The 57,323-nt window shown below is 63.3% G+C and carries 52 protein-coding genes, 1 pseudogene and 1 riboswitch (2 of these 54 only partly in view); of the genes and pseudogenes, 20 read left to right on the forward strand and 33 right to left on the reverse strand.

Features of this window, described 5'->3' with window-relative positions:
* The 9 genes from ribBA to D886_RS0116285 form a co-directional block, all read left to right on the forward strand.
* Positions 1–297 carry the final stretch of a bifunctional 3,4-dihydroxy-2-butanone-4-phosphate synthase/GTP cyclohydrolase II gene (gene ribBA / locus D886_RS0116245; protein WP_012270288.1) on the forward strand. The gene continues 795 nt to the left of window position 1, outside the view, so the window shows 297 of its 1,092 coding nt (coding positions 796–1,092); the start codon falls outside the window, past its left edge; its stop codon occupies positions 295–297.
* A gap of 91 nt (positions 298–388) precedes the next feature.
* Positions 389–865, forward strand: coding sequence for a 6,7-dimethyl-8-ribityllumazine synthase (ribE, locus tag D886_RS0116250; protein WP_003255395.1), 477 nt, complete (start codon positions 389–391; stop codon positions 863–865).
* Entirely contained in the window at positions 862–1,362 is a 501-nt protein-coding gene (gene nusB, locus D886_RS0116255) for a transcription antitermination factor NusB (protein WP_027594908.1), read from the forward strand. The genes ribE and nusB overlap by 4 nt, the downstream gene beginning before the upstream one ends.
* Before the next feature lie 18 nt (positions 1,363–1,380).
* Entirely contained in the window at positions 1,381–2,349 is a 969-nt protein-coding gene (gene thiL / locus D886_RS0116260; RefSeq protein WP_027594909.1) for a thiamine-phosphate kinase, read from the forward strand.
* The gene (locus tag D886_RS0116265; protein WP_027594910.1) at positions 2,346–2,849 is read left to right on the forward strand and encodes a phosphatidylglycerophosphatase A; all 504 of its coding nucleotides are present in this window, start codon (positions 2,346–2,348) and stop codon (positions 2,847–2,849) included. The genes thiL and D886_RS0116265 overlap by 4 nt, the downstream gene beginning before the upstream one ends.
* A gap of 16 nt (positions 2,850–2,865) precedes the next feature.
* The gene (locus D886_RS0116270) at positions 2,866–3,609 is read left to right on the forward strand and encodes an ABC transporter substrate-binding protein (protein WP_027594911.1); all 744 of its coding nucleotides are present in this window, start codon (positions 2,866–2,868) and stop codon (positions 3,607–3,609) included.
* A gap of 217 nt (positions 3,610–3,826) precedes the next feature.
* Complete coding sequence (gene ribA, locus D886_RS0116275; protein ID WP_027594912.1) at positions 3,827–4,444, forward strand: GTP cyclohydrolase II; 618 nt, start codon at positions 3,827–3,829, stop codon at positions 4,442–4,444.
* Positions 4,441–4,860, forward strand: coding sequence for a hypothetical protein (locus D886_RS0116280; protein ID WP_027594913.1), 420 nt, complete (start codon positions 4,441–4,443; stop codon positions 4,858–4,860). Before ribA ends, D886_RS0116280 begins: the two co-directional genes overlap by 4 nt.
* Positions 4,860–5,672, forward strand: a complete 813-nt coding sequence (locus D886_RS0116285) for a cobalamin-binding protein (protein WP_027594914.1) — start codon at positions 4,860–4,862, stop codon at positions 5,670–5,672. Before D886_RS0116280 ends, D886_RS0116285 begins: the two co-directional genes overlap by 1 nt.
* On the opposite strand, the gene D886_RS0116290 is transcribed toward D886_RS0116285, so the two are convergent.
* From D886_RS0116290 to ribB, 5 genes are all read right to left on the reverse strand, one after another.
* Entirely contained in the window at positions 5,650–7,524 is a 1,875-nt protein-coding gene (locus D886_RS0116290; RefSeq protein ID WP_027594915.1) for a TonB-dependent receptor domain-containing protein, read from the reverse strand. The two genes, D886_RS0116285 and D886_RS0116290, sit on opposite strands and share 23 nt — an antisense overlap.
* A gap of 120 nt (positions 7,525–7,644) precedes the next feature.
* On the reverse strand, positions 7,645–9,540 hold the full coding sequence (gene dxs, locus D886_RS0116295) for a 1-deoxy-D-xylulose-5-phosphate synthase (protein ID WP_027594916.1): 1,896 nt from the start codon (positions 9,538–9,540) through the stop codon (positions 7,645–7,647).
* A 183-nt stretch (positions 9,541–9,723) separates the two neighbouring features.
* Complete coding sequence (gene ispA, locus D886_RS0116300) at positions 9,724–10,611, reverse strand: (2E,6E)-farnesyl diphosphate synthase (protein ID WP_027594917.1); 888 nt, start codon at positions 10,609–10,611, stop codon at positions 9,724–9,726.
* Complete coding sequence (locus D886_RS0116305; protein ID WP_027594918.1) at positions 10,608–10,850, reverse strand: exodeoxyribonuclease VII small subunit; 243 nt, start codon at positions 10,848–10,850, stop codon at positions 10,608–10,610. Before D886_RS0116305 ends, ispA begins: the two co-directional genes overlap by 4 nt.
* 185 nt (positions 10,851–11,035) lie before the next feature.
* Positions 11,036–11,686, reverse strand: coding sequence for a 3,4-dihydroxy-2-butanone-4-phosphate synthase (ribB, locus tag D886_RS0116310; RefSeq protein WP_027594919.1), 651 nt, complete (start codon positions 11,684–11,686; stop codon positions 11,036–11,038).
* An 80-nt stretch (positions 11,687–11,766) separates the two neighbouring features.
* A riboswitch (FMN riboswitch) is annotated at positions 11,767–11,908 on the reverse strand.
* 95 nt (positions 11,909–12,003) lie between these two features.
* Between ribB and D886_RS0116315 the strand changes: the two genes are divergently transcribed.
* Entirely contained in the window at positions 12,004–13,218 is a 1,215-nt protein-coding gene (locus tag D886_RS0116315) for an RtcB family protein (RefSeq protein WP_155951440.1), read from the forward strand.
* 107 nt (positions 13,219–13,325) lie between these two features.
* Here D886_RS0116315 and D886_RS0116320 read toward each other — a convergent pair whose 3' ends face one another.
* The 3 genes from D886_RS0116320 to D886_RS0116330 are packed head-to-tail and all read right to left on the reverse strand — an operon-like array spanning position 13,326 to position 15,726.
* Positions 13,326–14,216: an alpha/beta hydrolase gene (locus tag D886_RS0116320; protein ID WP_027594921.1), complete on the reverse strand. Its 891-nt coding sequence runs from the start codon at positions 14,214–14,216 to the stop codon at positions 13,326–13,328.
* A gap of 30 nt (positions 14,217–14,246) precedes the next feature.
* A complete protein-coding gene (locus tag D886_RS0116325) occupies positions 14,247–15,194 on the reverse strand; it encodes a FecR domain-containing protein (RefSeq protein WP_027594922.1) in 948 nt (315 codons plus the stop codon).
* On the reverse strand, positions 15,187–15,726 hold the full coding sequence (locus tag D886_RS0116330) for a sigma-70 family RNA polymerase sigma factor (protein ID WP_027594923.1): 540 nt from the start codon (positions 15,724–15,726) through the stop codon (positions 15,187–15,189). The genes D886_RS0116325 and D886_RS0116330 overlap by 8 nt, the downstream gene beginning before the upstream one ends.
* Positions 15,727–15,995: 269 nt before the next feature.
* Here D886_RS0116330 and D886_RS0116335 point away from each other — a divergent pair, with 269 nt between their 5' ends.
* Positions 15,996–18,854, forward strand: coding sequence for a TonB-dependent receptor (locus D886_RS0116335; RefSeq protein ID WP_097151367.1), 2,859 nt, complete (start codon positions 15,996–15,998; stop codon positions 18,852–18,854).
* 2 nt (positions 18,855–18,856) lie between these two features.
* Here D886_RS0116335 and D886_RS0116340 read toward each other — a convergent pair whose 3' ends face one another.
* The 12 genes from D886_RS0116340 to D886_RS0116395 all read right to left on the reverse strand — a co-directional run bounded on the left by D886_RS0116340 (position 18,857) and on the right by D886_RS0116395 (position 30,872).
* Complete coding sequence (locus D886_RS0116340; protein WP_027594925.1) at positions 18,857–19,930, reverse strand: macro domain-containing protein; 1,074 nt, start codon at positions 19,928–19,930, stop codon at positions 18,857–18,859.
* Entirely contained in the window at positions 19,927–20,571 is a 645-nt protein-coding gene (locus D886_RS0116345) for a DUF4433 domain-containing protein (RefSeq protein ID WP_027594926.1), read from the reverse strand. The genes D886_RS0116340 and D886_RS0116345 overlap by 4 nt, the downstream gene beginning before the upstream one ends.
* On the reverse strand, positions 20,572–21,150 hold the full coding sequence (locus D886_RS0116350; protein WP_027594927.1) for a DarT ssDNA thymidine ADP-ribosyltransferase family protein: 579 nt from the start codon (positions 21,148–21,150) through the stop codon (positions 20,572–20,574).
* A 450-nt stretch (positions 21,151–21,600) separates the two neighbouring features.
* Complete coding sequence (locus tag D886_RS0116355) at positions 21,601–22,302, reverse strand: helix-turn-helix transcriptional regulator (protein ID WP_027594928.1); 702 nt, start codon at positions 22,300–22,302, stop codon at positions 21,601–21,603.
* Positions 22,303–22,479: 177 nt separating this feature from the next.
* On the reverse strand, positions 22,480–23,007 hold the full coding sequence (ppa, locus tag D886_RS0116360; RefSeq protein ID WP_016497835.1) for an inorganic diphosphatase: 528 nt from the start codon (positions 23,005–23,007) through the stop codon (positions 22,480–22,482).
* Positions 23,008–23,099: 92 nt separating this feature from the next.
* On the reverse strand, positions 23,100–23,915 hold the full coding sequence (locus tag D886_RS0116365) for a zinc-dependent peptidase (protein ID WP_027594929.1): 816 nt from the start codon (positions 23,913–23,915) through the stop codon (positions 23,100–23,102).
* 8 nt (positions 23,916–23,923) lie between these two features.
* Positions 23,924–24,571, reverse strand: a complete 648-nt coding sequence (locus D886_RS0116370) for a DedA family protein (protein WP_027594930.1) — start codon at positions 24,569–24,571, stop codon at positions 23,924–23,926.
* A 325-nt stretch (positions 24,572–24,896) separates the two neighbouring features.
* Positions 24,897–25,355 carry a GNAT family N-acetyltransferase gene (locus D886_RS0116375; protein ID WP_027594931.1) on the reverse strand — a complete coding sequence of 153 codons (459 nt, stop codon included), beginning with the start codon at positions 25,353–25,355 and terminating at the stop codon, positions 24,897–24,899.
* 110 nt (positions 25,356–25,465) lie between these two features.
* Complete coding sequence (gene eutC / locus D886_RS0116380; protein WP_027594932.1) at positions 25,466–26,284, reverse strand: ethanolamine ammonia-lyase subunit EutC; 819 nt, start codon at positions 26,282–26,284, stop codon at positions 25,466–25,468.
* Between the two features lie 8 nt (positions 26,285–26,292).
* Positions 26,293–27,687, reverse strand: a complete 1,395-nt coding sequence (locus tag D886_RS0116385) for an ethanolamine ammonia-lyase subunit EutB (protein ID WP_027594933.1) — start codon at positions 27,685–27,687, stop codon at positions 26,293–26,295.
* A 49-nt stretch (positions 27,688–27,736) separates the two neighbouring features.
* On the reverse strand, positions 27,737–29,185 hold the full coding sequence (gene eat / locus D886_RS0116390) for an ethanolamine permease (RefSeq protein WP_027594934.1): 1,449 nt from the start codon (positions 29,183–29,185) through the stop codon (positions 27,737–27,739).
* A gap of 166 nt (positions 29,186–29,351) precedes the next feature.
* Positions 29,352–30,872 carry an aldehyde dehydrogenase family protein gene (locus D886_RS0116395; protein WP_027594935.1) on the reverse strand — a complete coding sequence of 507 codons (1,521 nt, stop codon included), beginning with the start codon at positions 30,870–30,872 and terminating at the stop codon, positions 29,352–29,354.
* Positions 30,873–31,127: 255 nt separating this feature from the next.
* On the opposite strand from D886_RS0116395, the gene D886_RS0116400 reads away from it, so the two are divergent.
* The 4 genes from D886_RS0116400 (at position 31,128) to D886_RS0116415 (ending at position 35,454) form a co-directional block, all read left to right on the forward strand.
* Entirely contained in the window at positions 31,128–33,128 is a 2,001-nt protein-coding gene (locus D886_RS0116400; protein WP_027594936.1) for a sigma-54-dependent Fis family transcriptional regulator, read from the forward strand.
* 66 nt (positions 33,129–33,194) lie between these two features.
* Positions 33,195–34,544: a UDP-N-acetylmuramate:L-alanyl-gamma-D-glutamyl-meso-diaminopimelate ligase gene (gene mpl, locus D886_RS0116405; RefSeq protein WP_027594937.1), complete on the forward strand. Its 1,350-nt coding sequence runs from the start codon at positions 33,195–33,197 to the stop codon at positions 34,542–34,544.
* A complete protein-coding gene (gene ubiX / locus D886_RS0116410) occupies positions 34,541–35,170 on the forward strand; it encodes a flavin prenyltransferase UbiX (protein WP_027594938.1) in 630 nt (209 codons plus the stop codon). The genes mpl and ubiX overlap by 4 nt, the downstream gene beginning before the upstream one ends.
* A complete protein-coding gene (locus D886_RS0116415) occupies positions 35,167–35,454 on the forward strand; it encodes a YceK/YidQ family lipoprotein (RefSeq protein ID WP_027594939.1) in 288 nt (95 codons plus the stop codon). The genes ubiX and D886_RS0116415 overlap by 4 nt, the downstream gene beginning before the upstream one ends.
* Positions 35,455–35,496: 42 nt before the next feature.
* Here D886_RS0116415 and D886_RS0116420 read toward each other — a convergent pair whose 3' ends face one another.
* The 6 genes and pseudogenes from D886_RS0116420 to D886_RS0116445 form a co-directional block, all read right to left on the reverse strand.
* On the reverse strand, positions 35,497–36,141 hold the full coding sequence (locus D886_RS0116420) for an oxidoreductase (RefSeq protein ID WP_027594940.1): 645 nt from the start codon (positions 36,139–36,141) through the stop codon (positions 35,497–35,499).
* A gap of 27 nt (positions 36,142–36,168) precedes the next feature.
* Positions 36,169–37,902 carry a C13 family peptidase gene (locus D886_RS0116425; protein WP_027594941.1) on the reverse strand — a complete coding sequence of 578 codons (1,734 nt, stop codon included), beginning with the start codon at positions 37,900–37,902 and terminating at the stop codon, positions 36,169–36,171.
* Between the two features lie 195 nt (positions 37,903–38,097).
* Positions 38,098–39,204 (reverse strand): acetoin dehydrogenase dihydrolipoyllysine-residue acetyltransferase subunit, encoded by a 1,107-nt coding sequence (locus D886_RS0116430; protein ID WP_027594942.1) that lies wholly within the window; start codon positions 39,202–39,204, stop codon positions 38,098–38,100.
* Positions 39,201–40,223: an alpha-ketoacid dehydrogenase subunit beta gene (locus D886_RS0116435; protein WP_027594943.1), complete on the reverse strand. Its 1,023-nt coding sequence runs from the start codon at positions 40,221–40,223 to the stop codon at positions 39,201–39,203. The genes D886_RS0116430 and D886_RS0116435 overlap by 4 nt, the downstream gene beginning before the upstream one ends.
* A 33-nt stretch (positions 40,224–40,256) precedes the next feature.
* Positions 40,257–41,234 carry a thiamine pyrophosphate-dependent dehydrogenase E1 component subunit alpha gene (locus D886_RS0116440; RefSeq protein ID WP_027594944.1) on the reverse strand — a complete coding sequence of 326 codons (978 nt, stop codon included), beginning with the start codon at positions 41,232–41,234 and terminating at the stop codon, positions 40,257–40,259.
* Positions 41,235–41,272: 38 nt separating this feature from the next.
* Positions 41,273–42,312: pseudogene (locus tag D886_RS0116445) on the reverse strand (ATP-NAD kinase family protein); the annotation flags it as partial.
* A 283-nt stretch (positions 42,313–42,595) separates the two neighbouring features.
* Between D886_RS0116445 and D886_RS0116450 the strand changes: the two are divergent.
* Entirely contained in the window at positions 42,596–44,449 is a 1,854-nt protein-coding gene (locus D886_RS0116450; RefSeq protein WP_027594946.1) for a sigma-54-dependent Fis family transcriptional regulator, read from the forward strand.
* A 224-nt stretch (positions 44,450–44,673) separates the two neighbouring features.
* Here the strand turns inward: D886_RS0116450 and D886_RS0116455 are convergent, their stop codons facing one another.
* From D886_RS0116455 to D886_RS0116490, 7 genes are all read right to left on the reverse strand, one after another.
* Positions 44,674–45,669, reverse strand: a complete 996-nt coding sequence (locus D886_RS0116455; RefSeq protein ID WP_027594947.1) for an IS110 family transposase — start codon at positions 45,667–45,669, stop codon at positions 44,674–44,676.
* Positions 45,670–46,081: 412 nt separating this feature from the next.
* Positions 46,082–47,437: an acetyl-CoA carboxylase biotin carboxylase subunit gene (gene accC, locus D886_RS0116465; RefSeq protein ID WP_027594949.1), complete on the reverse strand. Its 1,356-nt coding sequence runs from the start codon at positions 47,435–47,437 to the stop codon at positions 46,082–46,084.
* Between the two features lie 17 nt (positions 47,438–47,454).
* Positions 47,455–47,913, reverse strand: coding sequence for an acetyl-CoA carboxylase biotin carboxyl carrier protein (gene accB / locus D886_RS0116470; RefSeq protein ID WP_027594950.1), 459 nt, complete (start codon positions 47,911–47,913; stop codon positions 47,455–47,457).
* Between the two features lie 100 nt (positions 47,914–48,013).
* Positions 48,014–48,466 (reverse strand): type II 3-dehydroquinate dehydratase, encoded by a 453-nt coding sequence (aroQ, locus tag D886_RS0116475; protein ID WP_008093086.1) that lies wholly within the window; start codon positions 48,464–48,466, stop codon positions 48,014–48,016.
* Between the two features lie 179 nt (positions 48,467–48,645).
* Positions 48,646–50,424, reverse strand: coding sequence for a protein-disulfide reductase DsbD (locus D886_RS0116480; protein ID WP_027594951.1), 1,779 nt, complete (start codon positions 50,422–50,424; stop codon positions 48,646–48,648).
* 148 nt (positions 50,425–50,572) lie between these two features.
* Complete coding sequence (locus D886_RS0116485) at positions 50,573–52,534, reverse strand: methyl-accepting chemotaxis protein (RefSeq protein WP_027594952.1); 1,962 nt, start codon at positions 52,532–52,534, stop codon at positions 50,573–50,575.
* Between the two features lie 114 nt (positions 52,535–52,648).
* On the reverse strand, positions 52,649–54,007 hold the full coding sequence (locus D886_RS0116490) for a diguanylate cyclase (protein WP_027594953.1): 1,359 nt from the start codon (positions 54,005–54,007) through the stop codon (positions 52,649–52,651).
* A 249-nt stretch (positions 54,008–54,256) separates the two neighbouring features.
* Between D886_RS0116490 and D886_RS0116495 the strand changes: the two genes are divergently transcribed.
* The 4 genes from D886_RS0116495 to speA form a co-directional block, all read left to right on the forward strand.
* Entirely contained in the window at positions 54,257–55,324 is a 1,068-nt protein-coding gene (locus D886_RS0116495; RefSeq protein ID WP_027594954.1) for a DUF2333 family protein, read from the forward strand.
* Positions 55,325–55,326: 2 nt separating this feature from the next.
* Entirely contained in the window at positions 55,327–55,863 is a 537-nt protein-coding gene (locus D886_RS0116500) for an NUDIX hydrolase (protein ID WP_027594955.1), read from the forward strand.
* 271 nt (positions 55,864–56,134) lie between these two features.
* Positions 56,135–56,506 carry a translation initiation factor Sui1 gene (locus D886_RS0116505; protein ID WP_027594956.1) on the forward strand — a complete coding sequence of 124 codons (372 nt, stop codon included), beginning with the start codon at positions 56,135–56,137 and terminating at the stop codon, positions 56,504–56,506.
* A 153-nt stretch (positions 56,507–56,659) separates the two neighbouring features.
* On the forward strand, positions 56,660–57,323 hold the 5' end (the start) of the coding sequence (gene speA, locus D886_RS0116510; protein WP_027594957.1) for an arginine decarboxylase. The gene runs 1,250 nt beyond the window's last position; the window shows 664 of its 1,914 coding nt (coding positions 1–664); it begins with the start codon at positions 56,660–56,662; the stop codon falls past the right edge of the window.

The raw sequence follows: 57,323 nt of genomic DNA on the forward strand, positions 1-57,323 counted from the left end.
AAGCAGCCGGGCCGCTGGAGCCTGCGCGCGGCCATGGCTGCCGTGGCCGAGGCCGGCAGCGGCGTGGTGCTGCTGCTGGGCCACCCGCTGGACGGCGACGTGCTGCTGGCGCACATCCGCGAAAGCGCGGGCGATGCACCGACCAAGGCACCGACCACCTACAGCACCGTCGGCGCCGGTTCGCAGATCCTGCGCGACCTCGGTGTGCGCAAGATGCGCCTGATGAGTTCGCCGATGAAGTTCAATGCGATATCCGGATTCGATCTGGAAGTTGTAGAATACGTGCCCTCCGAGTGACTTGAGACGGCGCACGCGCCCTCACGCTCGAGTCCAAACCCTCCCGAGGCCGCCAGCGAGCGGCCTCGCTCTTGAAGATGAGAACATCGGAATGACCCTGAAGACCATCGAAGGTACCTTCATCGCCCCCAAAGGTCGCTATGCTTTGGTGGTTGGCCGCTTCAACAGCTTCGTTGTCGAAAGCCTGGTAAGCGGTGCCGTTGATGCCCTGGTACGCCACGGTGTCAGCGAAAGCGACATCACCATCATCCGTGCCCCGGGCGCGTTCGAAATCCCGCTGGTGGCACAGAAGGTCGCCCAGCAAGGCGCGTACGACGCGATCATCGCCCTGGGCGCCGTGATCCGCGGTGGTACCCCGCACTTCGAATACGTGGCGGGCGAATGCACCAAGGGCCTGGCCCAGGTGTCCATGGAGTTCGGTGTTCCGGTGGCCTTCGGCGTTCTGACCGTCGACTCCATCGAGCAGGCCATCGAGCGTTCCGGCACCAAAGCCGGCAACAAAGGTGCTGAAGCTGCCCTGTCCGCTCTGGAAATGGTCAGTCTGCTGGCGCAGTTGGAGGCCAAGTGATTAGCGACGAAAGCGATCGTTTCAACCCGCGCGATCCAAAACCTGCGGATGCCGGCAAGCCCTCGAAGAGCGCCAAGCGCCGCGAAGCCCGCAAGCTCGCGACTCAGGCGCTGTACCAGTGGCACATGGCGCGTCAGTCGGTGAACGAGATCGAAGCGCAGTTCCGGGTCGATAACGATTTCACCGATGTCGATGGCGCCTACTTCCGCGAAATCCTGCATGGGGTTCCGACCAAGAAGGACGAGATCGACGCGGCCCTGACGCCTTGCCTGGCGCTCGCGCTGGAAGAGCTCGACCCGGTTGAACTGGCTGTGCTGCGGTTGTCCACCTGGGAACTGATGATGCGCGCCGATGTGCCGTACCGTGTCGTGATCAACGAAGGTGTCGAGCTGGCCAAGGTCTTCGGTGCCACCGACGGCCACAAGTTCGTCAACGGCGTGCTGGACAAGCTCGCCCCTTCGCTGCGCGAAGCGGAAGTCAAGGCGAACAAGCGCTGATCCCGGCGCTGGCGGACCATGGGTGAGTTCGAGCTGATCAGCCATTTCTTTGCCGCCGCGCCCTGTGCGCAAGGCGGTGAAGGCGTGGCGCTGGGCATCGGTGATGACTGCGCGCTGCTGGATGTGCCTGTTGGCGAGCAACTGGCGGTGTCCACCGACACCCTGGTGGCCGGCGTGCATTTCCCTGCGGTCTGCGACCCTCTGCTGCTCGGCCAGCGCTCGCTGGCCGTGGCGGCCAGTGACCTGGCGGCGATGGGCGCTACCCCCATCGGCTTCACCCTTGCCCTGACCCTGCCCGAGGTCAGCGCCGACTGGCTGCAAGCCTACGCTGACGGCCTCAACCGTATGGCCCGGCAGTGCCAGTTGAGCCTGATTGGCGGTGACACCACCCGTGGTCCCTTGAGCATCACCCTGACCGTGTTCGGCCGCGTGCCGGCCGGGCAGGCGTTGCGCCGTGGCGGTGCCCGCCCGGGTGACCTGCTGTGTGTGGGTGGTGAACTGGGTAACGCTGCGGGCGCCTTGCCGCTGGTCCTGGGCGAGCGCCATGCCGATGCTGCCCTTGCCCAGCCGTTGCTCGACCACTACTGGTCGCCCTCGCCGCAATTCACTTTGGGCCAGCTGTTGCGCGGGCGTGCTACGGCCGCACTGGATATTTCCGACGGCCTGCTGGCCGACTGCGGGCATATCGCCAAGGCGTCCCGCGTGGCGCTCGAGGTGAACCTGGACCAGGTGCCGGTGTCATCCGCTTTGCAGGGCTTCCTCGGTCATGAGGCTGCCGTGCAGGCTGCCTTGACCGGGGGTGACGACTATGTGCTGGCGTTCACCTTGCCGCCGGCTCAGCTTTCATCCCTGCAGGCCCAAGGCCTGGCGACGTTCCATGTCATCGGGCGAGTGCTTGAAGGCCAGGGCGTCAGCCTGCGTGACGGGCAGGGCCAGGACATCACCCCGCGGCAACGCGGCTATCAACATTTTAGGGAGACACCGTGACCGATCACCCCAATCAGGTGCCTGCGGAGTTCGTTCCGCCCTCGGTCTGGCGCAACCCCTGGCACTTCATCGCCTTCGGCTTCGGTTCCGGCACCTTGCCCAAGGCACCGGGCACCTGGGGTTCGCTGGTGGCCATACCCTTCATTCCGCTGTGGCAGATGCTGCCGGATTGGGGCTACTGGTTGCTGCTGGGCATTACCATGCTGTTTGGCTTCTGGCTGTGCGGCAAGGTCGCCAATGACTTGCGCGTTCACGATCATGAAGGCATTGTTTGGGACGAGATGGTCGGCATGTGGATCACCCTCTGGCTGGTGCCAGAAGGCTGGCAATGGTTGCTGGCAGGGTTTCTGATGTTCCGTTTCTTCGACATCCTCAAGCCGTGGCCGATTCGCTGGATCGACCGCCATGTGCATGGAGGGGTCGGGATCATGCTCGACGATATCCTGGCCGGCGTGTTCGCCTGGCTGGGCATGCAAGTTCTGGTGTGGGCGGTTGCCTGAGGCAGGGAGCGCGTGAATGGCCATAAGGACTGTGCTGTTGGCAATGCTGCTGGGTTGTGCTCCCTGGGTGGGGGCGGCCGAAGGTGTGCCAAAGCAGGTCCATCTGGTCAGCGAAGAATGGCTCGACTACACCAACGCCAACGGTACCGGGGTTGCCTGGGATGTGCTGCGCAAGGTGTTCGAGCCGGCCGGGGTCAAGGTCGTCACCCAGAGCACGCCCTACAGCCGTGCAGTTGGGCTGGTAAAGCGGGGCGAAGCTGATGCCTGGGTAGGCTCCTACAAGGGCGAGAGCAAGGATAATCTCTACCCGCGCTGGCACTTCGACATGGACCACATCTATGCCTTGGGGCTTGCCAGCAAGCCGGTACCTACGCCGAGCACGGTTGGCCAGTATCGCCTGGCTTGGGTGCGTGGCTACGACTACGCCAGCTACTTGCCCAATGCCCATGACTACCGCGAAATTCAACGCCGTGAAGGCATTCTGCCGATGCTCGAACACGACCGTGTGGACTTCTACATCGATGCGCTGACCGAGGTCGACTACGTGCTTGGCCAGGCGTCGGAGCCTGCACGCTTTCGTAAAAGCCACGTCGCCGAACTGCCGTTGTACCTGGCGTTCGCCAATAACGGTGAGGCCAAGGCACTGCGGGAACTGTTCGACAAGCGTATGTCCGAGCTGGTGCGCAGCGGTGAATTGAAGCCGATTTTCGAACACTGGAAGCAGCCGTATCCCTTCACTGCCGACAGCAAGCCGCTGTAGGAGCAGCCTTGTGCTGCGAAGAGGCCGGTGACAAGCGCAACGATCGGTGGTGCTCCAGCGGGCCTCTTCGCAGCACAAGGCTGCTCCTACAGGGGGTGCGGAAAAATAAGCATCGAACTTTTCGATCTTAAACCGCGGTATTCAGCCAGCGCACTGGCGCCGACCTGCTGATACAATCGCCCCACGAGAAATTTACTACTTATTTCAGGAGCACAACGTGCCCGTCGTCTTTGTTGCCGCCTCTAAACTCCCGACCCCGTTCGCGACTTTCACCATGCATGGCTTCCTCGAAGAAGCCACCGGCCGTGAGCACGTGGTGCTCAGCCTGGGTGATATTGCTGACGGTGAACCGGTGTTGGGGCGCCTGCACTCCGAGTGCCTGACCGGCGATGCCCTGTTCAGCCAGCGCTGCGACTGCGGTTCGCAACTGGAAGCCGCCCTGCAGGCCATCGCACGTGAAGGCCGTGGTGTGCTGTTGTACCTGCGCCAGGAAGGCCGTGGCATCGGCTTGTTGAACAAGATCCGCGCCTACGAGCTGCAGGACGGTGGTGCCGACACCGTCGAAGCCAACGAGCGTCTGGGCTTCGCTGCCGATCAGCGTGACTACGCCATCTGCCTGCCGATGCTCGAACACTTGGGTGTGAAATCCCTGCGCCTGATGACCAACAACCCGCGCAAGGTCAAGGCACTGACCGACATGAACATCGTCGTCGCCGAGCGCGTGCCGCTGCACACCGGCCATAACCCGCACAACCGCTACTACCTGGCGACCAAAGCCGGCAAGCTCGGCCACATGCTGGGCAATGAACACCAGGGCGAGGTGCCCCAGGCGTGACCCGCGCCGAGGTCAAGCGGCGCCTGGCGCTGGCCTGGTGGCAATATTTGGCGGTAGGCCTGGTGCCGCTGCCGGTGATGGCCTGGGCGTTTGGTGGCGGTGATGCGTTGATCCCGGTGCTGGCCATGCCACTGTTCATCGCGGGTGCGGCGACCATGTTCCTTAGCCTGCCGCGCTTCGGTGCCTACAAGCGTGCGCTGATCGCGACCTCCAAGGTGCTCGGCAGCACCGAAGAGCCGGCAGCCTGGATCACCCTGGCGCGAGTGCGGCGCATGGCCATGCTGTATGCCTGCTTCCCCGCCTGGGTTGCCGCGCTGTCGGTGCTGGTGGGGCTGGAGGCCGTACCGCAAATCCTTTTGGCGCTGTCCACCGTGGTGGTGCTTTACCTGTACCGCATCCCACGTCAGCTGGGCTGATGCGCAGCCTTCTCTGGCTACTGGCGCTGTGCGCCTGTAGCGCCAGCGCCGGCGAGCCGCTACGGGTGGTCAGCCTGGCACCTTCGATGACCGAAATCATGCTTGAGCTGCACGCCGATGACCTATTGGTCGGTGTGCTCGACGGCGGTGATCGCCCGCCAGCATTGCGTGAGGTGCCTTCGGTCGGCCGCCAAGGCCAACTGAACATGGAGCGTCTGCTCAGCTTGCAGCCTGACTTGTTGCTGCTCTGGCCCGGCAGTGTGGCACCAGCACAGCGTGATCAGCTCAAGCGCCTGGGCATCGCCACCTTCAGCGCCGAACCCCACGACATCGACCAGTTGATCGATCAGATCGAAGCCATCGCCCTGCGCGTCGGCCGCGAAGGGCAGGGCCAGCAATACGCCCAGGCCCTGCGTGACAGGCTGCGGCACCTGCGCCAGCAGTATCGGCGTGAGCAGCCGCTGCGCGTGTTCTACCAAGTCTGGGATCAGCCCTTGTACACCCTGGGTGGCAGGCAGGTGGTCAGCGACGCGCTGGCCGTGTGCGGCGCGCGTAATGTGTTCGCCGACCTCAACCAGCCAGCGCCTCAGGTGAGCGTGGAGTCTGTACTGCTGCAAGACCCACAGGTGATTCTGGCGGGTGATCAGGCGCAGTTAAACAGCTGGAGGGCCTGGCCACGCCTGCGTGCAGTGGCCGATGAGCGCTTGCTGGTCGTGCCCGACAAAGGGCTGGAACGGCCCAGTGGGCAGATGATCGAGGCCACCGCCCGCTTATGCGCGTTGCTCGAAGCTAAAGCGCCGGCGTCCAGGTGACGCTGAACAGCACGGTGCGGCCTTCTTCGCGGTAGCTGTGGCTGGCGCCTTCATAGCTGTACAGGGCACGGCTGTGGGTGTGGTCCAGCAGGTTGTCCAGCTTCGCTTCCAGTTTCAGTTCATCCGTTGCCGCCCAGCTACCGCGCAGGCCGAGCAGGCCAAAGCCGGCGAGCCGGTTGCGGTTGGCTTCGTCATCGTAGCTGGCGCTGACGGCTTGCCAGCTCCCGCCCACGCTGAACCGCCCAAATGCGCGGTCCAGGTCCAGGCTCACGGTACGGCGAGCGCGGCGGGCGAGGGTATGGCCACTGTCGCGGTCGCGCGGGTCGATCAGCGCCAGGCCGAGCTGGCTGCGCCATGCGCCCCATTGCTGGTCGAGGGACAGCTCAACGCCGTTGATGCGCGCCGAGGCGACGTTGCGCGGGATCGCGTCCTGGCCAAAGATGATCGCGTCGCGCAGGTCGGTGCGGTACAGCGACGTCTCCAGGCGGCTGTCCGAGGTGAGCTGGCTGCGCCATTGCAGTTCGTAGCTTTTGGAGTGCTCTGGGCTCAGGTCTGGGTTGCTGAATTCTGGGTAATACAGGTCGTTGAACGTCGGCGCTCGGAAGCCTTCGCTGTAGGACAGCAGCACATCGTTGGACGCGTTCACGGGTACGGTAAGGCTACCGCTCCAGGTGGTCTGGCCACCGAACTGCTGGTTCTGGTCGCGGCGCACGCCCAGCTCGGTGGAAAACCGCTCACCCCGGTACCGATGTTGAACGAAGGCCGCCCGGTTCCAGCGGCTGTCTTCGGTGAAGTCAGTGCTGCCGTGCACGCGGTCTTCGTACCAATCCCCGCCGATCAGCAGCGTGTGCTGGTCATTCAAGGCCAGGTCGTTTTGCCAGGTGAGTTGATCACGGTAGGTGTTGAACACAAAGCGCTCATCGCTGAGCTTGTCGCGCTTGTCGTCACGGTTTTCGCTGTGGGCAAGTTCCAGGCGCGAATGCCAGCTGTCGTTGAGCTGGGCATCGAAGTAGGTGCCCAGGCTGCTGACGCTGAAATCGGTGTAGGGCTTTTGCCCGAAGCTTTCGAAGGTGACCGGGTTGAAGCCACCGAACGGGTTGTCGTATTCACTGCGCCCATGGCTGTCGAGCAGGTTGAGGCCGGCCTCGAAGCGTTCGCCGAAGGTGTGGCTGAGGCTCAGGTTGAATGACTTGTTGCGGTACGCATCGTGATCACCATCGCTGGCAAAGGACGGGCCGGTGGCGTCGATGCCGGCAGTTTCGTCCAGGCTGGCGCCCAGGTTGAAGCGGGTGGCGCCGTTGCCACCGGCCAGGCCCAGGCTGCGTTGGAAGGTCTGGTTGCTGGCGGCGGCGAGGCGCAGGCGCGGTTGCAGGCCAGGGCCGCTGCTGCGCCGGGTGAAGATCTGAATCACGCCGCCAATGGCATCGCTGCCGTAGATCGCCGAGCGGGAGCCGCGCAGTACTTCGACACGCTCGATCTGGTCGACGTCGAGAAATTGCAGGCCGCTGTCGCCGGAGGTGGCGTTGGCGATGCGCACGCCATCGACCAGTACCAGGTTTTGCGCTGCCTTGGTGCCGCGGATGAAGATACCGGGCAGGCTGCCGCGACCCCCCGTGGGAGCGACTTGCACGCCGGGGACGCGGGCTAGCAGGTCGGTGACGCTGGTGGGTTGCAGGCGGTCGATGTCGGTGCGGGTGAAGACGGTGTTGGCGGCGCTGGTGGCGGTGCGCGACTCGACTTGGCGGTTGGCGCTGATCAGCACATCGGGGAGTTTCAGGGCGTCGTCGCGTTCAGCGGCTAGAAGCGGCAGCGGTAGGCACAGCAAAGTCGCAGCAAGGGTTGGAGTCTTCATAGGCATTACCATGGCAATCGCCGGCAAGCCGGCTCCCACAGGTCCTCGCTGTTCTCAGGTTCAGCGCAATACCTGTAGGAGCTGGCTTGCCGGCGATGGGCCGCAAAGCGGCCCCAGGGGTTACAAGCCGAGCTTGGCCATACGCGCTGTAACCGAAGCCTCGATGCCAGCAGCATCCAGCCCACACTCAGCCAGCATCTGCGCCGGCTTGGCATGCTCGACATAAATGTCCGGCAAGCCCAGGTGCAGCAGCGGCTTGACCAGGGCCTGGCTAGCCAGGAACTCACCCACAGCAGCCCCTGCACCGCCCATGATGGCGTTTTCTTCGATAGTCACCAGCAGCTCATGGCTGCCCGCCAATTCGAGTACCAGTGCCTCGTCCAGCGGCTTGACGAAGCGCATGTCGACCACCGTGGCGTTGATCTGCTCGGCAACCTGCAAGGCTTCGGTCAGTTGAACGCCAAATACCAGCAGGGCGACTTTCTCACCCTGGCGGCGGATGACGCCCTTGCCGATTTCCAGGGGCGTAAGGTCACCACTGATCGGTGCGTTGGGGCCGGTGCCGCGCGGGTAGCGCACTGCCGCCGGGCCGTTGTACAGGTGGCCGGTGGTGAGCATCTTGCGCAGTTCGTTCTCGTCGCTCGGGGTCATCACCAGCATGCCGGGGATGCAGCGCAGGTACGACAAGTCGTAGCTGCCGGCGTGGGTCGGGCCGTCTTCACCCACCAGGCCGGCGCGGTCGATGGCGAACAGCACATCGAGGTTCTGTACCGCCACGTCGTGGATCAGCTGGTCATAGGCGCGCTGCAGGAACGTCGAATAGATCGCCACCACCGGCTTGCTGCCTTCGCAGGCCATGCCCGCGGCCAGGGTGACCGCGTGCTGCTCGGCAATCGCCACGTCGAAGTAGCGCTCCGGGTAGCGTTCGCTGAACTCGACCAGGTCGGAGCCTTCTTTCATCGCCGGGGTAATGCCAACCAGGCGATTGTCGCTGGCGGCCATGTCGCACAGCCACTGGCCGAACACGGCGGAGTACTTGGGCCCGCTGGGTTTTTTCGGCGCGGCGGGCTTGTCGGCGGGCTCGAGCTTGGTGATGGCGTGGTAGCCGATCGGGTCGACCTCGGCCGGGGCGAAGCCTTTGCCCTTCTTGGTCACCACGTGCAGGAACTGCGGGCCTTTGAGGTCACGCATGTTACGCAGGGTGGCGATCATGGTCGGCAGGTCGTGGCCGTCGATCGGGCCGATGTAGTTCCAGCCCAGTTCTTCGAACAGGGTGCCGGGGACCAGCATGCCTTTGGCATATTCCTCGGTGCGACGGGCGATTTCCCACGCGCCTGGCAGGCGCGAAAGCACCTTCTTGCTGCCCTCGCGCATGCTCGCGTAGGTGCGGCTGGAGAGAATCTTGGCCAGGTAATTGGACAGGCCGCCGACATTGCGCGAAATCGACATGTCGTTGTCGTTGAGGATCACCAGCATGTCGGCGTTGACTTCCTGGGCGTGGTTCAACGCCTCGAAGGCCATGCCGGCGGTCAGGGCACCGTCGCCGATCACCGCGATCGACTTGCGTGCGCTGTTCTGCAGGCGGGCGGCGATGGCCATGCCCAGCGCTGCACTGATCGAGGTGCTGGAGTGGCCGACGCCAAAGGTGTCGTACTCGCTCTCGCTACGGCGCGGGAAGGCGGCGATGCCGTCCTTCTGGCGCAGGCTGAGCATGCGCTGGCGGCGGCCGGTGAGGATCTTGTGCGGGTAGGCCTGGTGGCCGACGTCCCACACCAGCCGGTCGTCCGGGGTGTCGAAGACGTAGTGCAGGGCGATCGTCAGCTCGATCACGCCCAGGCCGGCGCCAAAATGCCCACCGGTCTGTCCCACGGTGTAGAGCAGTTCCTGGCGCAACTCGTCGGCCAGGGTCTCCAGGTCGGCTTCGGCCAGCCGGCGCAGGCCGGCAGGCGTGTCAGCGCGGTCGAGCAACGGCGTGACCGGGCGTTCGCGGGGGATCTCTTGAAACGTCGTGGGCATCAGGCGAGTCGTTATAGGTGTGAAGACGCGGCAGTTTACCCCATTGTGGGAAAAGTGCCCATTGAGAGGGGGTAGCACGGGGCTGCTTTGCAGCCCATCGCCGGCAAGCCAGCTCCCACATGTTCACCGTTTTGCTGTGGGAGCCGGCTTGCCGGCGATGGGCCGCATGGCGGCCCCGTTGAATCAGTTGCGGCGTTCGACGATGTAGCGCGCCAGCGCCCGCAGCGGCTCGGCAGTTTCACCAAACCCTTGCAATGCGGCCAGCGCCTGGTCGCGCAGTTCGATTGCATAGGCCTTGGCGGCCTCCAGGCCAAGCAGCGCCGGGTAGGTCGGTTTGTCTCGGGCGATGTCGGCACCCTGGCGTTTGCCAAGGGTGGCGGTGTCGCTTTCTACGTCGAGGATGTCGTCCTGCACCTGAAACGCCAGGCCAATGGCCTGAGCGTAGGTCTGCAAGGCATCCAGTTGCGCCGGCTCGGCGCGGGCGCTGGCCAGGGCGCCCAGGCGCACGCTGGCTTCGATCAGCGCGCCGGTCTTGTGCCGGTGCATGAATTCCAGCGCCTGCTGGTCCAGCTTGATGCCCACCGAGCCGAGGTCGATGGCCTGCCCCCCCACCATGCCCGCCGGGCCGGCAGCCTTGGCCAGGGCCTGGACCATGGCCAGGCGAAGGGCGTCGGACTGTGGGCTCAGGCGTGGGTCGAGCAGGGCGCTGAAGGCCAGGCTCTGCAGGCCGTCACCGGCGAGGATGGCGCAGGCTTCGTCGAAGGCTTTGTGGGTGGTCGGTTGGCCGCGACGCAGGTCGTCGTCATCCATCGCCGGCAGGTCGTCATGCACCAGCGAATACGCGTGGATCAGTTCGACCGCGCACGCTGCACCGTTGGCCTGTTCGGCTGGTGCACCCAGGGCTTCGCAGGCCGCGTAGGCGAGCAGCGGGCGGACACGCTTGCCGCCGTTCATTACGCTGTAGCGCATGGCGGCGTAGAGGCGCTCGAGTTCTTTGGTAGGCGCTTGAAACAGCGGTTCTAGGGCGGCGTCGACGCGGGCCTGGCAGTTGGCCTGGTAGGTGCTGATCATGCTTCTGGCTCCGCGTCGAAGGGCTGGGCTGCCAGCTCACCGTCGCGTTCCAGAAGGATTTGCACTTTCTGCTCAGCCTGGGCCAGTGCGCCCTGGCAATCGCGGGTCAGGGCGATGCCTTGCTCGAAGGCGGCCAGCGAATCTTCCAGCGACAACTCGCCGTTCTCCAGGCGCTCGACCAGGGCTTGCAGGTCTGCGAGGGATTGCTCGAAATCGAGGGAGGCTTTTTTGCGGGCCATGGCGACTGTCTCGGTGGCGTTCTGAACGGCGCGACACTAGCAGAGCGGGGCAGGGGGAGCAAACTTGTGTGGGTAGGGCTATGCGGTCGGGCGTGATAGTTGTTGCGCATTCGAGATCGAGCGCCGCGCGGGCAGCGCTCGATGTGCGCGCCGCCAGCTTCCTCAAGCCAAGCGTCTGAAAGCCATCAAGCCGTAGCCGCTTCGCGCTCCACCATCGCCTCGCGGTACCGCGCCAACTCTTCAATGGTCAGCACCGGCATATTGTACTGCCGCGCATACACCGCCACCTGCTCCCCACGGGCCATGCTGCCGTCGGGGTTCATCAATTCGCACAGCACCGCTGCCGGCCGCAGCCCGGCCAGGCGCGCCAGGTCGACCGAACCTTCGGTATGGCCGCGGCGGGTCAGCACACCACCATTGCGTGCCCGCAGCGGGAACACATGCCCAGGGCTGACGATATGCCGTTGCTCGGCGGTCGAACTGAGCGCCGCAGCGATGGTGGTGACACGGTCTTGCGCCGAAACGCCGGTGGTGATGCCGTCCGCCGCCTCGATGGTGACGGTGAACCCGGTGCCATGGCGCGCCTGATTGTTCTGCACCATCGGCGCCAGTTGCAGGGCGTCCACGGTCGCTTCGTCCAGGCACAGGCAAACGATGCCGCTGCAGTCACGAATCATCATGGCCATAGTTTGCAACGAGATGTTTTCGGCGGCGGCAATGATGTCCGCTTCGTCCTCGCGGTCATCGTCGTCCAGCAGCAGTACGGGGCGCCCGGCCTGGAAGGCGGCGATGGCGGCAGAAATGTTGGGGTATTGCTTTTGCAGCATAGGGGACATGAAACGCTCCTCGTAAATGATCGATGAACGTCTCGGGGCGAACAAAACGCGCGCGCAGGGGCGCCCGAATGGCCCCTGCCTGACGCCTTCTTTCATCCGGACTATGACCGTCGGCTCTGGAGTCTCACCAGATCTGCTGACCCCCGGCATGGCCGGGGCGCTCGCGGGCTCATCTTTCGATTTACCGCCGGTGGGGACTTACACCCCGCCCTGAAGACCCGGCAAGCATACCCCACAGTGCCACCCTGCTGGCAACCCGCCCGGCTAAGACCTTAGGCGAGCATCGGCGGTATCATGGCAGGCATGTTCTATTCGGAATCGACAGCATGGACATTCTCCAGGTCGCCGGCGGCAAGCCGATCAAGTTGTGGACCGACGGCGTGCCGATCGAAGACGAAGCGCGCCAGCAGTTGCTGAACACGGCCAAAATGCCGTTCATCTTCAAGCACCTGGCCGTGATGCCGGATGTGCACCTGGGCAAGGGCTCGACCATCGGCAGCGTGATCCCCACCGTTGGCGCTATCATCCCCGCCGCCGTTGGCGTGGACATCGGCTGCGGCATGATCGCCGCGCGGACTTCGCTGCATGCCCGCGACCTGCCCGACAACCTGCACGGTTTGCGCACGGCGATCGAGCAGGCCGTGCCCCATGGCAAGACCTTCGGCCGCCACGACCAAGGCGCCTGGGACAACGTGCCAGCCAAGGCTGACAAACGCTGGGGCACGCTGGCCTCGCGCTTCAAGGCCATCACCGACAAGTACCCGCGGCTGGAGAAAACCAATAACCGGCATCACCTAGGCACCCTGCGCGGCGGCAATCACTTCATCGAGGTTTGCCTGGATGAGGCCGACCGCGTGTGGTTCATGTTGCACAGCGGCTCGCGTGGCGTTGGCAATGCCATCGGCAACCTGTTCATCGAACTGGCCCAGGCCGACATGCGCCAGCACCTGGCCAACCTGCCGGACAAGGAGCTGGCGTACTTCGAGGAGGGCAGCCGCCACTTTGCCGACTACGTCGAAGCGGTTGAGTGGGCGCAGGACTTTGCCCGGCATAACCGCGAACTGATGATGCTGGCAGTGGTTGCCGCGACCCGCAAGGTGCTAGGCCGGCCGTTCGAGGCCAGCCTGGAGGCGGTGAACTGCCACCACAACTATGTGCAGCGCGAACAGCATTTCGGGCGCGAAGTGCTGGTGACGCGCAAGGGCGCGGTGTCGGCGCAGAAAGGGCAGTTGGGCATCATCCCCGGTTCGATGGGGGCAAAGAGTTTCATCGTGCGCGGGTTGGGCAACGAAGAGGCGTTCTGCTCTTGCAGCCATGGGGCCGGGCGGGTGATGAGCCGAACCCGGGCCAAGAGCCGCTTTACTGTGGAAGACCAGCGACGGGCCACTGCGCATGTGGAGTGCCGCAAGGACAAGGCGGTGATCGATGAGATACCGATGGCCTACAAGGACATCGATGCGGTGATGCGTGCGCAGCGCGACCTAGTGGAGGTGGTGCACACGCTGCGCCAGGTGGTGTGTGTGAAGGGGTGACCGGGCCGGCCTCTTCGCGGGGCCAGCCCACATAATCTGCACTGCCCTCAGGACCGGAGGGGGAACCTGTGGGAGCGGGCTTGCCCCGCGAAGAGGCCGGCGCAGGTTTACCGAGACATCCCTTCAATTACGCTTTTCAGCGAGGCCGGCAACATCGGCCCATGCCCCAACCCGTCGAACCGCTCGAAGCGCACCTGCAACCCAGGCACCTTGGCCAGGTCCGCTACCAGCTCACGCGCCGGCCGCTCCGCGTCGCCTTTCACCGCCGCACGCGGGTTCGACGACTCATCGCCACCGCGCATCAGCACCAGCCTCGGGCGGCTGCCACCCAAGCGCTGCTGCAGCCCCTGGGCTTCCCGCACAATCGCCCCGTCATGCCACCACAGTGACGGGCTGGCCGCCGCGTAGTCAGTGAACTCTGCCGGCCGGGTGAACAGCGCATGCAGCACCGCCAGGCCACCATAGGAATGCCCCCACAGTGTTTGCCGTTGCAGGTCGATCGGCGCTGCAGCGGCAACCATCGGCCGCATGCGCTGGCTCAGCAGGTCGAAGAACGCCTCCACGCCACCGCTGGGCTGGCCCGTCAGCGGGTCGCGCTGTTTCGCTTGCCCAGGCAGTGCGGGGGTGTAGTCATACGTTCGCCCGGCACGTTCGATGCGTTGGTCGGTCTGGTAGCCCACGGCGACCAGCAACGGGGCTTGGCCTGCGGCAAGCTTGCCCAGTTGTTCGCTGTCCAGGGCACCCAGCGCGGCGTTGCCGTCGAGCATCCACAACACCGGGTATCCCGCCGCGGGCGCCGGGCGATTCGGCTGGCCGATCCATAGACGGTAATGGCGCTGGCCATCGGCCGAATCCAGGTCATGCTGGCTGAAGCGATAGGCCAGGTTCTGGCGCTGCAGCAGCGACGTGTCCATTTTCTGATCGCGCACCGGTTGCGCCAGGGCTGCTGGTGCAGCGAGGGCCAGTGCCATGGCCAGGTACAAGGGCATTTTGCTCATCGGGGAATCTCGCTCGGTCGTTGCTTTTGATCAACGGCTAATGAATACGTGCCTGCCGGTGTGTCGAACCTGCAGCGTGTAGGTCTGTGCCAGCATGGCCAAGGCCAGCGGCAAGTCATCGATGGGGAATGTGCCAGACACCCGCAGCTCACCCAGCGCGGGGTCGCACTCAAGCTGTTGGTCGGTGTAGCGCATCAATTCATGCGCCCACAGCCGTACTGGCATGTCGTCGGCCACCAGCAAGCCGTTGCGCCACGCCAGGGTGGTCTCCCGGGCCTCCTCGATGAGCCCCATGCGCTCGCGGCTGAAACGAACTTGTTGCCCAGCACGGATGATGTTTTCGCCAGGGGCCACGCGGGCGTGTTCTGGGCGAACCTGTACGGCGCCTTCGTACACCGCTAGCAAGGTTTCATCGGCCAGCTGGCGCACGCTGAATCGCGTACCCAACGCGCGCAGTTGGCCTTGCTGGGTCTGTGCCATGAGCGGGCGTGGGTCGGCAGCGGTCGCGATGTACACCTCGCCACGGCGCAGGTGCAGCAAGCGTTGCGCGCTGTTGAAAAGCACGTCCACGGCGCTGTCGCTATTGAGGGTGATCTGTGTGCCGTCGGCGAGCCGTGCGTGTTGGCGTTCACCCACAGACGTCTGGTAATCGTTGCCAATGCCTGAGCGCCATGCCCACCAGCTGAGCGGTGCGGCACCGATCAGCAGAAGCAGCCCGCGCAGCACAGCGCGCCTGCCTGTCGGGCGATCCAAGGTCTGCTTGGCCAGCGTTGGAGGCAGGCTGCCCAGGCGTGTTAGCAGGCGCTGTGCCCTTTGCCACGCCCGTTCATGCTCAGCACTGGCACGCCGCCAGCGCTCTAATTCGCGCTGTTGCGCTGGCAGCAGCGGCGCTTCCTGCATCAGCATCAGCCAGGAGGCCGCTTGGGCCAGCACTGGCTGGGGGATGGCATCGTCAAGCGGTGCCGTGCGGTTATTCATCGGGCATCTGCGTCAGGCAGGCCAGGTAGGCCTCGTGGATGTACTTCTTGACCGTCGGCAGCGCGATGTTCAGGGCCACGGCAATGTCTTTCTGCTTCATGCCGTCCAACGTTGCCATCAGAAACGCCTGCCTCACGCGGGGCCGCAGCGTATCCAGCAGCGTGTCGATCTCGTGCAGGGTCTCGAGGATCACGCTTTGCAGTTCAGGCGAAGGGTGATCGGGTTCTGGCAGCAACTGCAACGCTTCGAGCCAGGCACGTTCCAGCGACTGCCGGCGCCGCCAGCTGACCAGCACACAATTGGCGATGCGGGTTAGGTAGGCGCGTGGCTGACGGATCGGTTCGACCCGCGCACCCTCCCGGCTGGTAAGCACCCGCAGGAAAATGTCATGCGCCAGGTCATCGGCCACCCCGCGTCCCCACGACCTCAGCCGATAGGCGAGCCAGTTACGTAACCAGGCGTGATTCTCGATATACAACGTCTCGACGCTGCACGGCTCGGTACTGTTCGGCGGGGAGAGGGGTGCATTCATCGTGGGTTGAGTCGGCACAAGACTGTCGCAAATGAAAACCATTATCACTAGAATTGCTCAGATCACAAGGCCGAACCGGCAAATTCAGCCGGTGGCCCTGCACACATATCCTTTTTTCGATCTCGTGCGACAGAGGAGGTAACAGCCCGCAGCCAGTGGTGGGCGCACACCCTACGAGCGAGAAAAGCATGCTCCCAGTACGTTGTCCTTCACCTGCTCCGCGCCCTCGACTTTGCCTGTCGCCCATCACCTTCGCCCTGCGTTGCACGATGATCAGTTGCTGTGGCGCCGGCCTGCTGAACAGCAGCCTGGCCCTGGCCCAGGGCTCTGGCACGGCAGCGGTCGCCGCAACCCGCCTGGACGATGCCACGCCGCGTGACTACAACATTGCCAAAGGCCCGCTGGGCGCAGCGCTGGGCAGTTTCACCAGCCAGTCCGGGCTGCTGGTGTCTTATGATCCTGACTTGACCCGCGGGCGCACGGCGCCGGCCCTGAAGGGGCGGTACACCGTCAGTGAGGGCATCCAGCGGTTGCTGGCCAATACTGGGCTGCAGCTGGTGGCGAGCTCGACCGGCAGCTACGTGCTGATGGCGCAGGGCGCTGCAACGAATGCCGCAGCAGAGTTATCGCCGACGATGGTCGACGCTGCCGCACAGGGGCCTCAAGCGGATACTTACCGGGCCCCACGCTCATCGGTGCACCTGAGCAGCGAACAGATCGACCGCTTCGGCCGGGTCTCCGTGGGCGACCTGCTCAACGGTGTGCCGGGTGTGCAAGTCGGTGACACCCGCAACGGCGGCGCCCTGGACGTCAACATTCGCGGTATCCAGGGGCAGAGCCGGGTAGCGGTGAAGGTCGATGGTTCGGAGCAGGCCCTGGATGTCTATCGCGGTTATGGCGGCACGCAGCAACGCAGCTACATCGACCCCGACCTGATCAGCAGCCTGACCGTGAACAAAGGGCCGTCAACCAAATCCGGAGCGATTGGCGGCACGGTGGAAATGCAGACGATCGGCGTGCAGGACATTCTGGTCGACGGCAACCAGGTTGGCGTGCGCCTCAAGGGCGACCTCTGGGACAACGGCGTAGCCCCCGCCCATCGCAGTTCCAGTTCCAAGGATGAAAGCCTGTCGGCGCCTCCGCGCGACAACCGCGGCAGCCTGTTCGGCTCTGAAGCCGAATCGGGCAGCGCCGCGTTTGCCTTTACCACCGAACAGCTGGATGTGGTGGCGGCCTACGCGCACCGCAACCAAGGCAACTACTTCGCCGGCAAGAAAGGCCAGGACCGCTACCGCCTCTACAACGATTACGGCAGTGAACAGCCCAGCGTGGCGATGACCTATAACGCGGGCGAGGAAGTGCTCAACGCCTCATCGAAAACCGACTCGTACCTGCTCAAGGCGACCTGGCGGATAACCGACGATCACACCCTGGACTTGGGCTACCGCCGCTACGACGGGCGCACTGCCGAGATCATGCCCTCTGACATCTACCGCTTCGGTACCGCCGGTATTTATCAGTACCCCTTGGGCGAGGTGAAGATCGATACCTATACCGCACGCTACCACTACCTGCCCGCCGGCAACCCGTGGGTCGACCTGACCAGTAACCTGTGGATGACCGACGCCAAGACCAGCTCGTTGAGTTCGGCATGGACGGCGCCGGTGTCCCAGTTGTTTCGTTCTGACCGCAGTTGGACACGCCAGGACAACCGCCGTATCGGCGGCGACCTGAACAACCTCTCCAGGTTCGAAACGGCCCATGGCGACTTCAAGCTTGACTTGGGTGGCGCGTTCCAACTGGAAGACCTGCAACCGCAGAAAAGCGTGTTGATCACCCAGCACGACGTCGATGCCAACCGCACCCTGCGCGATGCTTCGCGGCAGGAGTTCAGCTTCAACGGCAAGCTCGAGTACCAACCGATCGAGCAACTGACCCTGTGGGGTGGGGGCCGTTACAGCCACTTCCGCACCAAAGACAATACCGTGCTGGCCACCGCCCGCCGCGAGGATCGCGACGTGCGCTACATCTCGGCGAGTGGCCCCAAGGGCTGGGGCAGCATGACCTGGTTCCCCGACCAGAACGGCCAGTACACCGACGCCACCGACCCCCGGCTGAACAACGGCATTGTCTTCGGCAACAGCAACGAGCCGTTCAACGGTGTGCGCTTCAATGACTTCGGCGCGACCAGCGTTCAGGTCAGCCCCGAAGGCATCAGCAGCGTGGTCACAGGCTACGACCATACCCCGCAGGGCAGCAGCAGCGGTGGCGGCTTTTCGCCGGCATTTGGCATCAATGTCGAGCTGATGCCCGACACGTACTTCTATGTCACCTACACCCAAGGCCTGCGCCTGCCGTCACTGTTCGAGACCAGCCAGGGCACCCAGCAAGTCACCCCCGGCAAAAGCCTCAAGCCTGAGCGCTCGCAGAGCTGGGAAATCGGCGTCAGCGCCTTGCGCGACAACCTCTTTACCGATCACGACTCAGCCGCGATCAAGTTGGCCTTCTTCGACAACAAGATCAAGCACTACATCACCCGCTATTACGACCCGAGCCCTGGCCTGTGGGGGCAGATGAGCTTCAGCAACACCGACAGCTTCAGCACCCGCGGCCTTGAGCTGCAGTCAAACTACGATGCCGGCCGTGTGTTCGCCGACCTCTCGGCCACCTACTACCTCAAGACCGAGACCTGCGACGCGGACTTTGCCGGCAAACTGCGCGCCAGCGCCAACCCGTACCAGAAGACCCAAGACACGCCAAACTGCACACCGGGCAGCTACATGGGCTCTTACACCAACACCCAGAACCCACCACGGATCTCCGCCAACCTGACCACTGGCCTGCGTTTCTTCGACGAAGCATTGACGGTAGGCGGGCGCGTGACCTACACCTCCGGGCCTACCAGTACCCTCGACAAGCCCTGGCAGTCCGGCGCTACCACGCCGCAGGTCGAGTACCGCTCGGTGGCGCTGTTCGATCTGTTCCTCAAGTACACGCTGCTTGAGAACACCGAGGTGAATGTTTCGCTGCAGAACCTGACTGATCGCTATTACCTGGACCCGCTGGCGCAGAGCTTCATGCCGGCTCCGGGGCGGACGGTACGGATGGGGGTGGTGACGCGGTTCTGAAGTCAGCTGAGGGCGGTGCTGGCGGTTAGGCGCTTGAGCGCAATATCAAGTGCCTGATCGTCGAACAGCTTGCTTTTGCGAGCCGCAGAACCGGCTCCGCCTTCCCAATGCGTTAACGCATCGCGCACGGCAGGAACAGTCGGGCAAACCCCTTCGTGGCTCAGCAACCAATCAACCGTTGCCAATAACTCCATGCCGAAGGGTGACTCAAAGCCATCAATCAGCTCGATCGTGCGTTCCAATGCTTGGGAATACGCCTTTGCTTCTGTATTGAGATAGGTGTGTAGAGTGGGTTTACGTTTCTCTTCAAACCAGATCACATCACCGATCTCTGCATCCTTGATGCGTTTTTCGCACTGCAGATAGCTGCCATCAAGGTCATTGAGCAGAGGCTGTAGTCGATTGGCATACGGGCCATATCGATGCGCTACAAACTTGAGGTTCAGAGGGTTCTCAGTGTCTGGCAGCTCTTCTATGGCGCGTGCCAGAAACCAGGCCAGCTTCTGTATTTCAAGCAGGCTGCATTCCATCCCTAAAACCCAATAACGCCTAACCAATTCGGCAATGAGTGCGCGAGCCGGTGTGAGCTTTTCTACGCCGCTACGTTTGGCGACATTCAGATATTGGCTGGATGGCTCATATACCCATACGTCCACATTCAGATCGCTCAGTACATGAATAATCTGTTCACGGACTTCAGGCCATTTCAAGCCACCATTGCCGGCCCCCAGCGCTGGGACGGCCACGGATTTGACCTGGTTTTCAATCAAAAAACGGCGCAGATCGTGCAAACCTTCTGTCACCCAGGCCATCTGCGAAGGGGATCGCCAGTGACGTTTGGTAGGGAAGTTTACGATCCACTGCGGGCCTTCCAGTTCATTGACCGCAGTCACGTGGACTTTGCCAGTTACCACCTCGCCAGCTTTGCAGGCCGCTGCGTACAGGCGGTAATTCTCCACAAAGCGCTCTTTGAACATCAGCGCAATACCTTTGCCCATCACGCCAACGGTATTGACTGTATTGACCAGGGCTTCGGTCTTGGCCTCTAGAAGGTTACCTTGGGTAAATCGGATCATTGGAAATACCACCCCGGACGCGCATGCACAGACACGCTCAGACCTCTAGCGGCCACGTCATGTTCTATGCGCTCTTTGATTGCATCGTTGTAGCACATGATGCCCAGCAGCCCAGTGATCGGTAGGTGATGGTGAATCAGCGCTTCTGCCTGATAACGCTCCATCTTTCGAGGGTCGTCAGGATCACGCGTGAAGTCGCGCCGTTGAAGCAGGGGCCAATCGACCTCGCCCAGATACGCCAGATCACTGTAGTAGCTAGTCCACGCCGGGTAGGCCAGTGCGTTTGTGAAGACGAACGGCAGGCCAAGCGCTTGGACGCGGTAAAGGCTGGACACCAGAATCACGATTTCGTCATTGCTGCGCTGCTGCACACCCCACCCTGCATGAGTATTCCTCATCATCACGGAGAAGGGGGTGAAGCAGAAGGGTACGTAGTCGGCCAGTACCCCTCCAGGCGCTATCGGGACCTGCCGAGATCGGCGTTTGTCGATCAGCTCAGCGTTGTCTATGTTCACACACTGCGTTGCCTGAACACCCGAGTTTTCGCAGTGCAGACCATTGTCCAGAATCCAAGGCAGGGTATCGCGATGGACGATACGCCAAATCAGAGCCTTGTCCGGATTCAGTCTGCTGTAGCTCATTTATAGGAACATTCCGGAATTCACGCTGATGGGGACCTTGAGGTTGATCTTGCGCATTTTAGCCTCACACAGCTTTTCGATCTCATCGGTTGGTACGTAAATCCTGGAAAAATCCTGCGGGAGTACCACGGAGGGGGAGAGGCATTCAGCCATGCAGACGCTTTTGCAGTCGGCATTCTGATAGTCCCGCGTGTTCATGAGCGCCCAGTCGATGGCTTCGAAGCCATCGTGATAGTCGAGTAGTTCGATCTCATCATTGGCAAGGGGGTGGCGAGGGATGATTTTCCATTTGTTTTGCTTGGCAAAGGATCTGTAAACCGAAATCAGTACAAATTTGGATGTGGGTCTGTCGAGCTGCACCCGTCCATCAAACGGATTGGCAGCAAACCAGTGAAAGGGCACGTAGCTATCGAGCTTGAGGGCTTTGCGTTTGTCGAGGATTTCACTGTCTGCTACGTCAGTGAAGTTAATGAGGCTCGCCCGAGGCTTCAGACCTTGTGTGAAAATCCCATCCAGATTCTCAACGGAGGTCAGGTGGTAGACAAAAAATTGGTCCTTGATACTTCTCACGTCTGGCATTGCGGTCCCCTTGACCTATGCATTCATCTAAACGCTTCATGTTCCCCAAACCTCAGTCCGTGGGGTTTAGCAGGGGGTTCGTTTGGATGCTAATGTGCCGTCGTTGAAGCCCGCAAGGTTCATGTGGGTATTTGCGTGCTTTTCAGAAAAGCCCTACAAAACCTCTATTAAACGCGGTCTTGCTAAAGCGGGTTTTAGTAGGGGATGGCTTTCAAGCAGGCATTAAAAAGCCGGCTTGTGGCCGGCTTCTCGGGGACGCTTCCGACTAATTTATGGTAAGCCGCAACCGCCTTAACTGTGTGGTCACAAGGACCTGATAGAGATGGTCAACACCCGTGTGGGATGTCGCCGAGCCCTCTGGACCGCGGCTTGCGCCGGTCGGGGCTAAATGTGCCGCGTAGCATACAAGGGCTTGCGCAGTATGCCCAGCAAAAAATGGCACAGCGTGTTTCAGCTGGGGCGATGGCGGCGGAAATGCGACCAGTGGAAGACCCAGCCGAGAACCTCCAGGCCTTGGGCCTGGCGCTGGGCGCGGGTGTAGCGCTCGACGGCGTAGTTGCGCCGGTCATGGCTGTGTAGGTACAGGGTGCCGTGCGGGCCGAGGCTGAGGTTGTTCACCCTCAGGGTGCCGTTGTGCAGCAAGGCATAGGTCTCGCCCTCGATGACTTCGGTCATGCTCAGGTCTACCGCCAAGGTGGCCTCCAGCGGGATCAGCGGAGCCATGTTGGCGGCAGGCATGGCCAGGCAGATGGCATTTTGCGCAGCAACGCCCAGCGCCTTTAACGCCGTGGTGGGCAGGCGCAGGTGATGGTTGGCCACGGGGGCAAGCAGGCCGTGCTGCAGTGCGTAAAACGGCACCTGCAGCAGCCGGCCGCTGTGTGCTGACAGCGGGGTGGGCGGGTTGGTGTGCGGTGGCCGTGGCGGGCCGCTGCGCAAGATCGGGTTGGGGTGCTTGGGGCCTTCGCCGCTGCGTAGCCAACGGCGATGCACGCAGAACAAGTCGGCCATTTCATCGAGGCGAGCCAACGGAACACCCCGTCTGAACCAGTTGTTGACGTGCTGGGGTGTGACGCTGCGTTGGGCAGCGAAATCGGAAGGGGTCAAGCCACATTCGTGCAGCAGGGCTTTGAGGCGGTCACCGGATGTGTTCATGGCCGCGAGTGTAGCGGCCGGGTGCCAGCTGGCATATGAACCGGATGTTGATGCGGCTTGTGCGAAAGGTGCTTAGTTGTAGGGCGTTGGAGTAGGGCGATGTAGGAATTTTTACTGGAAGGGTGTTCCCTCGCGCATAAAAAACCCCGCCGAGGCGGGGTTTTTCAGCAATCGGTATCAGCCTTTGTAGGCAGCGACCGATTTGGTGATCGCAGCACGGGCGGCGTCGGCGCCGTCCCAGCCTTCGATCTTGACCCACTTGCCCTTCTCGAGATCTTTGTAGTTCGCGAAGAAGTGCTCGATCTGCTGGATCAGCAGGGCTGGCAGGTCGGTGTATTCCTTAACGTCGACATACAGCTGCGACAGCTTGTCGTGCGGCACAGCGATGACTTTGGCGTCGCCGCCGCCGTCGTCGGTCATGTTCAGGATGCCAACCGGGCGGGCACGGATGACCGAGCCTGGGGCAACTGGGTATGGGGTCACGACCAGCACGTCGAGCGGGTCACCGTCGTCGGCCAGGGTGTTCGGGATGAAGCCATAGTTGGCTGGGTAGAACATCGGGGTAGCCATGAAACGGTCGACGAACAGGGTGTCGCTGTCCTTGTCGATCTCGTATTTGATCGGCGCGTGGTTGGCCGGGATCTCGATGGCGACGTAGATGTCGTTCGGCAGGTCTTTGCCCGCCGGAATCTTGCTGTAGCTCATTGGGCAGTGCCCCCGTAGTTGACCAAAAAGTGGCGGCGATTATAGGCACATTCCGCATGGGCATGCCACGCTTGGCCTGATGTGCGGCCGCGTCAGGCGTGGCCTTCGCGGTAATCGGGGTGTTCGGCCTGCAACTGGTTCAGGCGCGCCAGTGGGTCTTGGCGGTAGAACAGCGACAGTTGCTGGTAAACCTGCGGATACGCCTGCTGCAACAGGTCGGGGGCGCTGAAGAAGTATTCGCTGGTGACGGCGAAGAATTCTGCAGGGTTTTCTGCCGCGTAGGGGTCGATGGGCGTTTCGGCGTCGGGGTTCAGGTCCAGCTGGCGGTTGAGGTCGTCATAGGCCTGTTGCATGGCCGTCGCCCACTCATCCACGGGCATGCCACTGTGCAGCGGCGGCAGGCCGTTGGCGTCGCCATTGAGCATGTCGAGCTTGTGCGCCAACTCATGGATGACCAGGTTATAGGCCTCCCAACCACCACTGGCCAGCACCCCGTTCCAGGCCAGGATCACCGGCCCCTGTTGCCAGGCTTCACCGCTGTGTTCGCCGTCCCACACATGCTCCACACCACTGGCATCGCGGTGGCGCTGAGGGCTTTTGAAGTCGTCGGGGTAGAGGATGATTTCGTGGAAACCCTGGTACCAGTTCAGGTCACCCAGGTGCAGCAGTGGCAGCTGCGCCTGGGCAGCGAGGAACAGGCGCTGCTCATCACTTAGCTCGACACCGGGCAGGGTGGTCAGGTGCTTTTCAAGCAAAAACAGGATGCAGGCTTCACGCAACCAGCGATCTTCTTCATCGCTGATACCGTCGAGCAACGGCAGGTGTTGGCGAACCGCCTGCCATTGCTCGGCTGTGATCGGGTAGCGCTTCAGGGTGCGCCGACGCCGCCAGGCGCTGAAAGACCACATGGCTGGGGTCAGTGAGCCTTGGCGGCACGGCCCAGGCGACCGCGCAGCAGGCCGAGCACCATCGGCACCAGCGACAGGAAGATGATACCCACCACCATCAGCGACAGGTGCTGCTTGATGAACGGCACATTGCCGAAGAAATAGCCCAGCGTCACCAGGCCTCCGACCCACAGCAACGAACCGGCGACACTGAAGCCCAGGAAGCGCGGGTAGTGCATGTGGGCGATACCGGCGACGAACGGCGCGAAGGTACGCAGGATGGGCAGGAAGCGCGCCAGGGTCACGGTCTTGCCGCCATGGCGTTCATAGAATTCGTGCGTGCGCTGCAGGTAGTCGCGGCGGAAGATCTTCGAATTGGGGTTGTTGAACAACCGCTCGCCCGCCGTTCGGCCAATCACGTAGTTGGTACTGTCGCCCAGGATCGCCGCCGCCATCAGCAGGCCCGCCAGCAGGACTGGGTCCATGCCGCCACCGGCCGCCACGGCGCCGGCGATGAACAGCAGCGAATCACCTGGCAGGAACGGCATCACCACCAGGCCGGTTTCGCAGAAGATCACGGTGAACAGGATGGCGTAGATCCAGGGACCGTAATTGGTGACCAGCAGATCGAGGTAGGCATCGAGATGCAGGATAAGGTCCAGCGGGTTGAAATCCATGTACAGCACCTGTGTTCTGGGGCGTAGGCTCGGTTACCAGGGGATGGGTAAATTTTCACACATGACAAGTGGGGCATTATACGGCGAAGTGAGGATCATGCCCGGGGAGTTTGTAGCGGCGGGTTACGGAAGGGGAAGTTTCATGCTGCCTGTACCGACTTCACTCGGCAGGCCCACCCATACCTCTGGCCATGCGCGACCCTTGTAGGAGCAGCCTTGTGCTGCGAAGAGGCCGGTGCCAGCACTGTTAATCTCGACTGCTAGCACCGGCCTCTTCGCAGCACAAGGCTGCGCCTACAGGTACAGGTGATAAGGCCTGCGCAGGTCAATCCTGATGGATCGGCAGGATGTAGCTCTCGAACTCGGTGTCCTTGCGAAAGCCGATGGACTCGTAGGTCTTTTGCGCTGCCTCATTGTTGGCGCTGGTCGACACCCGCATCCGCACGGCATTGGTCTCTTTCGCCATCTTCTTGGCCTCGCGCATCAGGTGGTCGGCCACCAGCATGCGTCGCGAGTCTTCGGCCACATAGATGTCGTTGAGAATCCACACGCGTTTGAGCGACAGCGACGAAAAGCTTGGGTACAGCTGGCAGAAGCCGAGCAATTTGTTGGCATCGTCATCCGCCAGTGCCAGGTAAATCACCGACTCGTCCCGCTTCAGGCGCTTTTCCAGAAAGCTGCGTGAGCTGTCCGGGTAGGGCAATTGCCCATAGAACTCGCGGTATTTGACGAACAGGGGGGTCAGCAGGTCGAGGTGTTCCAGGGTTGCCTTGATGATACGCATGTGCGGCCCTCAGGATCCATTTGGGGAAACAGCGGATTGCCAGCCCCGCTCTCAACAGCATGCTGCCTAATGCGTGCGAGAAGCGCAATCCGCCTTCCGTGACATGATTTTTACCCTTTTCCGAGCAGAAAGTTTCCTTTTTGGCTGGCGGGGGTATCGCTCTCCAGGCTATGGACCTCGGCTTCGTCCTTCAGATTCACCCCGGAAAGCTGCCGGCGACACGCTTCACGCATCAGGTACAGCAAGCGGTGGGCCGCCATGCCATAGCTCAGGCCCTCAAGGCGCACGTTGGAGATGCAGTTGCGGTAGGCGTCAGTCAGGCCGACCCGCGGCGCGTAGGTGAAATACAGGCCGAGGCTGTCGGGCGAGCTCAACCCCGGGCGCTCGCCGATCAGCATCACGGTCATCCGTGCGCCCAGTAACTCGCCAACCTCGTCGGCCACGGCCACGCGGCCCTGTTCCACCAGCACCACCGGCGCGCTGGTCCAGCCGTCGGCAGCGGCCTGTTCCTCGAAACGGGTCAGAAACGGCAGGGTATGGCGGTGCACGGCGAGGGCCGAGAGGCCGTCAGCGACGACGACGGCCAGGTCGACACCGCCCGGGTTGGCCTGGGCATGCTGGCGCAAGGTTTCGATCGAGTCTTCGTTCAGCCGCCGGCCCAGGTCCGGGCGCTGCAGGTATTGGTCGCGGTCGTGGGCGGCGCTGTGCAATACCAAGCTGTCGCGCCCGCGGTCACTGAGCTGGGCGGTCAGCCCGGCATGGTCGAAGGGCAGGTGTACGGCATCGCGGGCCTGGGCATGCGCGAACTGGAAGTCCAGTTGTGCACCGGTCGGCAGGCTGGTGCCGGTGCGGCCCAGGGCGATACGCGCCGGGGTCAGGGTACGCAGGGCCAGCCAGGGGTTGTCGGGGGTTACGGTGCGAGGGTCCATGGTCATCCCTATGCAAGCTGTGCCAACGCCTGGCGGAACGCCGGCGGCAGGTTGTCACCAAAGCGCACCCGGCCATCGGCCTGGGTAAAGATGCCGGTGCGCGCCAGCCATGCTTCAAATTCGGGGCCGGGCTTCAGGCCCAGGGTCTGGCGCGCATACAGCGCGTCATGGAACGACGTGGTCTGGTAGTTGAGCATGATGTCGTCGGAGCCGGGGATGCCCATGATGAAGTTGATCCCGGCCACACCCAGCAAGGTCAGCAGGGTGTCCATGTCGTCCTGGTCGGCTTCGGCGTGGTTGGTGTAGCAGATGTCGCAACCCATCGGCACGCCCAGCAGCTTGCCGCAAAAGTGGTCTTCGAGGCCGGCGCGGATGATCTGCTTGCCGTTGTACAGGTACTCCGGGCCGATGAAACCGACCACGGTATTGACCAGAAACGGCTTGAAGTGCCGGGCCACGGCGTAGGCACGGGTTTCGCAGGTCTGCTGGTCGACGCCGTGGTGGGCGTTGGCCGACAGGGCGCTGCCCTGGCCGGTCTCGAAATACATGAGGTTTTGCCCAAGGGTGCCGCGCTTGAGCGACAGGCCCGCTTCGTAACCCTCCTGCAATACGTTGAGGTTGATGCCAAAGCCTGCGTTGGCGGCTTCGGTGCCGGCGATCGACTGGAACACTAGGTCCAGCGGCACGCCACGGTTGATCGCTTCGATCGAGGTGGTGACGTGGGTCAGCACGCAGGCCTGGGTGGGGATGTCGTAGCGCTGGATGATTGCATCGAGCATTTCCAGCAGGGCACAGATCGAGGCGATGCTGTCGGTGGCCGGGTTGATGCCGATCATGGCGTCGCCGTTGCCGTACAGCAGGCCATCGAGGATGCTGGCGGCGATGCCAGCGGGTTCGTCGGTCGGGTGGTTGGGTTGCAGGCGGGTCGACAAGCGCCCGCGCAGGCCCATGGTGCCGCGGAAACGGGTAACCACGCGGATCTTCTGCGCCACCAGGATCAGGTCCTGAACGCGCATGATCTTCGACACCGCCGCCGCCATTTCTGGTGTCAGGCCCGGCGCCAGCGCGCGCAGGCTGTCTTCGTCGGCTTCTTCGCTGAGCAGCCAGTCACGCAGGCCGCCCACGGTGAGGTGGCTGACCGGTGCGAAGGCCTGGGCATCGTGAGTGTCGATGATCAGGCGGGTGACCTCGTCCTCTTCATAGGGGATCAGCGCCTCGGTCAGAAAGTGCGTCAGCGGGATGTTGGCCAAGGCCATCTGCGCGGCGACCCGCTCACCGTCGTTGCTGGCGGCGACACCGGCCAGGAAATCCCCAGAACGCGCGGGGCTGGCCTTGGCCATCACGTCCTTGAGGCTGTCGAAGCGGTAGACCAGGTGGCCTACCGTGTGTACGAAACTTGCCATACAGATTCTCCAGAGCGCCGCGGGGCTGGCCCGCGGCGGGTGTCGGCGATCAGTGCAAGGCCTCTTCGGCCTTCTGGATCGCGGCGAATTCCTCTTCCGGTGTGCCCGCTACCAGGTGGTGGCGGCTGTAGAACGCAAAGTAGGCAATTAATACTCCATAGATCACCGCGGCGCCAATCACAACCCGCGGGTCGACCAGGAAGCCCGCCACCACGGCGATGCACGCCAGTACCAGGGCTACGCCCGAGGTGAAGATGCCGCCCGGGGTGCGATACGGGCGTTCCATTTTCGGACGGCGGATGCGCAGGGTGATGTGTGCAGCCATCATCAGCACGTAGGACAGCGTGGCCCCGAACACCGCGACCAGAATCAGCAGGTCGCCCTGGCCGGTCAGCGACAGCCCGAAACCGATGAGGCCAGGGATGATCAGGGCCAGGACCGGCGCCTTGCTTTTGTTGGTCTCGGAGAGTTTGCGCGGCAGGTAGCCGGCGCGGGACAGCGCGAAGATCTGCCGCGAGTAGGCATAGATGATCGAGAAGAAGCTGGCAATCAGGCCAGCCAGGCCGACCAGGTTGACGAAGCTGCCCATCCAGGTGGAACCGCCATAGGCTTTGGACAGTGCCTCGACCAGTGGGTTACCGGAGGCCTTGAGCGCTTCGGAGCCCGCCGCGCCAGGGCCGATCACCAGAATCAGCAGGGCGAAGGCCAGCAGCACCAGCATCGCGCCGATCAGACCGCGGGGCAGGTCGCGTTTTGGGTTCTTGGTTTCTTCGGCGGCCAGCGGCACGCCTTCGACGGCGAGGAAGAACCAGATGGCGTAAGGGATTGCGGCCCACACGCCGACATAGCCGAACGGCAGGAAACTGCTGGCGCCGGCGGCGTCGGTCTTGGCGATGTCGAACAGGTTGGCTGCATCAAAATGGGGCACCATGCTCACCAGGAACACGCCCAAGGCAATGGCGGCAATGGCGGTGATGATGAACATCAGCTTCAGCGCTTCGCCGACGCCGAAGATGTGGATGCCGATGAACACGATGTAGAACGCCAGGTAGATGACCCAGCCGCCGATGCCGAACAGTGACTCACAATAGGCGCCGATGAACACGGCGATGGCCGCCGGGGCAATGGCATATTCGATGAGGATGGCCGTGCCGGTAAGAAAACCGCCCCATGGGCCAAAGGCGCTGCGGGCAAAGCCGTAACCGCCGCCTGCAGTGGGGATCATCGACGACAGCTCGGCCAACGAGAAGCACATGCACAGGTACATGGTGGCCATCAGCAGGGTGGCGAGGAACATGCCGCCCCAGCCGCCTTGGGCCAGGCCGAAGTTCCACCCGGCGTAGTCGCCGGAGATCACATAGGCGACCCCGAGGCCAACCAACAGCACCCAGCCGGCTGCGCCTTTTTTCAGTTCACGTTGCTGGAAATAGTCCGAACCGACTTTTTCGAAGTCGACAGAAGAGCCTGCCGGCACATTACCGGAATGATCGCTTGGCATAGTTTCACCTGTTGTTTTTCTTGGTGGCCGGAGGGACTTCCAGCCCATGGTGATAGGTACTGCAGGAAGCGAGCCAGAGCGGTTCGTGCACGGGAACCGCGCTGGCTTGTGGTGGTGACGAACCGCTGCGGTGGGCTGCAAAGCAGCCCCCGCAGCCATCTCAGGTTTAGAAGAAGCCCAACGGATTGATGTCGTAACTCACCAGCAGGTTCTTGGTCTGCTGGTAGTGATCGAGCATCATCTTGTGGGTCTCACGCCCAACGCCGGACTTCTTGTAACCGCCAAACGCGGCATGCGCCGGGTACAGGTGGTAGCAGTTGGTCCATACGCGGCCAGCCTTGATGCCACGGCCCATGCGATAGGCGCGGTTGATGTCGCGGGTCCACACACCGGCACCCAGGCCGAACTCGGTGTCGTTGGCAATCGCCAGGGCTTCGGCTTCGTCCTTGAAGGTGGTGACGCTGACCACCGGGCCGAAGATTTCTTCCTGGAAAACGCGCATCTTGTTGTCGCCCTTGAGCAGGGTCGGCTGGATGTAATAGCCGGTCGACAGCGCGCCTTCGAGTTTTTCCACCTTGCCGCCGGTCAGCAGCTCAGCGCCTTCTTCCTTGGCGATTTCCAGGTACGACAGGATCTTCTCGAACTGCTGTTGCGACGCCTGGGCGCCGACCATGGTGTCGGTGTCCAGCGGATCGCCACGCTTGATCTGCAGGACCTTCTTCATCACCACTTCCATGAACTGCGGGTAGATCGACTCCTGCACCAGGGCACGCGACGGGCAGGTGCACACTTCGCCCTGGTTGAAGAATGCCAGCACCATGCCTTCGGCGGCCTTCTCGATGAAGCTCGGCTCGGCCTGCATGATGTCTTCGAAGTACACGTTAGGCGACTTGCCGCCCAGCTCGACGGTGGACGGGATGATGTTTTCGGCGGCGCATTTCATGATGTGCGAGCCGACCGGGGTCGAACCGGTGAAGGCGATTTTGGCGATGCGTTTGCTGGTGGCCAGCGCTTCGCCCGCTTCGCGGCCGTACCCTTGGACGACGTTGAGCACGCCTTTGGGCAGCAGGTCGCCGATCAGCTCCAGCAGTACGGTGATGCCCAGCGGGGTCTGCTCGGCGGGTTTGAGGACCACGCAGTTGCCTGCGGCCAGGGCCGGGGCGAGTTTCCACGCGGCCATCAGCAGCGGGAAGTTCCACGGGATGATCTGCCCGACCACGCCCAGAGGTTCGTGAATGTGATAGGCGACGGTGCCTTCGTTGATTTCGGCGGCGCCGCCCTCTTGGGCGCGGATGCAACCGGCGAAGTAACGGAAGTGATCGACTGCCAGCGGGATGTCGGCGTTGAGGGTTTCGCGGATGGGCTTGCCGTTGTCCCAGGTTTCGGTAATGGCCAGGACTTCAAGGTTCTGCTCGATGCGGTCGGCGATTTTCAGCAGCACGTTGGAGCGGTCCTGGACGGACGTGCGGCCCCAGGCATCGGCGGCGGCGTGGGCGGCATCCAGGGCTTTGTCGATGTCTTCGGCAGTGGAGCGGGGAAACTCTGCGATCAGCTTGCCATTCACCGGGGAGGTGTTTTCGAAGTACTGCCCCTTGACCGGAGCTACGAATTCACCACCGATGTAGTTGCCGTAGCGGCTCTTGAAGGAAACCTTCGCGCCTTCGGTACCGGGATGTGCGTAACGCATGGTGTGTCTCCTGGCTATTGTGTTTGTTAGGGAGTTGAAAAGCGTAGAGCAAAGGTTGGGCCAGTGTTTTGAGGTTCTGCTAAATCAAGCACTTAGCGTAATTTTCAGAGGGCTGTGAAAGCCCGCTGTGCCAGCCGTGGTACGGCCTGTGTGACACTTTGTGCCATTTGCGACACGCTGCCGGCAGGTGCATTGCAAAGGCCCGCCGGGTGGAGGATGCTGGCTGAACGCTCGATCTGCGGAGAACCACAACACATGCAGAGCAATCACTTGAGTCGCCATGCCCAACAAGTGCATACCGTTGCCCACGGTGAAGCCGGGGCGGGCGGCAGTGACCCGGCGATCGCCCGGTCCTGGCTGCGCTGCCTCGAGGATTACCACCTCGACCCGACGCTGATCGAGGCCCCCGTGGTGCTTGAACACGGGCGCTTGCTGGAAACCCGCGAGCGCCTGCACCAGGTGCTGAAAATTGCCGACGCCGAGATGAACAGCCTGCATCAGCAGCTCTCTGGCGCTGGCCATGCCGTGCTGCTGACCGATGCCCGCGGGGTGATCCTCAACTGTGTCAGCGCCCCCAGCGAGCGGCGCATCTTCGAGCGGGCAGGGCTGTGGCTGGGCGCCGACTGGAGCGAAGCGCGCGAAGGCACCAACGGTATCGGCACCTGCCTGGTCGAGCGCCAGGCCCTGACCATTCATCAGCACGAACACTTTCGTGGCCGCCACACCGGCCTGACCTGTTCGGCAAGCCCGGTGTTCGACCCGCATGGCGAACTGCTGGCGGTACTCGACGTGTCGTCGGCGCGGCCCGATGTGTCGCGGCAGAGCCAGTTCCACACCATGGCCTTGGTCAACCTCTCGGCGAAGATGATCGAGAGCTGTTATTTCCTGCGTCATTTTCAGCAGCAGTGGCTGCTGCGCTTTCATCTGCAGGCTGAGTCGGTCGGCTTGTTCAGCGAGGGCTTGCTGGCCTTCGAGGGTGACGGGCGGATTTGCGCCGCCAACCAGAGCGCGCTCAACCTGTTGGGCACCGTTCGCGGTGGTGTGCTTGGGCAACCGGTGGAGCGGTTTTTTGCCTGCAGCCACGACGAACTGTTCAGCCGCGCCGTGCCGGGCGGCAGTACCGTCTGGCCGTTGCAGACACGCGACGGCCGCCAGGTGTTTGCCAGCCTGCGAGGCCAGGCGCGTACGCCGGTCTGGTCAGTACCGCTCAGCCAGCCTCAGCGTGCTGAAGCGCCAGGCATCTGCCTGCTCGACCCGGCGTTGCAAAACGACTTCCGCCGCTGCGTGCGGGTATTCGAGCGTGATGTGCCGCTGCTGTTGCGTGGCGAGACCGGTTGCGGCAAGGAGGCGTTCGCCCAGGCCGTGCACCAGGCCAGCCAGCGTCGCGGTAAGCCGTTCGTGGCGATCAACTGCGCCTCGATCCCAGAGAGCCTGATCGAAAGCGAGCTGTTCGGTTACCGCGGTGGCAGCTTTACCGGCGCACGCAAGGAAGGCATGCGCGGCAAGCTGCTGCAGGCCGACGGCGGCACGTTGTTGCTGGACGAGATTGGTGACATGCCACTGGCCTTGCAGACGCGCCTGTTGCGGGTCCTGGAAGAGCGCCAGGTGGTGCCGATTGGCGGCGAGCCCCAGGCCGTGGACGTGCGCATCGTCAGTGCCACCCACCGCGACCTGCTGGAGCGGGTGGCGCAGGGCAGCTTCCGCGAAGACCTGTATTACCGGCTGAACGGGCTGGAAGTGGCCTTGCCCTCAGTGCGTGAGCGCAGTGACAAGGGCCAGTTGCTGGACTTTTTGCTGAGTCAGGAGGCCCAGGGGCAACGGGTGGAACTGGAGCCCAGTGCGCGTCAGGCGTTGCTGGACTTTGCCTGGCCGGGGAACGTGCGGCAGATGCGCAATGTACTGCGCACGCTCGTGGCGCTTTGCGATAACACCGTCATCGGGTTCTCCGACCTGCCCGCGACTTTCCGGAGTAATGCGGCCCCTGTGGGGGCGGGCTTGCCCCGCGAAGCAGGCAACGCGGTGGATGGCACCGGCTTTGCCGGTGTTCGCGGGGCAAGCCCGCTCCCACATGAGGAGCAAAACAGTCTCACCCACAAGAGCGCGCCAGTGCGCCTTGAGGACGCTGAGTGCGAAGCGCTGCTGTCAGTGCTGGAGGCAAAACACTGGCACTTGACCCGCGTTGCCGAGCACCTGGGCATCAGCCGCAATACCTTGTATCGAAAACTGCGCAAACACGGCATCACCCGGGTCGGCTGAGCGAAACAGCGGGTGCGATTTCCCGCGCCCTGGGCTACCCTGCCTCGATGTTTTGCGAGGTCGACCATGCATATTCACATTCTCGGTATTTGCGGCACGTTCATGGGTTCCCTGGCGGTCCTGGCCAAAGAGCTTGGCCACCGCGTCACCGGCTCCGATGCCAATGTCTATCCCCCGATGAGCACCCAGCTCGAAGCCCAGGGCATCGAGCTGACCCAGGGCTATGACCCGGCTCAGCTAGACCCGGCACCCGACTTGGTCGTGGTCGGCAACGCCATGTCGCGGGGCAACCCGGCGGTGGAATACGTGTTGAACAAGGGCCTGCCCTATGTCTCTGGCCCACAGTGGCTGGCTGACCACGTGCTGCAGGGCCGCTGGGTATTGGCCGTTGCCGGTACCCATGGCAAGACCACCACCAGCAGCATGCTGGCCTGGGTGCTGGAGCATGCCGGCATGAGCCCTGGGTTCTTGATCGGCGGCGTGCCACAGAACTTCTCGGTGTCCGCGCGTTTGGGCGACACCCCGTTTTTCGTGGTCGAGGCCGACGAGTACGACAGTGCGTTCTTCGATAAACGCTCGAAGTTCGTCCACTACCACCCGCGCACCGCGATTCTCAACAACCTTGAGTTCGATCACGCGGACATCTTCCCCGATCTGGCCTCCATCGAGCGCCAGTTCCACCACCTGGTGCGCACGATCCCGAGCGAAGGCCTGGTGATCCATCCGACCACCGAACAGGCGCTGGAGCGGGTCATCGGCATGGGTTGCTGGACCCCGGTGCAAACCACCGGTGAAGGCGGCCAATGGCAGGCGCGCCTGCTCAGCCCCGATGGGTCGCGCTTCGAAGTGCTGTTCGAGGGCGAGGCACAGGGCGTGGTCGATTGGGCGCTGACCGGTCAGCACAACGTCGCCAATGCCTTGGCAACCCTGGCTGCGGCCCGCCATGTCGGTGTAGTGCCGGCCATGGGTATCGCCGGGTTGAGCGCCTTCAAAAGCGTCAAGCGGCGCATGGAGAAGGTCGCTGAAGTGCAGGGCGTGACCATCTACGATGACTTCGCTCACCACCCGACCGCCATCGCCACCACCCTCGACGGCCTGCGCAAGCGCGTAGGTGAAGCACCGGTGATTGCGGTGATCGAGCCGCGCTCCAACTCGATGAAGCTGGGTGCCCACCGTGATGGCCTGCCGGAAAGCGTCAACGATGCCGACCAGGTCATCTGGTACGCCCCGGCCAACCTGGGCTGGGACCTGGCCGCCACGGCGGCCCAGTGCACCGTGCCGAGCGTGGTTGCCGGCAGCCTTGAAGCGATCATCGAGCGCATCAAGGGCCAGGCACGGCCGGGCACCCACGTCGTGATCATGAGCAACGGCGGCTTCGGCGGCTTGCACGGCAAATTGGCCGAGGCGCTCAAGTGAGCGGGCCGGCGCGCATCACCCTGGCCATGACGGGCGCCTCTGGCGCGCAATATGGCCTGCGCCTGCTTGATTGCCTGGTGCGTGAGGACCGCGAGGTGCATTTCCTCATTTCCAAGGCCGCGCAGCTGGTGATGTCCACCGAAACCGATGTGTTGCTGCCGCCCAAGCCCCAGGCGATGCAGGCGTTTCTGACCGAATACACCGGCGCTGCCGACGGCCAGATCCGCGTGTATGGCAAGGAAGACTGGATGTCGCCGGTGGCCTCGGGCTCTGGCGCACCGGCGGCGATGGTGGTGGTGCCGTGTTCCACGGGTACCTTGTCGGCGATTGCCACCGGTGCTTGCAACAACTTGATCGAGCGGGCCGCCGACGTCACGTTGAAGGAGCGCCGCCAGTTGATCCTGGTACCGCGTGAAGCCCCGTTCTCGACGATCCACCTGGAGAACATGCTCAAGCTGTCGCAGATGGGTGCCGTGATCTTGCCAGCAGCGCCGGGCTTCTACCATCAGCCGCAGACCATCGACGACCTGATCGATTTCGTCGTTGCACGCATTCTCAACCTGCTGGACATCCCTCAGGACATGCTGCCGCGTTGGGGTGAACATCACTTTGGGGCGGATGATTGAAGCGAGCACTGTCGGGGTTGGTGGCGCTGGCGCTGCTCAGTGGCTGCGCCACGGTGCGCACGCTGGATGCCAACAAGCCGGGCGCGCCGGTGGTGTATGCCGGAACGCGGCTGGACTTGTATGTGATGAACGGCGGGTGCTGCCCGAAAGATCATTTCGGCGCGCTGGCGCCCGCCTACCCAGGCCTGGATCTGCCCGGTAGCCTGTTACTGGATACGCTGCTGCTGCCGTTGTCGTTGCTGACGGCAGCAGGCGTCGGCTTCCAGGCCACCGGCGGGCTTTGATTACGGTATTAACGCGTAATCCGTGCGGGAGCGCGCGCGGCGCTAGTTTTTGCCCAGGCGGCGCAGTTCATCCGACTCGATCACCCGCACCCCGTCTTCTTCCTCCAGCGCCAGGCGCCACAGCGCCCGTGCCAGGGTGCACGCCTCGATACCCCGATACTTCCCAGGTATCAGCTTGGAAAGCGGCGAAATCAGTTGCTCGCCAAAGCGCGGCTCAATGCGATCACCCAGCAGCACTGACGGGCGGACGATGGTCAGCTGTGGCCAGTCCTGGGCCTTCAGCGCTTCCTCCATTTCACCTTTGACGCGGTTGTAGAAGATCGATGATTTAGGGTCGGCGCCGACTGCGCTGACAACCAGCAAATGGCGTGCACCGAGTTCCCGGGCGCGCTTGCTGAAGGCCACGACCATGTCCAGATCGACGGCGCGGAAAGCCGATTCGGAGCCGGCCTGCTTGAGCGTGGTGCCCAGGCAGCAATAGGCGATATCGACACGCCCGGCCAGCTGCGGAAGAAACACCGCCGGGTCGCCCACTGGGTTTTCCAGGTGCGGGTGTTCGGCCAGCGGCCGGCGCGTAGGGGCCAGCACCCGGCTGATGGTCGGTTCGTTGAGTAGGCGGTCTAGCAGGTGTTCACCCGTCAGACCCGTGGCACCGGCAAGCAGGACATGCTGAGGCGTCAAATACATGATGTCTCTCCCTTGTTACACACAAGCTTAGTGGTTGCCGGGCTTTTTTTCCTGCTGCTCCACCGTCGCTTGCGCAGCATTGCGTAGCGCTTCTTCGGCCTGTTGCCGGCGTAGGTGCTGCCAGTGTGCCAGTACTGCTGGCGGCGCCCACAGCTGCGGTTCAGAGGCTTCGAAACCTTCCTTTCGTTCTCTTTCGGCAACGCTGGCGCGTGCCAGTTCAAACGCCTGTTTCAGGTCGTCGGTCTGGTTCAGCGCCTCGGCGAACAGGGCATCGCCAAAGTAGGTGAAGTCGGCTTCCTCCGAGCAACCGAACGACACCCGATCGGCGCGGGCGGCGGTCATGATCACCGTGCGATCATCTTTGAGCGGCGCGATGTAGCCCCCTGAATAGCAGGCCGAGATGACGATTACCTTGTCGCGCTCTTTCAGCGGTGCCAGGGCACTGGCCAGCTCGTCGGCGGACAGGTCGGCCAGTTGCAGGCGGGGTTGGTCGAGCACCAGTTGGTGGTCGTGGCTGCCGTGGCTGGTGAGGTAGATGAACACCAGGTCCTCGGGGCCGCTGCGTTCGGCCAGGGTACGGGCAGCGCGGGTGAGGTTCTCGCGGGTGGCCATGGGGCGGCTGGCCATGTGGTCCCGATGGTTGACCAGGGTAACCTGGCCGCGGGCGCCAAAACGGACCTTGAGCATGTTGCTGACATAGTCGGCTTCGCGCAGGAACACGCTTTGCTGGCCATCGCCGGCCACGACCAGGCTGTATAACTGAATGGCCGGCGCGGTAGGCGGCACCCGTGCCAGTGCGTCCTCTAGCAAGCGGCCCTGGTTGAGCAAGGCCAGGTCTAGCGGGTCGGGCAACAGCGTGCCCTTTTCGTCGCGCACGCGTACGCCATTGACCCAAGTGCCACCCTCGACCTTGCCGTTGCTCAGGGTCAGCCGGCCTTTGCCATGGTAGGCATCGTTTTCGAAGGTGCCGATGTACTGGCTGCCGTCGGCCAGTTGCAGGTTGCCTTGGCCAGAAAAGTGCCAGTCAACGAAACCGCCTTTGTAATGGCTGCCATCGCTGCCGAGCAGTTCACCTTCGCCCACCAGTGAGCCATCTTTGAATTCGCCGATCCACACGTCACCTTCGGCGCTTTCATAGCGGCCGCGGCCTTCCAGGCGGTTGTCCTTGAACTCCCCGATGTACTGCTCGCCGTCGACGCTGTCGTAGGTGCCGCTGCCTTGCAGCAGGCCATCGACGAAACGGCCGCTGAACTGGTTGCCGCTGGCGTCGCTGCGCACGCCGGCACCGTTCGGTTTGCCTTTGGCGAACAGGCCCTGGTAGCGGCTGCCGTCGGCCAGCTCCAGCTCGCCTGCGCCTTCGTACTGGTCGTCCTTGAACTGGCCGCGGTAGGTCTGGTCGGCTTGCTTGAGGGTACCTTCACCGTCGCGTCGGCCGTGGCTGAAGGTGCCGGCATAGTGGCTGCCTGGCGTGGTCAAGTCGCCGAGACCCTGGAACAGGCCCTCGGCGAACTGGCCCCGGTAGACCTCACCGTTTTGGCCGTGCCACTCGCCCTGACCATGCCATTGGCCGTCCTTGAAACTGCCGGCGTACCAGCTGCCATTGGGGTAGTCGATGCGGCCCTCGCCTTGCAGCAGGCCATTGACCACTTCGCCCCGGTAACGCCCGCCGTCGGGCAGGCGCGCGTCCGGAGGCAGTAGCGATTCGCCATCTCCGCACGCGGCGAGCAACAGGATCAGGGTGACAGGGAGCAGTGGACGCATGGTGGAGACCGGGCAATAGGTCTGCCGAGTATGACGCAGAATGGGGGGCTGAGACAGATAGGTGCATGCCTTGTGGGGTGTGTTGCCTGTGAGATCGAGCGCCGCCCGCGCGGCGCTCGATCTCACAGGCGCAGAACCCCTCAAGGCATGCACTTCTAAACCCAGACACCACCCCAAGCCATGCCCCTCATTCCCTCAATGCCCCCGCAAGAAATCCACCATCTTCCGGTTGACCTGTTCAGCCGCCTCCATCTGCACCATATGGCCAGCGTCCGGCAGTACCAGCACTTCGGCTTCCAGCCCGTCGGCATGGCTGGCCGGGATAATCGCGTCCTTGCCGCCCCAAATCACCAGCGCCGGGTGCTGCCCCAGCACACCGCGCAGGTCGTGGCGCTGCTGGTCGCCCTCGGCGATGGCCGATACCAGCTGGCGCAGCGCCGCATCGACGCCCTCCAGGCGCTTGAACTTGAGCATGTCCTCCAGCAATTGCCGGGTGACCAGCGCTGGGTCGGCAAACAACTGCACCATTTGCGGCTTGAGTGCATTGCGGTTCGCCGCAGCCACGAAACCTTGCAGGTACTGCCCGTTGATCGCAGCCCCAAGCCCAGCACTGGCCACCAGGGTGAGGCTGGCCACCCGCTGCGGCGCCAGGCGCGCCACGTTGAGGCTGACAGCGCCGCCCATCGAGTGCCCGGCCAAGTGGGCGCGGGGGATGTCCAGGTGGTCGAGCAATGCCAGCACGGTTTCGCTCAGTTCATCCAGGTCGCCGCGTTGCAGCGCCTTGGCCGACTCCCCGTGCCCCGGTAGGTCAAGGGCGATGACGCGGCGCTCGGCTGCCAGCGCCGGGTGGTTGAACAACCAGTTGTTCAAATCACCGCCAAAGCCATGCACCAGCACCAGCGGCGTTCCGCCTTCGCCTAGCTCGAACCAGCGCAACAGGCGGCCGCCCACGTCGGCTTTTTGTGGGGTTGGCCCTTGTGCCTGGTCGGCGCCACCTTCGGCGACGAATTCGGCCTGGAAGCGCTGCACCACGGCATCGATCTCGGCCTCGTCGGCTTCGCCTTCCACCACCACCGCCAGCAACGCGCCGACCGGCAGGGTTTCATCCGGCTTGGCCACCAGGCGGCGCAGTACACCGCTGAAGGGGGCTTCGACGCTGCTGCTGATCTTGTCGGTCTCGACGTCCAGCACTTCGTCGCCTTTGTTGATGGGGTCACCTTCCTGCTTGAGCCAGGTGTCCACCCGGCCCTCGGTCATCGACAGGCCCCACTTGGGCATGGTCAGCGTATGGATCTGGCTCATGCGGCGCTCCTTGCAGCTTCGATCACTTTGCGCACGGCGGCCTCGATCTTCGCCGCGTCGGGGATGTACAGGTCTTCCAGCGCATCGGAGAACGGCACCGGCGTGTGCGGCGCGGTGACCATCTCGATCGGCCCCTTGAGGGCGCCGAAGGCTTTCTGCGCCACCAGTGCGCTGATGTCGGTGGCCATCGAGCAGCGCGGGTTGGCTTCGTCGATCACCACCAGGCGCCCGGTTTTCTCGACGCTTTCCAGGATGCTGTCCTCATCCAGCGGGCTGGTGGTGCGCAGGTCCAGCACTTCGCAGTCGATGCCTTGGCGGGCCAGGTTGTTGGCGGCTTCCAGCGCCACATGGACCATGCGCCCGTAGGTCACCAGGGTCACGTCGTCGCCGTCGCGCAGGAAGTTGGCTTCGCCGAACGGCACGCTGTAGACCTCTTCCGGCACCTCGCCCTGCAGGCTGTAGAGCAGCTTGTGCTCGCAGAAGATCACCGGGTCGTTGTCGCGTATCGCCTGGATCAACAAGCCCTTGGCATCGTATGGCGAGGACGGGCAGACCACTTTGAGGCCGGGGATGTGCGTCCACAGCGAGGTGAGCATCTGCGAGTGCTGGGCCGCAGCGCGCAGGCCAGCGCCGTACATGGTGCGCATCACCAGCGGGGTCACGGCCTTGCCGCCGAACATGTAGCGGAATTTGGCGGCCTGATTGAGGATCTGGTCCAGGCAGCAGCCGGCGAAGTCGACGAACATCAGTTCGCACACCGGGCGCAGGCCTTGGGTTGCGGCACCCACGGCGGCGCCGACATAGCCGATTTCCGACAGCGGCGCGTCGAGCACCCGCCCAGGGAACTGGTGATACAGGCCCTTGGTCACGCCCAGCACGCCACCCCAGGCGTCCTCTTCCCCGGGCGCGCCGGCACCGCCAGCCACGTCTTCGCCAATGATGAACACAGTGCTGTCGCGGCGCATTTCCTGGGCCAAGGCTTCGTTGATGGCCTGCTGGTAGCTGATCTTTCTTGCCATGGTGATTCTCCTCTTGTTCTTGTAATCCGCGGCTCAGGGGTAGCTGACGTAGACGTCGCTGAGCAGGTCGGCGGGCTGTGGCTTGGGATCGGATTTGGCGCGGCGTACGGCGTCTTCGATCAGGTCTTCGACACGCGCGTCGATGGCGTCGAGTTGCTCGGCGCTCAGCAGGCCGGCACGGGTGGTCTTGTTGCGGAACTGCATCAGGCAATCACGGGACTCGCGCAGGTTCTTCACTTCATCCGGGGCGCGGTAGGTTTGCGCATCCCCTTCGAAGTGGCCGTAATAGCGGCTGAGCTTGACCTCGATCAGCGAGGGGCCTTGCCCGGAGCGCGCACGCTCAATGGCGGCGCCCGCGGCTTCGTACACGGCGAAGAAGTCAAAGCCATCGATGGTCACGCCAGGCATGCCAAAGCCGGCAGCGCGGTCGGCAATGTGGTCGCAGGCCACCGACCAGTTCGACGCCGTGGCCTCGGCATAGCCGTTGTTCTCGGCGACGAAGATGCACGGCAGGTTCATGATCGAGGCCATGTTCATGGCTTCGAACACGGCGCCTTCGTTGGAAGCACCGTCGCCGAAGAAGGCCACCGACACGTCATCGCGGCCCTTGAGCTTGGCGGCCAGCGCGGCGCCTGCAACCAATGGCGCACCGGCCCCGACGATGCCGTTGGCACCGAGCATGCCTTTCTCCAGGTCGGCAATGTGCATTGAGCCGCCCTTGCCGCCGCACACACCGGTTTTCTTGCCGTAGATCTCGGCCATCATGCCGTACACGTCTACGCCCTTGGCGATGCAGTGGCCATGGCCGCGGTGGGTCGAGGCGATGCAGTCGCTGTCACGCAGGTGGGCCATGACGCCTGCGGCGGACGCTTCTTCGCCGGCATAGAGGTGGACGAAACCGGGGATTTCGCCGGTGGCGAATTCCACGTGCAGACGTTCCTCGAAGGCGCGGATGGTGCGCATCACTTCATAGGCATGCAGTAGTTGTTCTGTACTGAGTTGATTGGACATCTTGTTGTTCTCCAGGGTTGTCTCAACACGCGGTTGCAGGGTGTAGCCGGTGGCCGCGCGGCACGGCCAGCAGGTGATGGCGGGCGGCGTGGGCCAGCACGGCCTCGACGTCCACGGTGAGCGGGCCTTGGTGGTCCAGGGTGATGGTGGGGGTGTCGTGCTCGGCGAATTCGATCTCGCGTTCGCCATCCAGGGCCAGGGTGCCGCTGCTTAGGCTCAGGCGATGGGCGACGCCCGGCGTCAGCACGCCGCTGGCGGTGATGCCGCACCCTTGCAGCAGGCCAGGCGCCAGGGGCGCGAGCAGGGCCTGCTCGGCGCCGGGGTTCAGGCGCACCCAGGCGCCGTGCGGGTCCTGGCGTGACACCGGGCACCACAAGCCGCACAGGGCGGACAGGCCAATGGCATGGGGTTCGGCGAAGCAGGCGAACACCTCGCTGAGGTCTTCGCTGCGGCTCAGGGCGCGGGCGCCAATGAAACGCTGGGGCGAAACGGCGACTTCCACCAGTGCCCACTCGTCTAACTGCTGCTCGGGCACCTTCACCCGCAAGCGCTTGTTGCGGCGCAGGCCGATGCTGGCGGGCACGCGGCCGCTGGCGAGCAAGCCGCCCGCCAGGCCGGCGCTGGTGGCTTCGCGTAATTCCGGGAAGGCATTGTTGGTGCCGGTGGACAAGGTCAGCAGTGGGATGTCACCGGCTTCTGCTGCCACTGCCTTGTGGGTGCCGTCGCCGCCGAGCACCGCGATCATCGCCACGCCTTGGCCGACCATGCGTCGGGTGGCCAGGCGGGTATCGGCAACGGTCTGGGTCAATGGCAGGTCGAGCACCTCGATATTCGGCCAGTGCTGGTCGCGCGCAGCGGGGCCTTGGCTGGCCTTGAGCACGGCGGCGGCGATGCCGGTCATGTCGGTTGGCAGCAGCACCCGGCCGATGCCGGTGGCACCGAAGGCGGCCAACAGCCGCTGGATCGCCGACGCCTTGTCGGTGCTCGAATAGAGCCCGGCACTGGCGGTCAGGCGGCGCAGGTCGCGGCCGGAGGCAGGGTTGGCAATGATCCCGACAGTCGGGGTGGGTTGCGGCATGGCGCACCTCGTATTCTTGTTTGTCAGGGACAGAGCAAGGGCGGTGCCAGCTTTGTTTCATCTGCCTGAAGTGGCTGTGCCAGAGCGGTCTGTGCGTAGGAAAGGGCGTGCGCCCAGCATGCCCGGCGAGACGCGGGGTGCCAGGCTGCGGCGGCTTTTGCCGAGACGCTGAGACGCTGCGTCTCAAGCGAGCCGGTATTCACACAGTGCTTGTCGGGGCATGCCTGGAAGCGCTTAATGGCCGCACAACGATAAAAACAGCAATGAGAACCGGAGGGCCTGAATGCTTGCCGCGAACTCCCGAGCCCATGTCGACTGCGTCAGCCGGGTGCTGAAAAACGCCGACCGCCTGCCACAGGCACCGGTGCCGCCGCTGATCCTCGATTCCTGGCGCCGCTCCATGCACCTGTATCGCCTCGACCCAGGCTCCCAGCAGGGCCCACGTATCCTTTCGCAAAGCCTGCTCAACGAATGCCGCGAACGTGCCGAGCTGTTTCTGCGCATCGCCGGCGACGCCGTGGCACGGCTGCATGAGCAGGTCCGCGGCGCCGACTATTGCGTGCTGCTCACCGATGCCCAGGGGCAGACCATCGATTACCGGGTCGAGTCCGCCATCCGCAATGACTGCCGCAAGGCCGGGTTGTACCTGGGCACCTGCTGGTCGGAAGGCGAGGAGGGCACCTGCGGGGTGGCGGCGGTGCTGACCAGCAAGGCGCCGGTCACGGTGCACAAGCGCGATCATTTTCGCGCCGCCTTCATCGGCCTGACCTGCACGGCGGCACCGGTATTCGACCCACTGGGCGAGCTGCTGGGTGTGGTGGATGTCTCGGCCTTGCGATCCCCGGATGACCGCCGCAGCCAGCACCTGATTCGGCAGTTGGTCGAGCAGACCGCGCGCGAGATAGAAAACGCCTTCTTCATGCACAGTGCCCAGGGCCATTGGGTGATGCGCGCGCATGGCACACCGGGCTATGTCGAAAGCCAGCCCGACTACCTGCTGGCCTGGGATGCCGATGGCCGGCTGCAGGCAATCAACAGCCTGGCCCGGCAGCGCCTGGTGGAGCGCCTAGGCCGCTTGCCTGAGCACATCGGCGAGCTGTTCGACCTGGGCCAGTTGCGTTGCAGTAACGAGGCTTCGGCCCAGCGCTTGCCAGGCTGGGGGGAACTGTATGGCCGCGTCAGCGCACCGCAACGGCGCCCGCGCCCGCAGCCTTTGCGCCAGGCACAGGACGCGCGCATCGAGCAGCACCTGCGCCTGGCCACGCGGGTCAAGGACTGTAGCCTGGCGGTGCTGGTGCAAGGCGAGACGGGCTCGGGCAAAGAGGTTTTTGCCCGTCAGTTGCACCAGCAAAGCCAGCGCCGCAAGGGGCCTTTCGTCACGCTGAACTGTGCGGCCATCCCTGAGAGCCTGATCGAGAGCGAGCTGTTCGGCTATGTAGCCGGGGCCTTTACCGGTGCTTCCAGCAAAGGCATGCAAGGGCTTTTACAGCAAGCTGATGGCGGCACCCTGTTTCTCGACGAAATCGGCGACATGCCACTGAACCTGCAAACCCGGCTGCTGCGCGTGCTGGCGGAGGGCGAAGTGGCGCCCTTGGGCGCGGCGCGGCGTGAGCGGGTGGACATCCAGGTGATCTGTGCGACACACCGAGACCTGGCGGCAATGGTGGCGGATGGGCGTTTTCGTGAGGACCTGTACTTCCGCCTGGCCAACGCCCGGTTCGCGCTGCCGCCGTTGCGTGAGCGTGAGGATCGGCTGGGTTTGATTCATCAGCTGTTAGCCGAAGAAGCCGAAGCTTGTGGGGTAGAGGTGGTGTTGGCGGACGATGCATTGCAGGCGCTGCTGCTTTACCGTTGGCCAGGGAACCTGCGCCAACTGCGGCAGGTGTTGCGTTATGCCTGTGCGGTGAGTGAGGGCGGGTGGGTGCGGCTTGAGGATTTGCCGCAGGAGGTACGCGGCGATGCGGTTGCTTCTACTGAAACGGAGGCCTCCAGCCCGGCGCGGCAGTTGTTGCTGGATGCGCTGATCCGGCACCGCTGGAAGCCGGCTGATGCGGCGCGGGCGTTGGGGATATCGCGGGCGACGCTGTATCGGCGGGTGCATGAGCACCGGATCGAGATGCCTAGAATGAAAGGGTGATGGGTTCGTCTCAGGATTTTCAGCGCCTGTGAGGCCGAGCGCCGCCCGCGCGGCGCTTCGCAGCACAAGGCTGCTCCTACATCTGTTTCGGGCCAATATTCCTGTGGCATCGGCGCGCGGTCCCTTGGCGCCTGACACGATATCGAGTCGAGCCAACGAGGCGGTCGCGCGCCAATATCACAGGCCTCACTGGCCCGAAACAGATGTAGATACTCTGTTCGTGGTCAAGCTTTTGCCAGGTGTTTGGCGCTGAAAAGCTTGGCCGTGTCAAACGGCTCACTCCCGCGCATACATGCCCAGACGCCGGTCAAATATTTGCGTATGACTGCCGCGATGGCCTGCATTTTCTTCTTGCCACGACTGACGAGCGATTCGTAAAAGGCTTTCGCATAGCGATCACAGCGAACCGCCGTCAATGCAGGCATGTACATGGCTGCCCGTAGATAGGCATTTCCACTTTTGCCGAGTCTTCCAGGCTTGTCGATGCTGGTTCCCGACTGAGTTTGCCGAACATCAAGACCTGCGTGGCGGCTGACCTGAGAAGACTTGAGTATTTCGGGGAGCGTCGTGAGTTCAGCCAAGGCGGCAAGTACAGAGACTTCCCCCATGCCTGGCGCTACGAGTAGTTGTTTGAACTGTCGACTGAGCGTCGGGCATTGAGCGATCAAGTCGTGCCCAGCCTTGCGGAAGCGCTCAATGCGCTTGTCCAAAGAGGCAATAGCCTCTTCTTCATCTTCGATCAACATGGACATGGTCGTATGGGTCGCACGCAATGCATGCAGCTCATTCTTCGCCCTTGTGCGGTGTCCCACCAGACGATTGATATGTCGGCCAATCGCCCGAAGCTCAAGCTGAACAGGGCTTGGGGGTGTCCACAGGCGTGGGGTCATGCGCTCACCGTACTCGGCCAGTAACTGGGCATCAATCGCGTCAGTCTTGCTGTTGACCAGCATCAGCTTGGCGAAGTTATGGAAGCTTTTAGGGTTGATCACCGAGACAGGAAGGTCGGCAGCATGCAGTTCGATGGCCAAGTCCAGGTAATAGATCCCGGTGGCTTCCATCACGATGGCTTTGGGTTGGAGCGCCTGCAGTTTTTTAACCGCAGCTTTGCGTCCGGCTGGCGTCTGAGCGATGTCCCATAGACCGGCTGGGCGCGCATCTTTGCGCACCCCTGCGGTTGACGTGCGCGAACCGATATCCAAGCCAACGTAGACACTCATTCTTCCCACTCCGCAGCAACTTAGGTGACAATGGCCTCCGGTTCCCCGACCTCGAACTTCATGCCGCTGCAACCTTGTAATGCGAAGTCCGACTTGTCGGCTTCTCGATACTCTTCGTAGTGGGCAATGAGGCGGGGGGCCTCTCTACATACAAGGTCAGGGGCAATCCCTGCCTTCAGGAGCGATCGGCCTCCCCGGAAGTGCTTCTTGAACCTGACGAGAATAACCTCTCTCGCCAGGCCAGGCACAACATACAAGGAGCAGCCTTGTGCTGCGAAGCGCCGCGCGGGCGGCGCTCGATCTCACCGGCAACACCCCCCTCAAGGCATGCACCTGCCAGCACCACCTATCCCTAAAGCCCATAAAAAAACCCCGGAACAGGTCCGGGGTTTTGGTACATCACACTATACGATCACTCCTGGCTGGCCAGTTTGTGCTCGAGGTAGTGAATGTTGACGCCGCCTTTGCAGAAACCTTCATCACGCACCAGGTCGCGGTGCAGTGGGATGTTGGTCTTGATGCCGTCGACGACGATCTCGTCCAGCGCATTGCGCATGCGCGCCATGGCTTCTTCGCGGTCCTTGCCGTAGGTGATCAGCTTGCCGATCAGCGAGTCGTAGTTCGGCGGAACCGAATAACCGCTGTACAGGTGCGAATCGACGCGAACGCCGTTGCCACCTGGGGCGTGGAAGTGCTTGACCTTGCCTGGGCTCGGGATGAACTTCTTCGGGTCTTCAGCGTTGATCCGGCACTCCAGCGAGTGACCACGAATCACCACGTCTTCCTGGCGGAACGACAGCTTGTTGCCAGCGGCGATGCTCAGCATCTCCTTGACGATGTCGATGCCAGTGACCATTTCCGACACCGGATGCTCAACCTGTACGCGGGTGTTCATCTCGATGAAGTAGAAGCTGCCGTTCTCGTACAGGAACTCGAAAGTACCTGCACCGCGGTAGCCGATTTCGATGCACGCATCGACGCAACGCTTGAAGACTTCCTGACGGGCCTTCTCGTCGATGCCCGGTGCTGGCGCTTCTTCCAGAACCTTCTGGTGACGGCGCTGCAGCGAGCAGTCACGGTCGCCCAGGTGGATGGCGTTGCCTTGGCCGTCGGACAGTACCTGAACTTCCACGTGGCGTGGGTTGGTCAGGAACTTCTCCAGGTAGACCATCGGGTTGCCGAACGCAGCACCGGCTTCGGTACGGGTCAGCTTGGCCGAGGAGATCAGGTCCTCTTCCTTGTGCACCACACGCATACCGCGACCACCACCGCCACCGGCGGCCTTGATGATCACCGGGTAGCCGACGTCACGGGCGATCGCCAGGGCGACTTCTTCGTCTTCCGGCAGCGGGCCGTCAGAGCCTGGTACGGTCGGTACGCCCGACTTGATCATCGCGTCCTTGGCCGAAACCTTGTCGCCCATCAGGCGAATGGTGTCGGCTTTCGGGCCGATGAAGGCGAAACCGGATTTCTCTACCTGCTCGGCAAAGTCGGCGTTTTCGGCCAGGAAGCCGTAGCCCGGGTGGATCGCGGTGGCGCCAGTCACTTCGGCGGCAGCGATGATCGCCGGGATGTGCAGGTACGAATCCTTGGATGACGCGGGACCGATGCAGACCGACTCGTCTGCCAGGCCCAGGTGCATCAGTTCGCGGTCAGCCGTGGAGTGCACGGCGACGGTCTTGATGCCCAGCTCTTTGCAGGCACGCAGGATCCGCAGGGCAATTTCCCCGCGGTTGGCGATCAGGACTTTTTCGAGCTTCGCAGACATCGTTGGCTCTCCGCGGTTCAAACGATGGTGAACAGCGGCTGGTCGAACTCAACCGGCTGGCCGTCTTCTACCAGGATGGCGTCGATGACACCGCCGATCTCGGCTTCGATGTGGTTCATCATCTTCATCGCTTCGACGATGCACAGGGTGTCGCCTTTTTTCACCGACTGGCCAACTTCAGCGAAGTTAGGCGAGGTCGGCGATGGCTTGCGGTAGAAGGTACCGACCATTGGCGAGCGAACCACGGTGCCTTTCAGCGCCGGGGCAGCAGCTTCGGCGACAGGGGCAGCAGCAGCGGCAGCCGGGGCAGCTACAGGGGCAGCAGCCATTGGGGCCGGTGCGTAGAACTGCTGGGCAGCTGGGGTCTTGCTGTGACGGCTGATACGGACCGACTCTTCGCCTTCCTTGATCTCCAGTTCGTCGATGCCAGACTCTTCCAGCAGTTCGATCAGTTTCTTGACTTTACGGATATCCATTAATCATCAACTCCCAAAGGTTCGGTCAGGGGGCGTAATTGAAAACGTGTCTAAAACGTTTCTCTCAAACCCCGGCCTACTTAGGCCAGGGTCTCTGTCATCAGGGCTGTGCGTTGGCAGCCAGTTGTTCCAGCGCGGACTCCAGGGCCAGGCGATAACCGCTGGCGCCCAGGCCGCAAATCACCCCTACAGCCACATCGGAAAAGTAGGAGTGGTGACGGAACGGTTCGCGTTTGTGCACGTTGGACAGGTGCACTTCGATGAATGGGATGCTCACCGCAAGCAATGCGTCACGTAATGCGACACTTGTGTGGGTGAAAGCAGCCGGATTGATCAGGATGAAGTCCACACCCTCGTTGCGTGCGGCGTGAATGCGGTCGATCAGTTCGTATTCGGCATTGCTCTGCAGGTACTGCAGATGGTGGCCCGCGGCGCGGGCACGTTGCTCCAGGTCCTGGTTGATCTGGGCCAGGGTCACGGCGCCGTAGTGGCCCGGCTCGCGGGTCCCGAGCAGGTTGAGGTTGGGGCCGTGAAGCACCAGTAGCGTAGCCATCTGCGGATTCCTTGGATTTGTAGGGCAATTCGACACAGCGCGGCGAGTGTGCCGTAAAGCGACGGCAAGTGTCCAGTTCCCGGCAATAGCCAGCACGATGTCCGAGATTCGCGCGAAGTATGTGACCGGATAATTAAATCTGGTCACTGTCTCGAGGATTTTTCGCAGCTCGCCGGAAGTTATAGACCGAGTTTGCCGCGCACGCGCGTCAGAACCTCGGCGAAATCGCCGGCGTTTATCTCGCCTATGACCCGATCAGCGGTCATTTCGCTGCCGTTCGCGGCAAAGAACAGCAGCGCAGGCGGGCCGAACAGCTGGTAGCGGTCGAGCAGCGTACGTTGCTCGGCGTTGCTCTCGGTGATGTCGAAACGCAGCAATTTGAAGGCGCTCAGCTGCGATTGCACCTGCGGCGCATTGAGCACGTCGTGCTCGATCACCTTGCAGCTGATGCACCAGTCGGCGTACCAGTCCAGCAACACCGGCTGGCCTGCGGCCTTGGCCTGGGCCAGTGCCGCGTCGAGCGCGGCGGGCGTGGTGAGGGTCTGCCAGGCATCGGCCTTGACGGCAGGGCTGGCGCTGCCCGTGGCCACGGCGGGGGCAGGCAAGGGGCGCAGGGGGTCGCCCTGGCCGTTCAGTGCCCCGTACCAGCAGGCCAGGGCGTAGACCAGCAACGCCAGGCCGAGCAATTGCGCCAGGCGCTGGCGCGGGGTTTTGATGACGAATTCCAGGGCACCGAGGAACAGCGCCACGCCGGCAGCCAGGAAGCCGACCAGCAGCAACGTCACCTGGCCAGGCAGCACGCGGCTGAGCAAGCCGATGGCCAGCCCCAGCAACAGCACACCAATGGCGTTTTTCACCGTGTTCAGCCAAGGGCCGCTCTTCGGCAACCAGGCTGCGCCACCGGTGGCCACCAGCAGCAATGGCGCACCCATGCCTAGGCCGAGGGCGAACAGTTTCAGCGCACCCCCCAGGGCATCGCCGCTGGCGCTGATATAAAGCAGGGCACCGGCCAGTGGCGCCGACACGCAGGGCGACACCAGCAAGCTGGAAAGCACGCCCAGCACTGCCGCGCCGACTAGCGAGCCACCTTTGGTGCGGTGGGCGAGTGAGTCCAGGCGATTGTTCAAGGCCTGTGGCAGCTTCAATTCAAACAGGCCGAACATGGCCAGGGCGAACACCACGAAGAACAACGCGAAAGGCACCAGCACCCAGGCCGACTGCAGCCGTGCCTGCAGGTTCAAGCCCGCGCCGAACAGGCCCATCAGCGCGCCCAGCACGGCGAAGCTGGCGGCCATCGATACCACGTAAGCAAGCGACAGCGCGAGGCCGCGCAAGCCGTTAGCCTGGCCACGCAGCACCACGCCCGAGAGGATGGGCAGCATCGGCAGCACGCAAGGGGTGAAGGTCAGGCCGACGCCGGCGAGGAAGAACAGCAACAGGGATTTCCAGCTCCAGGCCTGTTCACCTGTGGCCGGTGCCGCGCTGGGGGTGCCACCTTCGCCGTCGATGCTCAGGCGCGCGGTTTCCGGGGGGTAGCACAGGCCTTTGTCGGCGCAGCCCTGGTAGCCCACCAGCAGGGTGAACGCGCGAGGGTCGGTGCGGGGCAGCTCGATGTCGAGCACGCCGTGGTACACCTCGACGTCACCGAAGAACTCATCGTGCTTGGCTTCGCCTTTAGGGATGTTGGGCGTGCCCACGGCCACGTCGGCCGGCTCTGTGCGAAAATTGAAGCGGTGGCGGTAGAGGTAGTAGCCGTCGGTAGCGACGAAACGCAGCTTGATGCTTTGGGCATCGGCCTGGATCAGGCTGAGCTTGAACGCTTCGTGCACGGGCAGGAAATCGGCAGCGTTGGACAGCGAAGCGGCGCCGAGGGTGGCGCTGGGGCGGTTGTCGAGCAGGCCCGTGGCGAAGGCAGGGCTGGCCAGCAGCAGGAACAGCAGGAGAAACAGGCGGCGCATGGCGGACTCGCGAGGTGGAACGTGCTGGGCATGATAGCGGAGTTGGTAGGGGTTGGGGCCAGTGGTGCTCGTCAGGCAATTTTCTGCGCCTGTGAGATCGAGCGCCGCCCGCGCGGCGCTCGATCTCACAGGCGCAGAAAGTGCACGCTCACACCCTGAACGCCCGCACCGCCGTGCTCAGCTCGCTGCCCAGGCTCAGCAATTGCTCCCCTTGCTCACGCCCCTCGCCAATGCGCTGCAAATTGTCCTCGCCCAGCTCATGAATCCGCTCGCTATGGTCACGAATCTCGCTCACCGCACCGCTCTGTTGGGCCGTGACATCGGCAATCCGCACCGCCGTATCGGCAATGGTACGAATGGCGCGGACAATCTCGTCCAGCGCGCCATCTGCGGCCTGGGCCTGGTCGGCGGTGGCTTCGGCATGTTCCAACTGCGCACGCATGCCCGCCACCGAGCCTCTGGCGGCTTGTTGCAAGCGGTCGATCAGTGTCTGGATCTCGCCGGTGGCGCCTGTGGTGCGTTGCGCCAAGGAGCGCACTTCGTCAGCCACCACGGCAAAGCCACGGCCCATTTCGCCCGCGCGGGCAGCTTCGATCGCGGCATTGAGGGCCAACAGGTTGGTCTGCTCGGCAATCGAGCGAATCACCGTCAACACCCCGCCAATGGTGGCGGACTCTTCAGCCAGTTGTTCGATCATGCGGGCGTTACCCTGCACTTCGTCCACCAGTTCGCGTAACCCCGACAAGCTCTGGCCAATCACCGCCTGGCCGTGCTCCACCGCCCGGCCGGCATCGCGGCTGGCGTCGGCGGCGGCGCTGGCATCGCCGGCCACTTGCTGGATGGTCGCTTCCAGTTCACCCAGCGCGTCGCGAATCTGCCCGGTGTCGCCCGCCTGGCGCTCGGCACCGTCGTGCAGGGCGGCGCTCATACCGGCCAGGGCATGGCTGCTGCCGGCCACCTGTTCGGCGTTGTGGCGGATGGTGCCAACCAGTTCCACCAGGTAGTGGCGCAGGCGGTTGAGCGATTCCTGAATGTCGTGCAGTTCACGGTTGGTCTTGCCCAGGGTGATCGGCTTGGCGAAGTCACCCTCGGCCCAGTGCGACAGGGCCGGCGCCAGGCTGGTCAACGTACGCGCCAAGCGCCGCTGCAGGGTGTCGATGAGCAGCGCGATCAGCAAGATCAGGCCGATCATCAGGCCTTGGCTGATACGCACTTCGGCGGCGATTTTGGCGTGCAGCCCGCGGACTTCAGGCTCCAGGCCGGCGATGGCCTGCTGCACGGCTTCAAGGCGCTGGCCCGTGCTGGCGGCCAAGGCGGCGCGGCGCTCGATTTGCTCGCGGGTGCGTTGCAGTTCGGCCGGGTAGCGCGTGAGCAGGCTCAGCAGTTCGCGCTTGAGGGCGACGGCAATGTCTTCCTGCTGCGCGCTGGCTTGGGTTTCCAGGCCCATCAGGGCGGCGAAATCATCGGCATTGGACTCGGCTGCACGGGTAACACCCAGCAACGGCAAGCTGTCGATGGCCTGGGCCTGGGCGCGGATCAGTTGCAGCTCGCGCTCTACTTCGTCGGCCAGTTCAGAGCGGCCACTGCTGACCAGTTTGTCCCGGGCCAGCGACAGGCGGCCCAAGTGCACGGTGGCGTCGAGCACAGGCAGCAGATAGCGGTTGGCCTCGGCGCTGCCGCTGTCGCGGGCGTAATTGGCCAGTTGTTCGAAGTTGGCCCCCAGTTCGCGCTCGGCTTGCAGTAGCAGCGCTTGCGGGTCGCCGGCCAGCTTGCCGGCCGCCAGCAGTTCTTCGGCGGTAAAGGCCTGCAGGCTGTCGAGGCTGGGGTGCAGTTTGTCGGCCAGCGCGTCGGGCCATTCGGCCAATGCCGCCTGCAACTGCTGGTTGGCCTCCATCGCAGCGGCATGGCGCAAGGCATCACCACTGGCCAGGTAGGCCTGGATGTTGTGTGCTGCCTGGTTCTGGAACTGTTGGGACAGGCCCAGGTAGCGTTCCATCATCTGATAGGGGCGCTCCAGGGCACGCTGTGACCACCACAAGGTCACGGCCAGGGCGATACAGACGGTTACCAGCAACAGGGTGTTGAAATTGGTCAGCCACTTCAGGCGCATAGCCGCGAACTTCCTGCGGGGAGTGGGAGAGGTAAGCGCCTGAAGTTATTGCGATTTTGTTACGCAGTGATGACGTCTGTGTCCTGATGTAAAAAAAGATGGCACTTTGCCTTGTTAAGGCTCCACCCGAACCACGCAGTTACGCCCCGCGTGCTTGGCCCGGTACAACGCCTCGTCCGCTGCACTGGCCATGGTCAGCGCATCCAGCTCATCGTCCAGTTGCACCACCCCCGCGCTGAACGTGCAGTTCAGGTCCCGTGGCTGCGCCGGATAGAGGATCTCGGCAAAACGCCGGCGGATTTCGTCCAATACCTTGTGCGCGGCATCCAGGGCGGTGTTGGGCATGACGATGGCGAACTCTTCGCCGCCATAACGCCCGATGAAGTCGGTCTTGCGCAGCCGTTGCTTGAGGAACAGTGCCAGGCTCTTGATCACCCGGTCGCCCATGGGATGGCCATGGCGGTCGTTGATCTTCTTGAAACGGTCGATGTCGAGCATGGCGAAGCTCAAGGGCTGCTGCTCGCGCCGGGCGCGGAAGCTGCAATCTTCGAGCAGTTGCAGGATATGGGTGTGGTTGTACAGCCCGGTGAGGCTGTCGCGCACCATGCGTGCCTTGAGGTGGCGGGCGCGGGCGGCGCGGTTGCGCACGGTGGTGATCAGGTGGCGCGAACGGAACGGCTTGGTGAGGAAGTCATCACCACCTTCGCTCATTGCGTCGAGCTGTTTGTCGAGGTCGTCCTCGGCCGACAGGTAAATGATTGGCACGCTGACATAGCGGTCGTTGTGGCGGATTACCTTGGCCAGCTCCGGGCCGGTACAGGCGGGCATGTACAGGTCGAGAATGATCAGGTCCGGCTGGAAGTCGGCCAGTTCCGCCATGGTGCGGATCGGGTCGGTCAGGCTGCGGGTGATCATGCCCGCGCTGCTCAACACCCGTTCGGTGTGCAGGGCCTGGGTGCGCGAATCGTCGATGATCAACACCCGCAGTGGGTCGAGCGGGGTAGTGCTGGTGAGCAGCTCGACCTTCTCCAGCAGGCTGGAGGCTTCCAGGGTGCCGGTCAGAAACTCTTTGCCGCCAGCGCGCACGGCGGCAAGGCGAGTCGGGGTATCGGTTTCGTGGTGGCTGAAGAACAGCAGCGGAATCGTTTGCGGCACACCTTGCTGAGCTTGGGCGGCCAGGCGCAGGCCCTGGCCGCTGCCGGTGAAGTCGACATCCATCACCACCGCCGCAGGCGGGCATTCACTGAGCGAAGCCCGAAACGCATCCGCACTGAACAAGGCCTGCACACCGAGGCCGAAAAACTCCAGCTGCTGGGCCAGGCGTTGGGCGCGCTCGTGGTCTTGCAAAAGGATGTACACAGGCTTGCGCAGCGGCGGCAGGGGCACCGGGTTGAGCGGGTCATCCTTGCGCAGGCCGGGACGCGACAGGTGCTGGGCGGGGCACTGGTGGCTCGGATCGACTGCTTGGCTCATGTCCTGGCTACTTTTGGGTGGGTGGTGTGCAGGTGCGATGATGGCTCTATGCTAGCAGCTCTTTTCCGTTGGGTGAGTGCCCTCCATCAACAAAGCGTTTAGAACGAATATTCAGTTACTGACCCACTGGTCGCTTATGCGTACGGCAGTGTCTGCTTTATAGTGCAGCGATGCGGGCTTGCCGTGGCACCCTGGCGAAGGCCTGGGGTCCAAGCCTCTGAACCGTCTTGACTGATTAAGGACAATGCCATGCTGGACTGGAAAAACCGCGAGGCCAAAGCCGAACCCCGCGAGCGTGTTGATGGCCGTGGCGCCGCCGCCCGTAGCTACCTGGGCGGCCTCTGGAGCCGTGCCCTGGGTACCCTGATCGGCCTGTACCTGCTGGTCTGTATCGGCCTGGGCTGGTACTGGAGCCAGGAGCCGGAGCTGTTCCCGGTGCAGCAGAACGCCCAGGCTGCGGCCGAGCGTAATGGCCAGCAGATGGTCATCGGCTATACCACCATCGAAACCCTCAAGACCGTCGCCGGTACCTTGCTGAACAAGCCGGGCGGTTACATTTCCAACGACCGCTTCCCGCCGGGGCTGTGGATGGACAACATGCCGAGCTGGGAATACGGCGTGCTGGTCCAGGTCCGCGATTTGTCCCGCGCGTTGCGCAAAGACTTCGCCCGCTCGCAGTCGCAGTCCACTGAAGACGCCGACCTGGCCAAGGCCGAGCCGCGCTTCAACTTCGACAACAAGAGCTGGATTTTGCCGTCGAGCGAGTCTGAGTTCGAAGAAGGCATCAAGTCGCTGAACCGCTACCAGACCCGCCTGGCCGCTGGCGACAAGGGCGCGATCTTCTACACCCGTGCCGACAACCTGAACAACTGGCTGGGCGATGTGGCTACCCGCCTGGGTTCGCTGTCGCAGCGCCTGTCGGCCAGCGTTGGCCGGGTCAAGCTCAACACCACGCTGAAGACCGAGTCGGTACAACCTGGCCAGGCACCGCAGGTTGACGAAGAGCTGGTCGAAACCCCATGGCTGCAGATCGACAACGTGTTCTACGAAGCCCGTGGCCAGGCCTGGGCGCTGTCGCACCTGCTGCGCGCCATCGAGGTCGACTTCGCCGATGTGCTGGCGAAGAAGAATGCCACGGTCAGCGTGCGCCAGATCATCCGTGAGCTGGAAGCCTCGCAGGAAGCACTGTGGAGCCCGATGGTGCTCAATGGCAGCGGCTTCGGCATGTGGGCCAACCACTCGCTGGTCATGGCCAACTACATCTCCCGGGCCAACGCTGCGGTCATCGACCTGCGTCAGCTGCTGTCGCAGGGTTGATCGTGGCCATTAGCACCCAGGAAGCCGCCCATCGGGCGGCTTCCGACCGTGAGCTGGTTGCCTGGGTCGACGAAGCCGACCAGGTGCTCGGCGCCTTGCCCCGGGCAGAGTTGCGCGAGCGCGGGCTGATTGGCCGTTGCACGTTCATCTTGCTGTTCAATAGCGCCGGGGAGTTGTGCGTGCACCGGCGTACCTTGAGCAAGGCGCTGTACCCAGGCTTTTGGGATGTGGCGGCGGGCGGCATGGTGACGGCGGGCGAGGGCTACGCCGAGTCGGCTGCGCGGGAGTTGGCCGAAGAACTGGGTATCGACGGCGTCGCGTTGCGCTTTCATGAACGGTTCTACTTCGACCAACCCGATAACCGCTTGTGGTGTGCGGTGTATTCGGCGGTGTCCGATGCACCGTTGCGCTTGCAGCCGGAAGAGGTGAGCGAGGCGCGGTTCATCAGCCTGGCGCAGGCGGAACAAGAAAGCCACACCAAGCCGTATTGCCCGGACTCGTTGGCGGCGTTGCAGCGGTACAAAGCCAGCCTATTGTAAAGCGGGGTGTTCCTACAGGCGATTGCGGTGCCCTTGTAGGAGCGGCCTTGTGTCGCGAAAGGGCTGCAAAGCAGCCCCAGCGCCCAGGGGTCGCAAAACATTCGCAAAATGGCGCATTCCAGTACTTAGCAATCCCCTGATTTATCGTTACACTGCGCGCCCTTTTCGGGCTGTCGCAAGATCTTGCGGCAGTAGCGCCGCCCCTGCCAGAGTGGGGCTTCGCGGTCGGCTCCCGCCGACCAGTTTTTGTCCTCAGCACAGAGGAACAAAAGTGGCCAAGAAAGCTTCTTCCTTTTCCGCCCTTGGCGGTCTCGTGTTCTCCACCGATGCCGGTCGGCACTGCCCTGACTGTAGCCAGCCGGTGGATGCCTGCACCTGCAAGCAGCAAATCATCCCGGAAGGCGACGGCATTGCCCGCGTACGCCGGGAAAGCAAAGGCCGCGGTGGCAAGACCGTGACCACCGTCACCGGTGTGCCGCTGCCCCTCGATCAGCTCAAGGAGCTGGCCACCACGCTCAAGCGCCGCTGCGGTACCGGTGGCGCCTTGAAGGACGGGGTTATCGAGATTCAGGGCGACCATGTCGAGCTGTTGATCGGCGAGCTGACCAAACAGGGTTTCAAGGCGAAAAAGTCGGGCGGCTGAGGCCGTCGCGCGTTTTTTTGCCCAGTGCTTTCTAAACTCGTTCCTGTTGGAAGGGTCTACCCCTGAACCGGACGAATCGTCATTTTCAGCTTCTACACTGCGCCGGCCCTTTTCGTTGGGGCAGTGTTTTCGACTTATCTATAGGGGACTTGAATGTCCGTACGACGCACACGCAAAGACGATGGTAGCCAATGGACCGTGGCCGACAGCCGCAGTGTTTACGGCATCCGCCATTGGGGCGCTGGTTATTTCGCCATCAATGAAGCCGGGCGCGTCGAAGTACGCCCTAATGGCCCCAATAGCGCGCCGATCGACCTGTTCGAGCAGGTCGACGAACTGCGCCAGAGCGGCCTGTCGTTGCCGTTGCTGGTGCGCTTCCCCGACATCCTGCAAGACCGTGTACGCCAGCTGACCGGTGCCTTCGACGCCAACATCGCGCGCCTCGAGTACCAGAGCCAGTACACCGCGCTGTACCCGATCAAGGTCAACCAGCAGGAAGCGGTGGTGGAAAACATCATCGCCACGCAGAACGTCTCGATTGGCCTTGAGGCCGGCTCCAAGCCCGAGCTGCTGGCAGTGCTGGCGCTGGCGCCAAAGGGCGGCACCATCGTCTGCAACGGTTACAAGGACCGTGAGTTCATCCGCCTGGCGCTGATGGGCCAGAAGCTGGGCCACAACGTGTTCATCGTCATCGAGAAGGAATCCGAGGTCGCCCTGGTGATCGAGGAGGCCGCCGAGCTCAAGGTCAAGCCGCAGGTCGGCTTGCGCGTGCGCCTGTCGTCGCTGGCGTCGAGCAAGTGGGCCGACACCGGTGGCG

Source organism: Pseudomonas sp. LAIL14HWK12:I7 (assembly GCF_000483465.1).
Taxonomy (GTDB): domain Bacteria; phylum Pseudomonadota; class Gammaproteobacteria; order Pseudomonadales; family Pseudomonadaceae; genus Aquipseudomonas; species Aquipseudomonas kermanshahensis.

Bases quoted from the DNA above. Each gene is read 5' to 3' on its own strand.
- D886_RS0116345 (WP_027594926.1), bottom strand. From the start codon at position 20,571: ATGAGCTACAGCAGACTGAATCCGGACAAGGCTCTGATTTGGCGTATC.
- D886_RS0116325 (WP_027594922.1), bottom strand. From the start codon at position 15,194: ATGAATAACCGCACGGCACCGCTTGACGATGCCATCCCCCAGCCAGTG.
- D886_RS0116320 (WP_027594921.1), bottom strand. From the start codon at position 14,216: ATGAGCAAAATGCCCTTGTACCTGGCCATGGCACTGGCCCTCGCTGCA.
- eat (WP_027594934.1), bottom strand. From the start codon at position 29,185: ATGCCAAGCGATCATTCCGGTAATGTGCCGGCAGGCTCTTCTGTCGAC.
- eutC (WP_027594932.1), bottom strand. From the start codon at position 26,284: ATGGACCCTCGCACCGTAACCCCCGACAACCCCTGGCTGGCCCTGCGT.
- ppa (WP_016497835.1), bottom strand. From the start codon at position 23,007: ATGAGCTACAGCAAGATTCCGGCGGGCAAAGACCTGCCGAACGACATC.
- D886_RS0116400 (WP_027594936.1), top strand. From the start codon at position 31,128: ATGCAGAGCAATCACTTGAGTCGCCATGCCCAACAAGTGCATACCGTT.
- D886_RS0116455 (WP_027594947.1), bottom strand. From the start codon at position 45,669: ATGAGTGTCTACGTTGGCTTGGATATCGGTTCGCGCACGTCAACCGCA.
- D886_RS0116285 (WP_027594914.1), top strand. From the start codon at position 4,860: ATGCGCAGCCTTCTCTGGCTACTGGCGCTGTGCGCCTGTAGCGCCAGC.
- ribB (WP_027594919.1), bottom strand. From the start codon at position 11,686: ATGTCCCCTATGCTGCAAAAGCAATACCCCAACATTTCTGCCGCCATC.
- D886_RS0116375 (WP_027594931.1), bottom strand. From the start codon at position 25,355: ATGCGTATCATCAAGGCAACCCTGGAACACCTCGACCTGCTGACCCCC.
- thiL (WP_027594909.1), top strand. From the start codon at position 1,381: ATGGGTGAGTTCGAGCTGATCAGCCATTTCTTTGCCGCCGCGCCCTGT.
- D886_RS0116290 (WP_027594915.1), bottom strand. From the start codon at position 7,524: ATGAAGACTCCAACCCTTGCTGCGACTTTGCTGTGCCTACCGCTGCCG.
- ribE (WP_003255395.1), top strand. From the start codon at position 389: ATGACCCTGAAGACCATCGAAGGTACCTTCATCGCCCCCAAAGGTCGC.
- D886_RS0116425 (WP_027594941.1), bottom strand. From the start codon at position 37,902: ATGCGTCCACTGCTCCCTGTCACCCTGATCCTGTTGCTCGCCGCGTGC.
- D886_RS0116335 (WP_097151367.1), top strand. From the start codon at position 15,996: ATGATCAGTTGCTGTGGCGCCGGCCTGCTGAACAGCAGCCTGGCCCTG.
- D886_RS0116495 (WP_027594954.1), top strand. From the start codon at position 54,257: ATGCTGGACTGGAAAAACCGCGAGGCCAAAGCCGAACCCCGCGAGCGT.
- D886_RS0116340 (WP_027594925.1), bottom strand. From the start codon at position 19,930: ATGATCCGATTTACCCAAGGTAACCTTCTAGAGGCCAAGACCGAAGCC.
- D886_RS0116365 (WP_027594929.1), bottom strand. From the start codon at position 23,915: ATGTGGTCTTTCAGCGCCTGGCGGCGTCGGCGCACCCTGAAGCGCTAC.
- D886_RS0116355 (WP_027594928.1), bottom strand. From the start codon at position 22,302: ATGAACACATCCGGTGACCGCCTCAAAGCCCTGCTGCACGAATGTGGC.
- D886_RS0116490 (WP_027594953.1), bottom strand. From the start codon at position 54,007: ATGAGCCAAGCAGTCGATCCGAGCCACCAGTGCCCCGCCCAGCACCTG.
- D886_RS0116305 (WP_027594918.1), bottom strand. From the start codon at position 10,850: ATGGCCCGCAAAAAAGCCTCCCTCGATTTCGAGCAATCCCTCGCAGAC.
- D886_RS0116330 (WP_027594923.1), bottom strand. From the start codon at position 15,726: ATGAATGCACCCCTCTCCCCGCCGAACAGTACCGAGCCGTGCAGCGTC.
- aroQ (WP_008093086.1), bottom strand. From the start codon at position 48,466: ATGGCTACGCTACTGGTGCTTCACGGCCCCAACCTCAACCTGCTCGGG.
- accB (WP_027594950.1), bottom strand. From the start codon at position 47,913: ATGGATATCCGTAAAGTCAAGAAACTGATCGAACTGCTGGAAGAGTCT.
- D886_RS0116395 (WP_027594935.1), bottom strand. From the start codon at position 30,872: ATGCGTTACGCACATCCCGGTACCGAAGGCGCGAAGGTTTCCTTCAAG.
- accC (WP_027594949.1), bottom strand. From the start codon at position 47,437: ATGTCTGCGAAGCTCGAAAAAGTCCTGATCGCCAACCGCGGGGAAATT.
- D886_RS0116385 (WP_027594933.1), bottom strand. From the start codon at position 27,687: ATGGCAAGTTTCGTACACACGGTAGGCCACCTGGTCTACCGCTTCGAC.
- D886_RS0116370 (WP_027594930.1), bottom strand. From the start codon at position 24,571: ATGGATTTCAACCCGCTGGACCTTATCCTGCATCTCGATGCCTACCTC.
- dxs (WP_027594916.1), bottom strand. From the start codon at position 9,540: ATGCCCACGACGTTTCAAGAGATCCCCCGCGAACGCCCGGTCACGCCG.
- D886_RS0116350 (WP_027594927.1), bottom strand. From the start codon at position 21,150: ATGCCAGACGTGAGAAGTATCAAGGACCAATTTTTTGTCTACCACCTG.
- D886_RS0116440 (WP_027594944.1), bottom strand. From the start codon at position 41,234: ATGTCCAATCAACTCAGTACAGAACAACTACTGCATGCCTATGAAGTG.
- D886_RS0116270 (WP_027594911.1), top strand. From the start codon at position 2,866: ATGGCCATAAGGACTGTGCTGTTGGCAATGCTGCTGGGTTGTGCTCCC.
- mpl (WP_027594937.1), top strand. From the start codon at position 33,195: ATGCATATTCACATTCTCGGTATTTGCGGCACGTTCATGGGTTCCCTG.
- D886_RS0116450 (WP_027594946.1), top strand. From the start codon at position 42,596: ATGCTTGCCGCGAACTCCCGAGCCCATGTCGACTGCGTCAGCCGGGTG.
- D886_RS0116485 (WP_027594952.1), bottom strand. From the start codon at position 52,534: ATGCGCCTGAAGTGGCTGACCAATTTCAACACCCTGTTGCTGGTAACC.
- D886_RS0116435 (WP_027594943.1), bottom strand. From the start codon at position 40,223: ATGGCAAGAAAGATCAGCTACCAGCAGGCCATCAACGAAGCCTTGGCC.
- D886_RS0116420 (WP_027594940.1), bottom strand. From the start codon at position 36,141: ATGTATTTGACGCCTCAGCATGTCCTGCTTGCCGGTGCCACGGGTCTG.
- D886_RS0116480 (WP_027594951.1), bottom strand. From the start codon at position 50,424: ATGCGCCGCCTGTTTCTCCTGCTGTTCCTGCTGCTGGCCAGCCCTGCC.
- D886_RS0116430 (WP_027594942.1), bottom strand. From the start codon at position 39,204: ATGAGCCAGATCCATACGCTGACCATGCCCAAGTGGGGCCTGTCGATG.
- ispA (WP_027594917.1), bottom strand. From the start codon at position 10,611: ATGATCAGCACCTACCAGGCCAACTGCCAGGCCCGCGTCGACGCCGCC.